Genomic DNA, 49,650 nt, shown 5'->3' on the forward strand with positions numbered 1-49,650 from the left:
CCCGCCCGCCGAGCCCGGCCGTCCCGCCCGCCCGGTCGCGGGCGACGCCTCCGGCTGGACCATGGACGAGCGGCTCTACAACCAGGTCTGGGGGATGTTCGAGGACCTGGCCCGCACGGCCGCGGCCTACCGCAGCGCCGTGGACTTCGCGGAGTCCCGGATGGAGCGCGAGCTGGACCGGGTGCTCTCCGATCCGCGCACCCGGGTGGGCCCGGCGGCCGACGCCGCCCGTGCCGAGGCGCGGGCCAGGCACACCGACCTCGTCGAGCAGGCCCGCGCCGCCCTCGACCGCGATCTGGCGCAGCTCACCGCCGAGGCCGAGGTGGTCGAGCCCGCGCTGCCGCCCGCCTACGCCCGCTGGGACAGCCCGGTGTGGCAGGCGTACCAGGTGCCGATGGAGATTCCGATGGCCCTGCGCCTGGGCGATCTGCACCTCCCGGAGCGCACCGATCTGCGCATCCCCATGCTGGTGCGGCTGCCGCTGGAGCGCGGGCTGTGGATCGACGCCGGGCGTCCGGGCTCGTTCGACGGCGGACCGGCCGACGCCGGGGAGCTGCGCGCGCTGGCCGCGGACACGGCCGTCGCGATCGCCGCGCGGCTGCTGGCGGTCTATCCGGCGGGGGAGTTCTCGGTGCGGGTGATCGACCCGGCGGGTTCGGCCGCGGGTTCGTTCGCCCCGCTGGTGGGGTCGGGCGCGCTGCGCGAGCCGCCGGCGGCCGGCGCCCAGGGGGTCTCCTCGGTGCTCGCCGCGCTGACCCGGCGGGTCGACCTGGTGCAGATGGCCGTCCGCAGTGGTGCCACGGACGCGCTGCCGCCCGATCTGGACACCGCCGAGCAGTTGCTGATCGTCCATGACTTCCCGCACGGTTTCGACGACCGGGCCGTCACCCAGCTGCGCTATCTGGCCGACGAGGGGCCCTCGGTGGGCGTGCATCTGATGATGGTCGCCGACCGCGAGGACGCGCGGGCCTACGGGCCGGTGCTGGACCCGCTGTGGCGGTCGCTGCTGCGGCTCACTCCGGTCGCCGACGACCATCTCGCCGACCCCTGGGTGGGCCATGCGTGGACGTACGAGCCGTCGATGGTGCCGCGCGGCAGCCAGGTGCTGCCCCAGGTGCTTCAGGCCGTGGTCAAGGCGATGCGGGACCGCCCGTCGTACGGCCACTGACCAGCTGTTTTGTCCAACTCTTTACTCTTCCATGGGAATTCCTGTACTCTTGTGTCTGCGGAGGGGAGTACTCCTGTAGCGGTGTTCCCGTCACCACGGGTTCCGTCCGGCCCCAGGAGGCCGGATGGAACCCCGGGACACCGGCCCAGGTCCGGCCACGGGCAGGGGCGGAAGAGACCTCCGGCAGCGACGACGCTGAAACTGCCGTACGAATGCCGGAGGAACAGTGGACGTATCCGTGGCCATGTGGGGGCTGACCATCGGCGGCCTCTGCGCACTCATCGCCGCCGACTTCTTCATAGGCGGGCGCAAGCCCCATGAGGTCTCCCTCAAGGAGGCCGGGATCTGGACCGCCGTCTGGGTCGCCCTCGCCGGGCTCTTCGGGCTCGGCCTGCTGGTCTTCGCGGGCGGCCAGCCGTCCGGCGAGTTCTTCGCCGGTTTCATCACCGAGAAGTCGCTGAGCGTCGACAACCTCTTCGTCTTCGTGCTGATCATGGCGAAATTCGCCGTGCCGACGGTCTACCAGCAGCGCGTGCTGATGGTGGGGGTGCTCATCGCGCTGGTGCTGCGCGCGGTCTTCATCGCCGCCGGAGCCGCGATCATCTCGACCTTCGCCTGGGTGTTCTACATCTTCGGCGCGTTCCTCATCTGGACGGCCTGGAAGCTGATCCAGGAGGCGCGGGCCGATGAGGAGGAAACGGAGTTCGAGGAGAACCGGCTGCTGAAGGCGGTCGAGAAGCGGTTCCCGTCCACCGACGGGTACCACGGCACCCAGCTGTTCATCGTGGAGAACGGCAAGCGGCTGATGACCCCGATGCTGATCGTCATGCTGGCGATCGGCACCACGGACGTCCTCTTCGCGCTGGACTCGATCCCCGCGATCTTCGGCCTCACCCAGGACCCGTACATCGTCTTCACCGCCAACGCCTTCGCCCTGATGGGACTGCGCCAGCTCTACTTCCTGATAGGCGGCCTGCTCAAGAAGCTGGTTCACCTCTCCTACGGGCTGTCGATCATCCTCGGCTTCATCGGCGTCAAGCTGGTGCTGCACGCCCTGCACGAGTCCGGGGCGCACGTCCCCGAGATCAGCATCCCGGTCTCGCTCGGCGTGATCTGCGCGGTCCTCGCCGTCACGACGGCCACGAGTCTGTACGCCTCGAGGAAACGAGCCCTGGCGGAGGCGGGGAACGGGGAGAGCCGGCTCCGGGACAAGGACAGCGCCGACGTCTGACGCGCCCGCGGCGTCACCGCCCTGACGGCGCCGGCAGCGCCGGAAGGCGTGCGGCGACCGTCCGCGCCCCGGAGCCGGGCGACCGGCTCACACAGCCGCCTCCCCGGCCTCCAGAGGCCGCACGGCCGATCGTCCGTCCTCCGGACGGTCGGCCGTCGGCCTCGTCTCCGGCAGCAGGGCGAAGCAGCCCAGGCTCAGCAGCGCCACCGCGGTCAGATACGCGGCGACGCCCCAGGGCGGGCCCTCGCCGTGGGACAGCGCCGTCGCCACGATCGGGGTGAGCGCCCCGCCCAGGACGCCCCCGAGGTTGTAGCCGAGCGCCGCGCCCGTACAGCGCACCCGCGCCTCGAACAGCTCGGGCAGATAGGCCGAGGTCACGGCGAACATGGTGATGAAGGCGAGTAGCGCGCCCAGGAAGCCCAGGAACATCAGCGGCGGCTGACCGGTGCGCAACAGCGCGATCAGCGGAAACATCCACACCACCGTGGCCACGCAGCCCGCCAGGCACAGCGGCCGCCGCCCGAAGCGGTCGCCGAGATGGGCCGCCAGGGGCGTCAGGACGCCCTTGACCGCCACGGCCGCCATGACGCACCCCAGCAGGGTCGTGCGCGCCACACCGAGCCGCTCCGTGCCGTACGCCAGGGACCAGGTCGTGACCGTGTAGAAGACGGCGTAGCCCACCGCCAGCCCACCCGCGGTCAGCAGGACCAGCCGCCAGTGGCCGCGCACCACCTCGGCCAGCGGCGCGGCGGCCCGCTCGTCACGCTCGGCCAGCTCCCGGAACCGCGGCGTCTCGGTCAGCCGGGTCCGCAGCAGCAGCCCGGCGCCCGCCAGCAGCCCCGCGCCCCAGAACGGCACCCGCCACCCCCAGGACCGGAACTCGCCCTCGTCCAGCGCGGCCGACAGGGCCAGCATCGTGCCGTTGGCCAGCAGAAAGCCGATGGCCGGGCCGACCTGTGGAAAGCCCGACCACAGTCCGCGCCGCTCCGGGGGCGCGTGCTCGGCGGTCAGCAGCACCGCGCCGCCCCATTCGCCGCCGAGCCCCAGCCCCTGCAGAAAGCGCAGCACGAGCAGCAGGACGGGGGCGGCGATACCGATCGCGCCGTAGGCCGGGACGAAGCCCACGGCGACGGTCGCGAGGCCGGTCAGCAGCAGTGAGGCGATGAGCACCGGCCGGCGGCCGTACCGGTCGCCGATGGGTCCGAAGAGCATCGAGCCCAGCGGCCGGGCCACGAAGCCGACGGCGAAGGTGCCGAACGCGGCGAGGGTGCCGGCCAGCGGGGAGAAGGTGGGGAAGAACAGCGGGCCGAGAACGAGCGCGGCGGCCGTGCCGTAGACGAAGAAGTCGTAGAACTCGATCGCGGTGCCGGCCAGGGACGCGGCGGCGAGGCGGGCCATGGACGGAGAGCGGTCATGGTGCATGACGCGCCAACCGTCACGGCCCGCCGGGGGTCACGGGGCGTACGGGGGTGCGCGGCGCGCGGGGGCCGCGTGCGAGCCGCTACCAGCCGCGCTCGCGCCACTCACCGAGGTGCGGGCGCTCGGCGCCGAGCGTGGTGTCGTCGCCGTGGCCGGGGTAGACCCAGGTCTCGTCCGGAAGCCGGTCGAACAGCTTGGTCTCCACGTCGTTGATCAGGCTCTCGAACGCCTTGGGGTCCTTGAAGGTGTTGCCGACCCCGCCCGGGAAGAGGCAGTCGCCGGTGAACACGTGGGGGTGGCCGTGCGGATCGTCGTAGATCAGGGCGATGCTGCCCGGGGTGTGGCCGACCAGGTGGCGGGCGGTCAGCTCGACCCGGCCGACCCGCAGCGTGTCACCGTCCTCGACCAGGACGTCGGTCCGCACCGGGATGCCCTCCGCGTCGTAGCGGCCCGCGTAGGTACGGGCGCCGGTGGCCTCCATCACCTCGCGCAGCGCGCCCCAGTGGTCCTGGTGGCGGTGGGTGGTGACCACGGACCCGATCCCGCTCTCGCCGATGAGGGAGAGCAGGGTGTGCGGCTCGGCCGCGGCGTCGATCAGCAGCTGTTCGTCGGTGGCCCGGCAGCGCAGCAGATAGGCGTTGTTGGCCATGGGGCCCACCGCGACCTTCGAGATCATGAGATCGGGCAGTTCATGCACATCCGCCGGTCCGCCGACCGTCACCACTCCGCTGTAGGTCATGGCCTCAGCCTAGTGCGGGCAGGACGGGCAAGGGACCGCCGGGGCGGGGGAGAACCGGGCCGGGGAGGACTGTGTCGGGAAGGCCGGGGAGGGCGGCGCCCGGGAATATCCGGTGCCCCGCGGGCCTTCTACCGATGAGTGCGGCGGGCCCGCTCCCGACGAGGCGTCGCGCGACGGAATCGCGGCGGGTGGATCCGCCCCGAGTGGATCCACCGGGGTGGCCGCGAGGAACATCAAAGGCGGACCGTGGGCGGGCGGTGGCAGCGTCTGCGGCGACCGCCCGGCGAGGCGCTCGTCGTCCGGGCCTCATCCGACCCCGGCCATCAGCCGACCGTAGTCCGCACCACACGATCGGGTGAAGTCGGCTCTCGGCTCCCGCAAATCGAATGTGCGTGCTATAGGCTCGGTGTGCTGCATCCTTAAGACATCGTCGTCGTGCCCCCATACCCTGGGTTTGGGGGCTTCGCTCCGCTCCGCCTCTGCTCCATCCGGCAGGGCCGCCCCGCGAGCGGGCTCGGCGCACCCCGTCTCTCTCAAGAAAGGTGCCGACCGGCGTGGCCGACCGTCTCATCGTTCGTGGCGCTCGCGAGCACAACCTCAAGAACGTCTCACTGGACCTTCCTCGCGACTCGCTCATCGTCTTCACCGGGCTGTCCGGGTCGGGCAAGTCGTCCCTCGCGTTCGACACGATCTTCGCCGAGGGGCAGCGCCGCTACGTCGAGTCGCTCTCCTCCTACGCCCGTCAGTTCCTGGGGCAGATGGACAAGCCCGATGTGGACTTCATCGAGGGCCTGTCCCCCGCGGTGTCGATCGACCAGAAGTCGACCTCGCGGAATCCGCGCTCGACGGTCGGCACGATCACCGAGGTCTATGACTACCTCCGGCTGCTGTTCGCCCGCATCGGCAAGCCGCACTGCCCGGAGTGCGGCCGCCCGATCGCCCGCCAGTCGCCGCAGGCGATCGTGGACCGGGTCCTGGAGCTTCCCGAGGGCAGCCGCTTCCAGGTGCTCTCCCCGCTGGTGCGCGAGCGCAAGGGGGAGTTCGTCGACCTCTTCTCCGATCTCCAGACCAAGGGCTACAGCCGGGCCCGGGTGGACGGCGCCACCATCCAGCTGGCCGACCCGCCGAAGCTGAAGAAGCAGGAGAAGCACACCATCGAGGTGGTCGTCGACCGCCTCACCGTCAAGGACAGCGCCAAGCGCCGGCTGACCGACTCGGTGGAGACCGCGCTCGGCCTCTCCGGCGGCATGGTGATCCTCGACTTCGTCGACCTCGACGAGGACGACCCGCAGCGGGAGCGGATGTTCTCCGAGCATCTGTACTGCCCGTACGACGATCTGTCCTTCGAGGAGCTGGAGCCGCGCACCTTCTCCTTCAACTCGCCCTTCGGCGCCTGCCCGGACTGCACCGGTATCGGCACCCGCATGGAGGTCGACCCCGAGCTGATCGTCCCGGACGAGGAGAAGTCGCTCGACGAGGGCGCCATCCACCCCTGGTCCCACGGCCACACCAAGGACTACTTCGGGCGGCTGGTCGGCGCGCTCGCCGACGCGCTGGGCTTCCGTACGGACGTCCCCTGGGCCGGGCTTCCGCAGCGCGCCAGGAAGGCGCTGCTCAACGGCCACCGCACCCAGATCGAGGTGCGCTACCGCAATCGCTACGGCCGCCAGCGGGCGTACACCACGGCCTTCGAAGGCGCGGTGCCCTATGTGAAGCGGCGCCATTCGGAGGCGGAGAGCGACGCCAGCCGGGAGCGGTTCGAGGGCTATATGCGCGAGGTGCCCTGCCCCACCTGTGAGGGCACCCGGCTCAAGCCGATCGTCCTGGCGGTCACCGTGCAGGGCAAGTCCATCGCGGACGTCTCGGCGATGTCGATCAGCGAATGCGCCGAGTTCCTGCGCGGTATGGAGCTGAGCCCGCGGGAGAAGACCATCGCCGAGCGGGTCCTCAAGGAGGTCAATGAGCGGCTGAGGTTCCTGGTCGACGTCGGCCTGGACTATCTCTCGCTCAACCGCGCGGCGGGCACCCTCTCCGGCGGTGAGGCCCAGCGCATCCGGCTGGCCACCCAGATCGGCTCCGGTCTGGTCGGCGTGCTCTACGTCCTGGACGAGCCCTCCATCGGGCTGCACCAGCGCGACAACCACCGGCTGATCGAGACGCTGGTGCGGCTGCGCGACCTCGGCAACACCCTGATCGTCGTGGAGCACGACGAGGACACCATCAAGACCTCGGACTGGGTGGTGGACATCGGTCCGGGCGCGGGTGAGCACGGCGGCAAGGTGGTGCACAGCGGGCCGCTGAGCGAGCTGCTGGTCAACGAGGAGTCGATGACCGGGCACTATCTTTCCGGGAAGAAGGCCATCCCCCTGCCGGCGGCGCGCCGGCCCATGGACCCCAAGCGGCGTCTGACGGTCCACGGCGCCCGGGAGAACAACCTCCAGGACATCGACGTGTCCTTCCCGCTGGGGGTGCTCACCGCCGTCACCGGCGTCTCCGGTTCGGGTAAGTCCACGCTGGTCAACGACATCCTCTACACCCATCTGGCCCGTGAGCTGAACGGCGCGCGGGCGGTTCCGGGACGGCACACCCGGGTCGCCGGCGACGACCTCGTCGACAAGGTGGTCCATGTCGACCAGTCGCCCATCGGCCGCACCCCGCGCTCGAACCCGGCGACGTACACCGGCGTCTTCGACCATGTGCGCAAGCTGTTCGCGGAGACGATGGAGGCCAAGGTCCGCGGGTATCAGCCCGGCCGGTTCTCCTTCAACGTCAAGGGCGGCCGCTGCGAGAACTGCTCCGGTGACGGCACCATCAAGATCGAGATGAACTTCCTGCCGGATGTGTACGTGCCGTGCGAGGTCTGCCACGGGGCGCGGTACAACCGGGAGACCCTGGAGGTGCACTACAAGGGCAAGTCCATCGCCGAGGTGCTGGACATGCCCATCGAGGAGGCGCTGGACTTCTTCGAGGCGGTGCCCACCATCGCCCGCCATCTGCGCACCCTCAACGAGGTCGGGCTCGGTTACGTCCGGCTCGGGCAGCCCGCGCCGACCCTCTCCGGCGGTGAGGCCCAGCGCGTCAAGCTGGCGAGCGAGCTGCAGAAGCGGTCGACCGGGCGCACGGTGTACGTCCTGGACGAGCCGACCACCGGTCTGCACTTCGAGGACATCAGCAAGCTGATCAGCGTGCTGTCCGGACTGGTCGACAAGGGCAACACCGTGATCGTCATCGAGCACAACCTCGATGTGATCAAGACGGCCGACTGGGTCGTGGACATGGGCCCCGAGGGCGGCAGCGGCGGCGGTCTGGTGATCGCCGAGGGCACCCCGGAGGAGGTGGCCTCCGTTCCGGCCAGCCACACCGGCAAGTTCCTGCGGGACATGCTGGGCGACCGGGTGAGCGACGCGACGGTGCCCGCCGCGCGCAACGGCGGCAGGAGCGCCAAGAAGGCGCCCGCCAAGCCCGCCAAGAAGGCCGCCGCCACGACCACGGCGGCCAAGAAGACCGCGTCGAAGAAGACCGCGGCCAAGAAGGCGGCGGCCAAGACCACGGTCGCCTCCCGGCGGACGGCCGCGAAGTAGCCGCGGGGTCGGCGCCGGGGCCGAAGGAGCCCCGGCGCCGCACCCGCACCGACCGGGCACGGCGCCGGTGTGCCGAGGGGTCAGGCCAGCTCGGAGGCGTAGGGCGGCTCCGCGCCCGCGCGGGAGCAGGTGAACGCGGCGGCACGGGCGGCGAAGCCCAGCACATCCCGCCAGGCCGCGTCGTCGAGCTTGGCCAGCGCGGGCGCCGACAGCGCCTGGTGGGCGGCCAGCCGGTGCAGCAGTGCGGCGTTCACGGTGTCGCCCGCCCCGATGGTGTCCACCACGTCCACCCGCTCGCCCGGCACCGAGAGGACCGAGCCGTCCTGGCGCCGCACGCTCAGCCCCTCCCCGCCCCGGGTGAGCACCACGGCCGCCGGGCCCGCCGCCAGCCACTCGCCCACGGCCGTCTCCACGTCCTCGGAGTCGGCCAGCCACCGCGCGTCCTCTATGGACAGCTTCAGCAGGCCGACATGGGGCAGCCAGCCGCGGAAGCGGGCGCGGTAGGCGTCGGCGTCGGGGATCAGGCCGGTGCGGATGTTGGGGTCCAGGAGGGTGAAGACCCCACGTGCGGCCTCCCGCCGCAGCAGCTCCTCGTACGCGCTCGCGCCCGGCTCCAGCACCAGCGAGCAGGTGCCCAGCGACAGCGCGCTCACCCCCTCGGGAAGGGACGGCGGCAGGGTGAAGAGCCGGTCCGCGGTGCCCTGCACATAGAAGCCGTATCCGGCCGAGCCGTCGGCCCCGATGGAGGCGACCGCGAGGGTCGTGGGCTCCTCACCGCGCTGCACCAGCGCGGTGTCCACGCCGTCCTTCCGCAACCCCGCCAGCAGCGCCTCCCCGAAGCCGTCCGTGGAGACCCGCGAGCAGAACGCGGTGGGCGAGCCGAGCCGCCCCAGCGCCAGCGCGGTGTTGTACGGGCCGCCGCCGCGCGCCGGCCGCAGCGCGGGCAGCCGGTCGCCCGCCGCGGCGCTCGACGTGCGCTCGGGCACGAGGTCGATCAGGGCTTCTCCGGCGACGACGATCACGAGACGGGGTCCTTTCCGGGGGGTCCGGGGGTTCCGGGGAGCGGTCGGTCGGGGTCTTCGGCCACACAGCCGCAGGAGGTGCGGTGGACGAAGGTGCAGGGCAGCCGCACGGTGCGCGGCGGCCGCCCCGGGTTCTCCAGCCGGTCGAGCAGCAGCCGGACGGCGGTGGCGCCGATCTCCCGGCTGGGCTGGGAGATCGCGGTGAGCCCGGGGGAGAAGACATCCGCCCAGGAGAAGTCGTCGAAGCAGACGAGCGCGAGATCGCCCGGCACGCTCAGACCCGCCCTCCGCAGGGCCCGCAGCGCTCCGATGGTCATCGCGTTGTTCGCGGTGATGATCGCGGTGGGCGGCTCGGGCGAGGCCAGCAGCCGGTGGACGGCGTCCTCCGCGCCCCCCGCCTCCGAGTGGCCGTCCGCCAGTAGCGCGGGCCGGAACGGCAGTCCGCGCCGCTCCAGCCCGGCCCGGTAGCCCGCGATCCGCTCGGTGGTGGTGCTCAGCCCGGGGAGCCCCGCGACCAGTCCGACGCGGGTGTGGCCGAGGTCGGCGAGGTGCAGCACCAGCTGTTCGACGGGCGGGGCGTTCTCGGCGCACACCTGGTCATGGGTGTCGCCGACCAGCCGGTCGAGGAGGACGGCGGGGACCTCGTGCCGGGTCAGGTAGTCCATCAGCCTGGCGGGCTCGGCCGACGGGGCGACGATCACGCCGTCCACTCGCCGCTCGTGGAGCAGCTGGACGGCCTTGCGCTCGTGCACGGGGTCGTCGTGCGGATCGGCGATCAGCAGCCCGTACCCCCGCTCCAGGGCGCTGGACTCGACGCCCTGGAGGATCTCGGTGACGTACGGATTGCTGATCGCCGAGACGGCCAGACCGATCGAGCGGGTGCGCGCGGTCACCAGGGAGCGCGCCAGCGTATTGGGGGTGTACCCGAGGTCGTCGATGGCCTCCAGCACGGCCCTGCGGGTGTCCGGGCGGACCGGCCGGGTCTCGTTGAGCACATGCGAGACGGTGGCCACGGACACCCCGGCGCGCCGGGCGACGTCGGCCATGGTTGCCATCCGCTGGGGTCTCCTCCGCGTCGAGGTCGTGGGTTCGCCGGGTTCGTCGGGTGTCCCGGGAGGCCGGGCGCGCCGAGGCCGTCGGGGCGTCGCCGCCGTTCCCGGTGGTCCGGCGGGCCGGGCCCCCGGGAACGGCAACGTATCGCATCCGCGGCGGGACGTAAACGCTTACGCAAGCGTTTACGTCCCGCCGGGAGGGCGGTGGCGGGCGGAGGGATCTGTGCCGGTATGGTCGGAGGGCCGCCACACCCCCAGGAGCCGTCCATGTCCAGCCAGCCCGCCTCCCGCCGAACCGTGCTGTGCTGCGCCGCGCTGGCCGGAGCCGCCGGGCTCGGGGCGGCGGCCTGCACCCCGGGCGGATCGGGCAAGAAGGCGTCCCCGACCCCCACCGCCCCCGTCGACCTCGGCTCGGCCGGTGTCGTCCCGGTCGGCGGCGCCAAGATCTACCGCGAGCAGCGGGTGGTGGTCGCCCAGCCCGCCAAGGGCGAGTTCACGGCGTTCAGCGCGGTGTGCACGCACGCCGGATGCGTCGTCGACAGCGTCGAGGACGGCAGGATCGGCTGCCCCTGCCACGGCAGCCAGTTCGACGCCCGTACCGGCAAGGTCATCGAGGGGCCCGCGGTCGCGCCGCTGCCGTCGGTCCCGGTCACCGCGAAGGGCGGACGGCTCGTCGCGGGCCCCGGCGCCTGAGCGGGTGCCCGGCGCCGCGGCGCCCCGGGCGGCTGAGGAATCCCCTGGGCCTCATCAAACCGCGTCCGGAGGGCGCCGGATGTGTCACTCCCCGCAAGTAGGGTGGTGACCATGGCCGACCCGAGCAGCTACCGCCCCAAGCCGGGACAGATCCCCGAGTCGCCGGGGGTCTACAAGTTCCGTGACGAGCACGGCCGGGTGATCTACGTCGGAAAGGCGAAGAGCCTGCGCCAGCGGCTCTCCTCGTACTTCCAGGACCTGGCGAACCTCCACCCGCGCACCCGCACCATGGTCACCACGGCCGCCGCCGTGGAGTGGACCGTGGTCTCCACCGAGGTCGAGGCCCTGCAGCTCGAGTACTCCTGGATCAAGGAGTTCGACCCCCGGTTCAACGTCAAGTACCGCGACGACAAGAGTTACCCCTCCCTCGCCGTCACCCTCAACGAGGAGTTCCCCCGGGTCCAGGTGATGCGCGGCGCCAAGAAGAAGGGCGTGCGCTACTTCGGTCCGTACGCCCACGCCTGGGCGATCCGGGAGACCGTCGACCTGATGCTGCGCGTGTTCCCCGTCCGGACCTGCTCCGCCGGGGTGTTCAAGCGCTCCGCCCAGATCGGCCGCCCCTGTCTGCTCGGCTACATCGGCAAGTGCTCGGCCCCCTGCGTCGGCCGCGTCACCGCCGAGGAGCACCGCGAACTCGCCGAGGAGTTCTGCGACTTCATGGCCGGCCGCACCGGCACCTATCTGCGCCGCCTGGAGCAGCGGATGCACGAGGCGGCCGAGGAGATGGAGTACGAGCGGGCGGCCCGGCTCCGTGACGACATAGGGGCGCTCAAGCGCGCCATGGAGAAGAACGCGGTGGTCCTCGCCGATGCCACCGACGCCGATCTGATAGCGGTCGCCGAGGACGAGCTGGAGGCGGCGGTCCAGATCTTCCACGTGCGCGGCGGCCGGGTGCGCGGTCAGCGCGGCTGGGTCACCGACAAGGTCGAGGCCGTCGACACCGCCGGGCTGGTCGAGCACGCCCTCCAGCAGCTGTACGGGGAGGAGCGCGGCGACGCCGTCCCCAAGGAGGTCCTGGTGCCCGCCGTGCCGGACCCGGCCGAGCCGGTCACCCAGTGGCTCACCGAGCGCCGGGGCTCCCGGGTCGATCTGCGCGTCCCGCAGCGCGGCGACAAGAAGGACCTGATGGCGACCGTCCAGCGCAACGCCCAGCAGGCGCTCGCGCTGCACAAGACCAAGCGCGCCTCCGACCTCACCACGCGCTCCCGGGCGCTGGAGGAGATCGCCGAGGCCCTGGGGCTGGACTCCGCCCCGCTGCGCGTCGAGTGCTTCGACATCTCCCATCTGCAGGGCGATGACGTGGTGGCCTCCATGGTGGTCTTCGAGGACGGGCTCCCCCGTAAGAGTGAGTACCGCCGCTTCCAGATCAAGAGCTTCGCCGGGCAGGACGATGTCCGCTCCATGCACGAGGTCGTCAGCCGCCGCTTCCGCCGCTACCTGCAGGAGAAGCAGAAGACGGGGGAGTGGGAGGAGGAGGCCGCCCGAGCCGCCGAGGAAGCCGCCGGAGCCGCCAGAGCCGCCAGAGCCGCCGGGGAAGCCGAGGAAGCCACCGGAGCCACCGGGGACGCTCCCGGAGCCGCCGGGGCTGCCTCCGGTTCCGCCATGCCCCCCGGAGCCCCCGGGCTCACCGAGGCCACCGGGAGCACCGGCACGACCGGCACGACCGGCACCACCGGACCCGCCGGGCAGCCCCTCGACGGGCCCGCCGAGGGGCCCTCCGGCCCGATCGGCGAGGACGGCAGGCCGAAGCGGTTCGCCTACCCGCCCCAGCTGGTCGTGGTCGACGGTGGGAAGCCGCAGGTGGCCGCCGCCCAGCGGGCCCTGGACGAGCTCGGCGTCGACGATGTCGCCGTCTGCGGCCTCGCCAAGCGGCTCGAGGAGGTGTGGCTGCCGGACGAGGACGACCCGGTGGTGCTGCCCCGCAGCAGCGAGGGGCTCTACCTCCTCCAGCGGGTCCGTGACGAGGCCCACCGCTTCGCCATCACCTATCAGCGCAGCAAGCGCGCCAAGTCGATGAAGGCCGGGCCGCTGGACACCGTTCCCGGCCTCGGCGACAGCCGTAAGCAGGCGCTGCTGAAGCACTTCGGCTCCGTCAAGCGGCTGCGCGCCGCCACGGTCGAGCAGATCTGCGAGGTGCCGGGCGTCGGCCGTAAGACGGCCGAGACGGTGGCCGCGGCGCTCGCCGGGGCCGCCCCGGCCGCGCCCGCCGTGAACACCGCCACAGGAGAGATCATTGAAGACGAGGCCACCGGCACGGCGGCGTCGTCGAACGGGGGCACGAGACCATGACCGAGCACGTGAACCACGGAGACGGAGCGCAGGTGAATACGGGCACGTCGGGAGAGTCCGCCGAGGCGGTGGCCATCCCCGAGCTGGTGATCATCTCTGGAATGTCGGGCGCGGGCCGCAGCACCGCGGCCAAGTGTCTGGAGGACCTCGGCTGGTTCGTCGTGGACAACCTGCCGCCCGCGCTGATCCCCACCATGGTCGATCTGGGCGCCCGCTCGCAGGGCAATGTGGCCCGGATCGCCGTGGTGGTGGACGTCCGCGGCCGCCGCTTCTTCGACAACCTCCGGGAGTCCCTCGCCGACCTCGCCGCCAAGAACGTCAAGCGGCGCGTGCTGTTCCTGGAGGCGTCCGACGAGGCCCTGGTGCGCCGTTTCGAGTCCGTGCGCCGCCCGCACCCGCTCCAGGGCGACGGCCGGATCGTGGACGGCATCGCCGCCGAGCGCGATCTGCTGCGCGAGCTGCGCGGAGACGCCGATCTGGTGATCGACACCTCCAGCCTCAACGTCCATGAGCTGCGCGCCAAGATGGACGCCCAGTTCGCGGGCGAGGAGGAGCCCGAGCTGCGGGCCACCGTGATGTCGTTCGGCTACAAGTACGGTCTGCCGGTCGACGCCGATCTGGTGGTGGACTGCCGCTTCCTGCCCAATCCGCACTGGGTCCCCGAGCTGCGCCCCTTCACCGGGCTCAACGAGGAGGTCTCCGGCTACGTCTTCAACCAGCCGGGCGCCAAGGAGTTCCTCGACCGCTACGCGGAGCTGCTCCAGCTCATCGCCGCGGGCTACCGCCGCGAGGGCAAGCGCTATGTGACCATCGCCGTCGGCTGCACCGGCGGCAAGCACCGCAGTGTCGCGATGTCCGAGCGGCTCGCCCCGCGGCTGGCCGCCGAGGGAGTGGAGACCGTCATCGTCCACCGGGACATGGGGCGCGAGTGACCATCCGTACCAGACGGCTGCGGCGGCTGGTCGGGGCGCGGACGAGCCGGGGCGCGCAGCCCAAGGTCGTCGCGCTGGGCGGCGGCATGGGCCTGTCGGCATCGCTCGCCGCGCTGCGCCGGATCACCGGGGATCTGACCGCCGTCGTCACCGTGGCCGACGACGGGGGCTCCAGTGGACGGCTCCGCGAGGAGCTGGACGTGCTGCCGCCCGGCGACCTGCGCAAGGCCCTGGCCGCGCTGTGCGGTGACGACGACTGGGGCCAGACCTGGGCGCGGGTCATCCAGCACCGCTTCATCAGCGAGGGGGAGCTGCACGGCCACGCGGTCGGCAATCTGCTGATCGTCGCGCTGTGGGAACAGCTGGGCGACCATGTGGAGGCGCTCGACCTGGTCGGCAAGTTGCTGGGCGCCCACGGCCGGGTGCTGCCCATGTCGGCCGTCCCCCTGGAGCTCCAGGCGTACGTCCGGGGCCATGACCCGGCGCGCCCGGACGAGGTCTCCACCGTCGCCGGGCAGGCCACCGTGGCCCTCACCCCCGGTGAGGTGCAGTCGGTCCATCTGGTGCCGCACGATCCGCCGGCCGTCCCCGAGGCCGTCGAGGCGGTCATGGACGCCGACTGGGTGGTGCTGGGGCCCGGCTCCTGGTTCTCCTCCGTGATCCCGCACCTGCTGGTGCCCGATCTGCTCAAGGCGCTCACCGAGACCAAGGCCCGGCGGGTGCTGTCGCTGAACCTCGCCCCTCAGCCGGGAGAAACCGACGGCTTCTCCCCGCAGCGTCATTTGGAGGTTTTGGCCCGACACGCCCCTAAACTCGCCTTCGACGTGGTGCTGGCCGACGAGGCCGCCGTCCCCGACCAGAGCAGTCTGTGCGACGCCGCCAAGCGGCTGGGCGGCACGGTCGAGCTGGCGCCGGTGGCGTCGACCGACGGTGCCCCGAAGCATGACCCGGAGCTTCTGGCGGCCGCGTACGACCGTATTTTTCGGATGCATGGAAGGATCGGCCCATGGCGATGACGGCAGCGGTGAAGGACGAAATCTCCCGGCTCCCCGTCACCCGGACCTGCTGCCGGAAAGCGGAGGTCTCGGCGATCCTGCGGTTCGCGGGCGGGCTGCATCTGGTCAGCGGGCGCATCGTGATCGAGGCGGAGCTGGACACCGGGATCGCCGCCCGCAGAGTCCGCAAGGACATCCTGGAGATCTTCGGCCACTCCTCGGACCTGGTGGTGATGGCCCCCGGCGGGCTGCGCCGCGGCAGCCGTTATGTGGTGCGGGTGGTGGCGGGCGGTGACCAGCTGGCACGGCAGACCGGCCTGGTCGACGGCCGCGGCCGGCCGATCCGCGGGCTGCCGCCGCAGGTGGTCTCCGGCGCCACCTGTGACGCCGAGGCGGCCTGGCGCGGCGCCTTCCTCGCCCATGGCTCGCTCACCGAACCGGGCCGGTCGTCCTCCCTGGAAGTGACCTGCCCCGGTCCGGAGGCCGCCCTCGCCCTGGTCGGCGCCGCCCGCCGGCTGCAGATCGCCGCCAAGGCCCGCGAGGTGCGCGGGGTGGACCGGGTGGTCGTCCGGGACGGTGATGCCATCGGCGCGCTATTGACGCGGCTGGGGGCGCACGAGTCGGTCCTCGCGTGGGAGGAGCGGCGGATGCGGCGCGAGGTGCGGGCGACCGCCAACCGCCTCGCCAACTTCGACGACGCCAATCTGCGCCGCTCGGCCCGTGCCGCCGTCGCCGCCGGGGCCAGGGTGCAGCGTGCCCTGGAGATCCTGGGCGAGGAGGTGCCCGAGCACCTCGCCGCGGCCGGCCGGCTGCGCATGGAGCACAAGCAGGCGTCCCTGGAGGAGCTGGGCGCCCTCGCCGACCCGCCGCTGACCAAGGACGCCGTCGCGGGCCGCATCCGGCGGCTGCTGGCCATGGCCGACAAGCGCGCCCAGGATCTGGGCATCCCCGGCACCGAGTCCAGCCTGACCGAGGAGATGGCCGACGGCATGGTCGGCTGAGGTGCCGGCTGAGGTCTTCGCGAGCGGCTCATGAGCTGCGCCCCCGGATCAGATGAGCGATCCGGGGGCGTGCGCGTCCGCGGGGCCCACGGCCGGCGGCGCCGCCGCGGACCGGCGAGGGCTTCAACCGCCGCCTGTCCACCGCCGGAGGCGCGGCCCGGAGCAGGTCCCGGAGCAGGTCCCGAAGGCCGCCCGGAGGCCGCTCGGAGGGGCCGTCCGGTGGGCGACGCGCGGCGTGCGCTGCGTCGTTGACAGGGCGTGACAAACCGTGACTGAATCGGCGGGCCGTGTACCACTTTCCGGTGGTCATGGGCCGCCGATGCCAATGTCACGCACGTCCCGTGATAGCGGTAGGGTCGGAGGCGGTCGGGGACATCCCATACACGTTCGCCGGCGTCCAGACCGGCACACCAACGAGGAGATCGGTTCGTGACGATCCGCGTAGGCATCAACGGCTTCGGCCGCATCGGCCGCAACTACTTCCGCGCGCTCCTTGAGCAGGGCGCGGACATCGAGATCGTCGGTGTCAACGACCTGACCGACAACGCCACCCTGGTGCACCTGCTCAAGTACGACACCATCCTCGGCCGGCTGAAGCACGAGGTCAGCCACACCGAGGACACCATCACGGTGGGCAACCAGACCTTCAAGACGATGGCCGAGCGCGACCCGGCCGCCCTTCCGTGGGGCGAGCTCGGCGCCGACATCGTGGTGGAGTCCACCGGTATCTTCACCAAGCGCGAGGACGCCGCCAAGCACCTCGCCGCCGGCGCCAAGAAGGTCCTGATCTCCGCGCCCGCCAAGGACGAGGACATCACGATCGTGATGGGCGTCAACAACGACAAGTACGACCCGGCGAACCACCACGTCATCTCCAACGCCTCCTGCACCACCAACTGTGTGGCGCCGATGGCCAAGGTCCTCGACGAGAGCTTCGGCATCGTCAAGGGCATGATGACGACGGTTCACGCGTACACCAACGACCAGCGCATTCTGGACTTCCCGCACAAGGACCTGCGTCGCGCCCGCGCGGCCGCCGAGAACATCATCCCGACCTCCACCGGTGCCGCCAAGGCCACCGCGCTGGTCCTCCCGCAGCTCAAGGGCAAGCTGGACGGCATCGCGATGCGCGTCCCGGTTCCCACCGGCTCGGTCACCGACCTCGTCCTGGAGCTCGACCGCGAGGTCACCAAGGACGAGATCAACACCGCCTTCCAGAAGGCCGCCGAGGGGCAGCTGAAGGGCATCCTCGAGTACACCGAGGACCCGATCGTCTCCTCGGACATCGTCAACTGGCCCGCGTCCTGCACCTTCGACTCCTCCCTGACCATGGTCCAGGGCAAGCAGGTCAAGGTCGTCGGCTGGTACGACAACGAGTGGGGCTACTCCAACCGCCTCGTCGACCTGACCGTCTTCGTCGGCGGCCGGCTCTGACCGCTGTCCCGATGAGCTAGGAACGGGGCCCGCTACGACGCCGTCGTAACGGGCCCCGATCCATGATCAAGGAGTCATCCTGTGAAGACGATTGACGACCTTCAGGTCGCCGGGCAGCGGGTCTTCGTCCGCGCCGATCTGAACGTCCCGCTCGACGGCGAGACGATCACCGACGACGGCCGGATCCGCGCCGCCGTCCCGACGATCACCAAGCTCCTGGAACGGGGCGCCAAGGTGATCGTCGCCTCGCACCTGGGCCGCCCCAAGGGCGCCCCGGACCCCCGGTTCTCCCTCGCCCCGGTCGCCCGGCGGCTCGGTGAACTCCTCGGCAGGCAGGTCGCGTTCGCGACCGACACCGTGGAGGAGAACGCCCGGGCCACCGTGGCGGCGCTCGGTGACGGCGAGGTGGCGCTGCTGGAGAACCTGCGTTTCAACGCCGGTGAGACCAGTAAGGACGACGCCGAGCGCGGCGCCTTCGCCGACCGGCTCGCCGCCCTCGCCGACCTCTACGTGGGTGACGGTTTCGGCGCGGTCCACCGCAAGCACGCCTCCGTCTACGACCTCCCGGCGCGGCTGCCGCACGCCGCGGGCGACCTGATCGCCGCCGAGCTGTCCGTCCTCAAGAAGCTCACCGAGGACGTCAAGCGGCCCTACGCCGTCGTCCTCGGCGGCGCCAAGGTCTCCGACAAGCTCGGCGTCATCGACCACCTCCTGGAGAAGGCCGACCGCATCCTGATCGGCGGCGGCATGGCCTACACCTTCCTCAAGGCCCAGGGCCACGAGGTCGGCGGCTCGCTGCTGCAGGAGGACCAGGTTCCGGCGGTCCAGGACTATCTGCGCCGGGCGAAGGCGCGCGGGGTGGAATTCGTGCTCCCGGTCGACGTCGTCGCCGCGTCCGAGTTCCCGGACCTGAAGACCAAGGCTCCCGGGAACCCGCGGACCATCCCGGCGGACGCGATCCCGGCCGATCTGCAGGGGCTGGACGTCGGTCCGGAGACCCGCAAGCTGTACGCCTCGAAGCTCGCCGACGCGGCCACCGTCTTCTGGAACGGCCCGATGGGCGTCTTCGAGCACCCCGACTTCGCCGAGGGCACCCGGGCCGTGGCCCAGGCGCTCCTGGACAGCCCGGCCTTCACCGTGGTCGGCGGCGGTGACTCCGCCGCGGCCGTACGGATCCTGGGCTTCGACGAGAACGCTTTCGGCCACATCTCGACCGGCGGTGGAGCGAGCCTCGAATATCTCGAGGGCAAGACGCTCCCCGGCCTCGCCGCACTGGAGGACTGAACACCGTGAGTGACCGTACCCCGCTGATGGCGGGCAACTGGAAGATGAACCTCAACCACCTCGAGGCCATCGCCCACGTCCAGAAGCTCGCCTTCGCGCTCGCCGACAAGGACTACGAGTCCGTGGAGGTCGCGGTGGTGCCGCCCTTCACCGATCTGCGGTCGGTGCAGACCCTGGTCGAGGGCGACAAGCTGAAGATCAAGTACGGCGCCCAGGACATCTCCGCGCACGACTCGGGTGCGTACACCGGCGAGATCTCCGGTCCGATGCTGGCCAAGCTCAAGTGCTCCTTCGCCGTCGTCGGGCACTCGGAGCGGCGCCAGTACCACGGCGAGTCCGACGAGCTGTGCAACGCCAAGGTCAAGGCGGCCTTCCGCAACGACCTCACCCCGATCCTGTGCGTCGGCGAGGGCCTGGACGTCCGCAAGGCGGGCAACCATGTGGCGCACACCCTCGCCCAGGTGGACGGCGGTCTCAAGGACGTCCCGGCCGAGCAGGCCGAGACCATCGTGATCGCCTACGAGCCGGTCTGGGCGATCGGCACCGGCGAGGTCGCGACCCCCGAGGACGCCCAGGAGGTCTGCGGGGCCATCCGCGGCCGGCTCGCCGAGCTCTACGGCCAAGAGGTCGCCGACAAGGTCCGCATCCAGTACGGCGGCTCGGTGAAGTCCGGGAACGTCGCCGCGATCATGGCCCAGCCGGATGTGGACGGCGCCCTGATCGGTGGCGCGTCGCTGGACGCGGAGGAATTCGTCAAGATCGTTCGTTTCCGCGACCAGTGAGTAGGCCCTAGCACGCGGGTCGTCGTACCCTGTCGGGGGTCGTGGCGGTGGGATTCGCGCCGTCCGGCCCCCGACGTCCGTCACAAGCCCGAGAAGGTTGGTCCAGCCGTGATCATGGGGTTTTCGATCGCCCTCATCATCTTCAGCCTCCTGTTGATGATGTTGGTGCTCATGCACAAGGGGAAGGGCGGCGGCCTGTCCGACATGTTCGGTGGCGGTATGCAGTCCTCGGTGGGCGGCTCCTCGGTCGCCGAGCGCAACCTGGACCGCATCACCGTGGTGGTCGGGCTGCTGTGGTTCGTCTGCATCGTCGTGCTCGGGCTGCTGATGAAGCTCGACTGAGGCTCCGGCGGGGCCCATGCGGGCCCGGCTGACGCCCGATAACTGACGTACCGTCGCCAGCGGGGCTCATATGCGGCCTATGATGGCATGGCGTCCTCGGTGGCGGGTGTAACTCCTCTCACCGGACGCGCGTTGGGCCTTACGTAGACTGGGGCGCCGGGCGGCGGAGCTGCCAATCGAGGCTTCGCGGCACCATCACGCAGGGAGTTACGACCGTGGCAAGTGGCAACGCGATCCGTGGAAGTCGGGTCGGAGCGGGGCCGATGGGAGAAGCCGAGCGAGGCGAATCGGCGCCGCGCCTGCGCATCTCCTTCTGGTGCTCGAACGGGCACGAGACCGTGCCGAGCTTCGCCAGCGACGCGCAGATCCCTGACACGTGGGACTGCCCCCGCTGCGGCTTCCCGGCCGGCAAGGACCGGGACAACCCGCCGGACCCGCCGCGCACCGAGCCGTACAAGACGCATCTGGCGTACGTACGGGAGCGGCGCAGCGACGCCGACGGCGAGGCGATCCTCGCCGAGGCACTCGCCAAGCTCCGGGGCGAGATCTAGACACAGCGCGTGGTACGACGGCCCGGCCGGGCACCTCCTGCGAGGGGTGCGCGGCCGGGCCGTTGTCAGTGGCGCGGGCTACGGTCATGGAGTGCCGCGTCTCAGGCCGCGGCACTCCGGGCGGGGCCAGTACCCAAGGGGGAGCGTCATGACGGTGGTGGACGCCGGTGAGCGGGGGGCCGGAAAGGCGGCGGTGCCCGGGTGGCGCGGGGGGTTCGGGCGGCTGTGGGGCGCGGCCGTCGTCTCGCGGTTCGGGGACGCGCTGCGGGGCGCGGCGCTGCCGCTGCTGGCCGTCTCGCTGACCGATTCGCCGGTGCTGGTCTCGCTCGTGACCGCCTGCGGCTTCCTGCCCTGGCTGCTGTTCGGGCTGATCGGCGGGGCCATCGCCGACCGGGTGGACCAGCGGCGGGCGATGTGGGCGGTGGACGGCCTGCGGGCCGTCCTGATGGCGGGGTTCGCCGTCGCGGTGTGGCTGGACCGGGCCACCATCGGGCTGCTGCTCGTCCTCGCCTTCGCGCTGACCACGCTGCAGACCCTGTTCGACAACGCGGCCACGGCGCTGCTGCCGTCGGTCGTGGGCCAGGAGGCGCTGGGCCGGGCCAACGCCCGCCTGATGACCGGGCAGGAGGTCATGGGCCGGTTCGTGGGCGCCCCGCTGGTGCCGGTGCTGCTCGGCCTGGGCGCCGCGATGCCGTACGCGGCGGACGCGGTCACCTATCTCGTCGCCGCCGTGCTGGTCGCCTCGCTGGGGGTGACGCCCCCGCGGCGGGAGCCGCGGGCGCCGGGCGGGTCGCTGCGGCGTGATATCGCCGAGGGCCTGGCCGTGCTGTGGCGGGACCGCACGCTGCGGGCGCTGTGCGTCTCGACCACCCTGTGCAACATCGGCATCGGCGCGCTCATCGCCACCCTGGTGCTGCACATCACCGGCTGGCTGGAGGCCGGGAACGCCGGATACGCCGTCGTCATCACCGTGTACGGGATCGGCAGTGTGACCGGGGGGCTGCTGGCCGCCCGGTTCACCGAGAAGCTGGGGAACGCGCGGGCCCTCGTGGTCTGCGGCACGGTGCAGATCGGCGCCCTGGTCGTCCTGGGGGCGATACGGAGCCTGCCGGCCGCGGTCGCCGCCATGGGCCTCTTCGGCTTCGCGGGGATCATCTGGAACGTGATCGAGGTGACGATGACCCAGCAGCGCAGCCCCGGGGGCACACTCGGCCGGGTGAGCGCCGCCTTCCGCACCCTGTCGGTCGCGGGCGCCCCGCTCGGCGCGCTGCTGGGCGGGGTGATGGCCGCGGTATGGGGGCTCAACACACCCGCGCTGGGGGCCGCGGCGCTCTTCGGGTGCGGGCTGGTGGCCCTCGTTCCGGGAATGCGGTCCGGCATCAATTAGGTTGGGGGACACGGGGGCCAGGCACCGACGAGAAGTGGGCTGATGTCCGAGATGAACACGGAAGGCCGCACCAGGCCGGACCAGCTGCCGGAGTGGCAGGCACTGGCCGCACACCGCAAGGAGCTGGGTGACGCGCATCTGCGCGAGCTGTTCGCCGGCGACCCGGAGCGCGGGCGCCGGTACACCCTTCGGGTCGGCGATCTCCATGTCGACTACTCCAAGCACCTGGTGACCGACGAGACCCTGCGGCTGCTGCGGGAGCTGGCGCGCGCCACCAAGGTGGCCGAGCTGCGGGACGCCATGTTCCGCGGTGAGCGGATCAACACCACCGAGGACCGCGCGGTGCTGCACGTCGCGCTGCGCGCCCCGCACTCGGCGGACATCAGGGTGGACGGCGAGGACGTCGTCGGCGAGGTGCACGCCGTGCTCACCAAGATGGCCGTCTTCGCCGACCGCATCAGGTTCGGCGACTGGACCGGCCACACCGGCAAGCGGATCCGGAACGTCGTCAACATCGGCATCGGCGGCTCCGATCTGGGCCCGGCGATGGCGTATGAGGCGCTGCGGTCCTACAGCGACCGCTCGATGACGTTCCGGTTCGTCTCCAACGTGGACGGCGCGGATCTGCACGAGGCGGTGCGCGACCTGGACCCGGCCGAGACGCTGTTCATCGTCGCCTCCAAGACCTTCACCACCATCGAGACCATCACCAACGCCGTCTCCGCCCGCGACTGGCTGCTGACCGGGCTGCGGGCCGGTGAGGAGGCCGTCGCCAAGCACTTCGTGGCGGTGTCGACCAACGCCGAGAAGGTCGCCGAGTTCGGCATCGACACGGACAACATGTTCGGGTTCTGGGACTGGGTCGGCGGGCGCTACTCCTTCGACTCGGCCATCGGCCTCTCCCTGATGGTCGCCATCGGCCCCGACCGCTTCCGCGAGATGCTGGCCGGTTTCCACCTGGTCGACGAGCACTTCGCCACCGCCCCGCCGGAGGAGAACGTCCCGCTGCTGATGGGCCTGCTGGGCATCTGGTACGACAACTTCCACGACGCCCAGGCGCACGCCGTCCTGCCCTACAGCCACTACCTGTCGAAGTTCACCGACTATCTCCAGCAGCTGGACATGGAGTCCAACGGCAAGTCCGTGGACCGGGAGGGCCATCGGGTCGGCTGGCAGACCGGCCCCATCGTATGGGGCACCCCTGGCACCAACGGCCAGCACGCCTACTACCAGCTGCTCCACCAGGGCACCAAGCTGGTCCCGGCCGACCTGATCGGCTTCGCCCGGCCGGTGAAGGACCTGCCGCCCGGTCTGGAGCCCCACCACGACCTGCTGATGGCCAACCTCTTCGCCCAGGGCCAGGCGCTGGCCTTCGGCAAGACCGCCGAGGAGGTCGCCGCCGAGGGGGTGCCCGAGGAGCTGGTGCCGCACAAGACCTTCCGCGGCAACCGCCCCACCACCACGATCCTCGCCTCCGAGCTCACCCCGTCGGTGCTGGGCCAGCTGATCGCCCTCTATGAGCACAAGGTGTTCGTCCAGGGCGCGGTGTGGAACATCGACTCCTTCGACCAGTGGGGAGTGGAGCTGGGCAAGGTGCTCGCCAAGCGGGTCGAGCCCGCGCTGACCGAGGGCGCCGAGGTGCCGGGCCTGGACACCTCCACCGAGCACCTGGTCGCCACCTACCGTTCGCTGCGCGGCCGCTGAGGTCCCGCGCCACGGGAGCCGAAACGCGACGATCCCCCGGGTGCCTTCGGGCACGCGGGGGATCGGGTGCGTGACGGGTGCGTGACGCGGGTTACGGCGACGCCGGAGGGTACAGCTCGCGCGGCAGACCGGCCGCGGCGGCCCGGTCCAGCAGCCACAGCGTACGGCGGCGGCCGTACGCCCCGGCCGCCGGAGCCTGCAGCTCCCCGGCGCCCGACAGGGCTATCCTGACCGCCTTCGCCTTGTCCTCACCGGCCGCCAGCAGCCACACCTCCCGCGCCGCGCGGATCGCGGGCATGGTCAGCGTGGTGCGGACGGGCGGCGGTTTGGGCGCGCCGCGCACCCCGACCACCGTCCGCTCGGTCTCCCGGACGGCGGGCAGCTCGGGGAAGAGCGAGGCCACATGGGTGTCCGGGCCGACGCCCAGCAGCAGCACGTCGAACGACGGCACCGCGCCGTGGTTCTCCGGCCGCGCGGCCCGGCCCAGCTCGGCGGCGTACGCCTCGGCCGCGGCGTCCACATCGCCGCCGTGCGGCCCGTCGGACGCGGGCATCGGGTGGACCCGCGCCGGGTCCAGCTCCACCGCGTCCAGCAGCGCCTGGCGGGCCTGGGTGACGTTGCGGTCCGGATGGCCCTCCGGCAGGAACCGCTCATCGCCCCACCACAGGTCCAGCCGCGACCAGTCCACCGCGTCGCGCGCCGGGGAGGCGGCGAGCGCGGCGAGCAGGCCGTTGCCGTTGCGCCCACCGGTCAGGACGACCGAGGCGGAGCCGCGGGCGGCCTGGGCGTCCACGATCTTCGTGATCAGCCGGGCCGCCGCGGCCTGGGCCATCAGCTCCTTGTCGCGGTGGACGACCACCTGCGGAGCGGTCACGTGTCCGCCTTCCCGTTCCCCGCCTTGCCGTCCGGCTTCCGCCCCTGGGCCCCGGCCGGAGGGTGGGGCCTCGGCGCCGGCGGCTGGGCCGGGGCCTGCGGCGGGTTCTTCGGCGACGCGGGGACATGCTCCGGCGCCGCCTCCGGGTCCCGGGTCGGCAGCGGCGGCCGGTCCGCGCCCGGCGGCACCACCTGAGTGGCCGGGGCCGCCTTGACGTCCCGCTCCAGCGTCCCCACTCCGCCCTTGCCGAGCTTGCTCACGCCGAACTTCACCGACGTCTCGTAGGTCTCGTCGGGGTCCAGCCGGCGCAGCTCCTCGGCGATCAGCTCCGACATCTCACGCCGCTGGAGCGCCACATGCCGGTCCGGCTGGCCCGGCATCGCCAGCTCGGCCAGCGAGCCGTTCGCCCGGTCCAGGCAGATCTCGCCGTCGGCCGTCTCCAGCCGCACCGCGGTCAGCCCGGGGCCCTCCGAGACCTGCCGGTCCACCGGGACCCGCAGCCGCTCGGCGAGCCACAGCGCGAGCAGCTCGCTGCTCGGGTTGTACGCCTCGCCCTCGACGACCGCGGAGATGATCGGGGAGTGCCTCTGGTCCAGCGCGGCGGCCAGGACGCTGCGCCAGGGGGTGATCCGGGTCCAGGCCAGATCGGTGTCGCCCGGGGTGTAGGTCGCGGCCCGCAGCCCGAGGGCGGCGACCGGGTCCTCGGTGGCCTGGGCGTCGGTGATCCGGCGCTGGGCCAGCTGTCCGAGCAGGTCCTCGCTGGGGTGGTCCGGGGCGTCCTCCGGCCACCACACCACCACCGGGGCGTCCGGCAGCAGCAGCGGCAGGACCACCGAGTAGGCGTGGTTGGCGAGTTCGCCGTGCAGCCGCAGCAGCACCGTCTCGCCGGTGCCGGTCTCCCCGCCGACCCGCACTTCGGCGTCCAGCCGGGCCATCTTGCGGTCGCGCGGCGACCGGCCCGGCCGCTTGATGACGACCAGGATGCGCGAGGGGTGTTCCTTGGACGCCTCGCTCGCCGCCCGCAGCGCGTCGTAGTGATTGCCCTCGTCGGTGACGATGACGAGGGTGAGCACCATGCCCACGGCCGGGGTACCGGTGGCCCGGCGTGCCTGGACCAGAGCGGAGTTGATCCGGCTGGACGTGGTGTCCGTGAGATCGATGTTCATGGCCGCCGCCAGCTCCGTCCGTCTCGTGCGAGCATCTCGTCCGCGGCTTTCGGCCCCCAGGTCCCGGCCGTGTACTGCTCGGGCCTGCCGTGCTTGTCCCAGTACTCCTCGATCGGGTCCAGGATCCGCCAGGACTGCTCGACCTCCTCGTGGCGGGGGAAGAGGTTCGCCTCGCCCAGCAGGACATCGAGCAGCAGCCGCTCGTACGCCTCGGGGCTGGACTCGGTGAAGGACTCGCCGTACTGGAAGTCCATCGTCACGTCCCGGATCTCCATCGAGGTGCCGGGCACCTTGGAGCCGAACCGGATGGTGACGCCCTCGTCCGGCTGCACCCGGATGACCAGGGCGTTCTGCCCCAGCTCCTGGGTGTCGGTGGCGTCGAAGGGGGAGTGCGGGGCGCGCTGGAAGACCACCGCGATCTCGGTGACCCGCCGCCCCAGCCGCTTGCCGGTGCGCAGGTAGAAGGGGACACCCGCCCAGCGGCGGTTGTCGATCTCCAGCTTGATCGCGGCGTAGGTGTCGGTCTTCGAGTGGGGGTCGATGCCCTCCTCGTCGAGGTAGCCGCGCACCTCCTCGCCGCCCTGCCAGCCGCGGGCGTACTGGGCGCGCACGGTGTGCTTGCCCAGGTCCCTGGGCAGCTTGACGGCCCTGAGCGCCTTCAGCTTCTCGGTGACCAGGGAGGACGCCTCGAAGGAGGCGGGCTCCTCCATGGCGGTCAGCGCGAGCAGCTGCAACAGGTGGTTCTGGATGACGTCACGGGCCGCGCCGATGCCGTCGTAGTAGCCCGCGCGCCCGCCGATGCCGATGTCCTCGGCCATGGTGATCTGTACGTGGTCGACGTACGACCGGTTCCAGATCGGCTCGAACATCGTGTTGGCGAAGCGCAGCGCCAGGATGTTCTGGACCGTCTCCTTGCCCAGGTAGTGGTCGATCCGGAAGACGTCGCTGGGCCGGAAGACCTCGTGGACGACCTGGTTGAGCTGCTGAGCGCTCTCCAGGTCGTGGCCGAAGGGCTTCTCGATGACCGCGCGCCGCCAGGAGTCGCCCTGGCCCTGGGACAGCCCGTGCTTCTTGAGCTGCTGCACGACGGTGGGGAAGAACTTCGGCGGGACGGACAGGTAGAAGGCGAAGTTCCCGCCGGTGCCGCGCGCCTTGTCGAGCTCTTCTATGGTCGACCGCAGGGTCGTGAACGCCTCGTCGTCGGAGAACTCGCCGGGCACGAAGCGGAACCCCTCGGCCAGCTGCTGCCAGACCTCCTCGCGGAACGGGGTGCGCGCGTGTTCCTTGACCGCGTCGTGCACGACCTGGGCGAAGTCCTCGTTCTCCCAGTCGCGGCGCGCGAAGCCGACGAGCGAGAAGCCCGGGGGCAGCAGACCGCGGTTGGCCAGGTCGTAGATGGCGGGCATCAGCTTCTTACGGGACAGGTCGCCCGTGACGCCGAAGATCACGAGGCCGGACGGCCCCGCGATGCGCGGGAGCCGCCGGTCCCGTGGGTCACGCAGCGGATTGCTGCTGCTCACGGTTTCACGCCTCCGAGGGTGCGAGGCGCTTGAGCTCCGCCTCGGTCGACTTCAGCAGGTCGTTCCAGGACGACTCGAACTTCTCGACGCCCTCGTCCTCCAGGACCTGGACGACCTCGTCGTAGGAGATCCCGATCCCGGCCAGCGCGTCGATGTCGGCCTGGGCCTGCTCGTACGTGCCGTGCACGGTGTCGCCGCGGGTCTCGCCGTGGTCGGCGACCGCCTCCAGGGTGGCCTCCGGCATGGTGTTGACGGTGCCGGGGGCGACCAGCTCCTCGACGTACATGGTGTCCTTGTACGCCGGGTCCTTGACGCCGGTCGAGGCCCACAGCGGACGCTGCTTGTTGGCATTGGCCCGGTCCAGGGCGGCCCAGCGGTCGGAGCTGAAGACCTCCTCGTACGCCTGGTAGGCGAGGCGGGCGTTGGCGACGGCGGCCTTGCCGCGCAGCGCCTTGGCCTCATCGGTGCCGATCTTCTCGATGCGCTTGTCGATCTCGGTGTCCACGCGGGACACGAAGAAGGACGCCACCGAGTGGATCTTGGACAGGTCCAGCCCCGCGGCCTTGGCCTTCTCCAGACCGGCCAGGAAGGCGTCCATGACCGCGCGGTACCGCTCCAGGGAGAAGATCAGCGTGACGTTGACGCTGATGCCCAGGCCGATCACCTCGGTGATCGCGGGCAGCCCCGCCTTGGTCGCCGGGATCTTGATGAAGGTGTTGGGCCGGTCCACCAGCCAGGCCAGCTGCTTGGCCTCGGCGACGGTGGCGGCCGTGTCGTGGGCCAGGCGCGGGTCGACCTCGATGGAGACCCGGCCGTCCTGGCCGCCGGTCGCGTCGTACACCGGCCGGAGGATGTCCGCGGCGTCGCGGACATCCGCCGTCGTGATCATGCGGACGGCCTCTTCGACGGTGAGCCTGCGGGCCGCGAGGTCGGTCAGCTGCTGTTCGTAGCCGTCGCCGCCGGAGATCGCCTTCTGGAAGATCGACGGGTTGGTGGTGACGCCTACGACATGCTGCTGGTCGATCAGCTCGGCCAGGTTGCCGGAGGTGATCCGCTTGCGCGAGAGGTCGTCGAGCCAGATCGCGACGCCTTCGTCGGCCAGCCGCTTGAGTGCGTCTGTCATGGGGTGTGTTCTCCTACTCGTCGCTACTAAGTCGTCTGCGGGGCGTCAGTGCCCTGCGGCGTCGAGGGACTCGCGGGCGGCGGCGACCACGGCCTCGGCGGTGAGACCGAACTCCCGGTAGAGCACCTTGTAGTCGGCGGAGGCGCCGAAGTGCTCCAGCGAGACGATGCGGCCGGCCTCGCCGACGTAGCGGTACCAGGTCAGGCCGATGCCCGCTTCGACCGCCACGCGCGCCTTGACGGACGGCGGCAGCACGCCGTCCCGGTACCCCTTGTCCTGCTCCTCGAACCACTCGACCGAGGGCATCGACACGACACGGGTCGGGACCCCGGCGGCCTGGAGCTGCTCGCGCGCCTCGACGGCGAGCTGCACCTCCGAGCCGGTGCCGATGAGGATGACCTGCGGCCGGCCGCCCTCGGCCTCGAAGAGCACATAGCCACCCTTGGCGGCGTCCTCGTTGGCCTCGTAGGTCGGCACGTTCTGCCGGGTCAGCGCGAGGCCGTGGGGAGCCGGGCTGGCGCTGTGGCGACGGGTGATCTCCCGCCAGGCGATGGCCGTCTCGTTGGCGTCGGCCGGGCGGACGACGTTCAGGCCCGGGATGGCGCGCAGCGCGGACAGGTGCTCCACCGGCTGGTGGGTCGGGCCGTCCTCGCCGAGGCCGATGGAGTCGTGCGTCCACACGTAGGTGACCGGCAGCTTCATCAGCGCGGCGAGCCGGACGGCCGGGCGCATGTAGTCGGAGAAGACCAGGAAGGTGCCGCCGTAGACGCGGGTGTTGCCATGCAGCGCGATGCCGTTCATGGTCGAGCCCATGGCGTGCTCGCGGATGCCGAAGTGGATGGTGCGGCCGTACGGGTCGGCCTCCGGCAGCGGGTTGCCCTTCGGGAGGAAGGACGAGGACGCGTCGATCGTGGTGTTGTTGGAGCCCGCGAGGTCGGCGGAGCCGCCCCACAGCTCGGGGAGCACCCCGCCGAGCGCCTTGAGCACCTGGCCGGACGCCTTGCGGGTGGCGACGTCCTTGCCCGGCTCGAAGACCGGCAGCGCGCTCTCCCAGCCCTCGGGCAGCTCGCCCTTGGTGATCCGGTCGAACAGGGCGGCCCGCTCGGCGTTGTTGTTCCGCCACTCCTGGAGCCGCTTGTCCCAGGCGGCGTGCGCCTGCCGGCCGCGCTCGACCAGGCCGCGGGTGTGGTTGATGACGTCCGGCTCGACCGCGAAGTGCTGCTCGGGGTCGAAGCCGAGGACGCGCTTGGTGGCGGCGACCTCGTCGGCGCCGAGCGCCGAGCCGTGCGACGCCTCGGTGTTCTGCGCGTTCGGGGCGGGCCAGGCGATGATCGTACGGGCGGCGATGATCGAGGGGCGCTCGGTCTCGGCCTGCGCCGCCTTGAGCGCCGCGTACAGCGCGTGGACGTCGAAGTCGCCGTTCTCGGCCTGCTCGATGCGCTGGACGTGCCAGCCGTACGCCTCGTAGCGCGCCAGGACGTCCTCGGAGAGCGCGGTGGCGGTGTCGCCCTCGATCGAGATGTGGTTGTCGTCGTAGAGAGCGACGATGTTGCCCAGCTTCTGGTGGCCGGCCAGCGAGGACGCCTCGGCGGAGATGCCCTCCTCCAGGTCGCCGTCGGAGACGATGGCCCAGATGGTGTGGTCGAACGGAGAGGCGCCCTGCGGCGCCTCGGGGTCGAACAGGCCGCGCTCGTAGCGGGCGGCCATCGCCATGCCGACCGCGTTGGCGATGCCCTGGCCCAGGGGGCCGGTGGTGGTCTCGACGCCCGTGGTGTGGCCGTACTCCGGGTGGCCCGGGGTCTTGCTGCCCCAGGTGCGGAACGACCGCAGATCCTCGAGCTCCAGCCCGAAGCCCGCCAGGTACAGCTGCACGTAGAGGGTGAGGCTGGTGTGCCCGGGGGACAGGACGAAACGGTCACGGCCCGCCCAGCCGGCGTCGGAGGGGTCGTGCCGCATCAGCTTCTGGAAGAGCAGGTACGCGGCGGGCGCGAGGCTCATGGCCGTGCCAGGGTGGCCGTTACCGACCTTCTGTACGGAGTCCATGGCCAGGACCCGGGCCGTGTCGACGGCCCGCTGGTCCAGATCGGTCCACTCGAGGTCTGTGGTAGTCGGCTTGGTGCTCACCCTGAGTCAGGGCTCCTCTCCACAATGTCGAAATCCGGTGACCGTATGTACACCGGCGTTGTCGAGCCTACCCCTGGAACAACGGTCGCCTTTTCGAGTTCCACCCAACGGGATAAGGAACGAATTCCGGGGTTGCCGCATTCCCTCCGGAGCCCGTCCGGGCGGTGTCGGAGGCCCGGCGGAAGGTATCGTTCCGGATCGCCTCCGCCCTGCCGCCCCGGCCGTGGCCGCCTTACCGGCGCCTCGCCGGGTGCCTTGCCGGCTGCCGTGCCGGGTGCCTTCAACACGGGGTACCCCGGCGGCGGGCGGCGTATCCGCTGCGTCTAGAGTGGCGTGGTACGCGCAAGTCTTTACCGGCTCCTCGTGTCCGGTGCTTGCTGGTTCTTGCTTCCACCAGGGGTGTGCGTGACGGCCGTCGAATCCCGTCCTGCGGGGGTGCTCGAGACGAGCGAAACGAGCTCCGGTCACCGGCCGTTCGGGGCCCGTGTCAAGGCGTTCGTGGCGCTGACCAAGCCGCGCGTCATCGAACTGCTGCTGATGACGACGGTGCCGGTCATGTTCCTGGCGGCCGAGGGCGTCCCGGACCTGTGGCTGGTGCTCGCCACCTGCGTCGGCGGCTATCTGTCGGCCGGCGGCGCCGCGGCGTTCAACATGTACTACGACCGGGACATCGACGCGATGATGGAGCGCACGGCGCAGCGCCCGCTGGTGACCGGCATGGTCTCGCCGCGCGAATGCCTCGTCTTCGCCACCGTGCTCACGGTCGGGTCGACGGCCTGGTTCTGGGTGCTGGTCAACCCGCTGTCCGCGATGCTGTCGCTCGGTGCGCTGGTCTTCTACGTCGTCGTCTACACGATGTGGCTCAAGCGGCGCACCTCGCAGAACATCGTGTGGGGCGGCATCGCCGGCTGCATGCCCGTCTTCATCGGCTGGTCGGCGGTGACCGACTCGGTCTCCTGGGCCGCGCTGATCCTCTTCCTCGTCATCTTCTTCTGGACGCCGCCGCACTACTGGCCGCTGTCGATGAAGGTCAAGGACGACTACGAGCGGGTGGGCGTGCCCATGCTGCCGGTCCTCGCGGGCAACAAGGTGGTCGCCCGGCAGATCGTCCTCTACAGCTGGGCCATGGTCCTCGTCTCCCTGCTGCTGTGGCCGCTCGGCTACACCGGCTGGTTCTACCCGGCGGTCGCGGCCGTGCTGGGCGGGCTGTGGCTGAAGGAGGCGCACGGGCTCCAGGCGCGGGCCAAGGCCGAGATCACGGGGGCGAAGCTCAAGGAGATGCGGCTGTTCCACTGGTCCATCACCTATGTGTCGCTGCTCTTCGTGGCGCTGGCCGTGGACCCCTTCCTGCGGTGATTACCGGCGGGTAGCATCGGCTGCATGGCAGACACCACCCAGCCGGAGACGACCGAGGGCGACGGGCCCGCCGTGCCGGCGGCCTCCGCCAAGCCCGCCAAGCCGTCCAAGCCGTCCAAGGACGAGAAGCGGGCCGGCCGGCTCGCCCACCAGATCACGGCCTTCGCCACGAGCCACGGCGGCGCCGAGGGGCAGATCGCCCACATCGGCCGCGGCACCGTGCGGATCGCCCTCGTCGGCGCCGACGGCGAATGGGGCGTCCTGGTCGCCCCCTCCGCGGAGAGCGCGCGGCGCGCCGCCGGGCTCGCCGGGCTGACCGTCCACGACGACTTCGACGGCGACCTCGCCGCGAAGGTCCGCACCGGTCCGTACGAGTGGACGCGCATGGCGGGCATCCAGCTCGGCGGAACGGCCAACCCTCCGGGACCGGCCTCGCGGGACGCCTGAGAACGGGTCCGGCGACACCTCGCACCCCTTTCGCCCGTTAAGCCCGTCGATGGCGATGCACGAGGCGACGGACTCCCCGAACACCCTGGGCCCCCCGGCCGGCCCGGCCCCCCGGGACGGGCCGGGCCCGGCGGCCGGGGCGGTCGCCCTGCCGCCGCTGGTCGACCAGCACAGTCACGGCACGGTCCACGGCGAGCTGGGACTGGGCTCGTTCGAAACCCATCTGGCGGCCGCCGCCGGGTCGGGCGCGGCCCCGGCCGGCACCACCTTCTTCGATAGCTGGACCGGGCTGGCCGTGCGGCGCTGGTGCCCCCCGCTGCTGGGCCTGGAGCCCCACTGCGCGCCCGTCAGTTATCTGGCCCGCCGCCGTGAGCTGGGCGCCTACCACGCCGGGCGGCTGCTGCTGCGCGGCGCCGGCATCGGCACCTTCCTGCTGGAGTCCGGCGCCCGGGGCGACCTCAGCACCCCCGGGGAACTGGCCGCGGCCGCCGACGGCACGGTCCACGAGGTGGTCCGCCTGGAGCCGCTGGCCGAGCAGGTCGCCGACACCTCCGGCACCGTCGACGCCTTCATCGGCAACACCGCCGAGGCGCTGTACGCGGCGGCCCAGCACGCGACCGCCTTCGCCATGGGGATCGCCTTCTGCGACGAGATCCCGCCCGATCCGCGCGAGGTGCGGCGCGCCGCCGCCCGCTGGCTCGCGCTCACCGTACGCCCCGCCCCGGACCGCGCCCCCGGGCCCGCGCTCGCCCAGCATCTGCTGTGGAGCGCCGTCGCGACCGGCCTTCCGGTGCAGCTGCACTGCGCCGATCCGCAGTCGCTCACCGGCTTTCTGCGCGCCACGGCGGGTTTCGGCACCGATCTGGTGCTGCTGCCCGGCCGGTCGCACCACCGGCGGGCGGCCCGGCTCGCCGCGGCCTTCCCGCATGTCTACGCGGACGCCGGGCCCCGGCCCGGGGAGACCCTGGGCGAGGCGCCGTTCGGCAAGCTGCTCTTCTCGACGGGCGCGCGGGCGCTGCCCGAGCTGTATGTGACCGCGGCCCGGCTGTTCGGCCAGGCCATGGCCCGGCTGGCGGAGGAGTGGGTCGGCGAGGGGGTCTGCACCCGGGCCGAGGCCCAGCGGATCGCCGGACTGGTCGCGGCCGGGACCGCGCGCCGGGTCTACCGGCTGGACGCGGCCGGTTCGGGCTGAACGGACGCCTGGCCGCCCGCGGCGGCGGGCGCGGCCACCGGGAGCGCGGCGCGCTCGCGCTGGCCGAGCAGCACCCGCAGGGTCGCGATCCACACCAGGCAGGAGCCGAGCATATGGATGCCGACGATCACCTCGGGCAGATGGGTGAAGTACTGCACGTACCCGACCACGCCCTGCAGCAGCAGCACGACGAGGAGCTCCAGGACGGTGCGGCGCTGGGCGGCGGGGGCCTTCACGGCGCGCAGGGTGAACCACAGGGCGACGGTGAGGCCCAGCACGATGTAGACGAAGTCCACGTGCAGCTGGGTGATCTCCTGCCAGTTCAGCGGGATCCGGTGCACCTCCCGGGCGTCGCCCGCGTGCGGTCCGGCCCCGGTGACCACGGTGCCGATCAGGATCAGCGCAAGGGTCGCGCCGACCAGCAGCCAGGTCAGCTGGCGCACCGGACGGGCGACGAGGTCACGCGGCTCGCCGTCCCCCTCGCGAGCCCGCTGCCAGACCACCATCGCGACCGTGAGGAGGGCGGAGGACAGCAGGAAGTGCGAGCTGACGATGTACGGGTTGAGCCCGGTGAGGACCACGATGCCGCCGACGACGGCGTTTCCCATCACGATCCAGAACTGCGCCCAGCCGAGCCGGGTCAGCGAGCGGCGCACCGGGGTGCGGGCCCGCGCGGCGATGATCAGCACGCCGACGAACACGCACAGGACGTACGTCAGCATGCGGTTGGTGAACTCGATGGCACCGTGGATGCCCATGTCGGAGGTCGGCGTCAGGCTGCCGGAGGTGCACTTCGGCCAGGTGTCACAGCCCAGCCCGGACTCGGTGAGGCGCACCGCGCCACCGGTCACGACGATGACCACGGCCATCACCACGGTGGCCAGCGCGGCCCGCTCCACGAAGCGAGCGGAGGGCTGCCAGCGCCGGGCGATCAGCTCCAGCGGATTCAGCGAATTCGGCACGGGCCCATCGTAGGCTGCCGCTTGTGCAGCTTTTCACGAGGGGTTGCCTTTCGGTAAAGCCGCAGGTCATGGGCGGGTTATCGAGCTACTCCCAGCGGAACAGCCGGGCCGCCGCGCCCAGCCCCAGCACCGCCCACACCGCCAGGATCGCCAGGTCCCGCCACGGCACCCCGGCGCCGTCCTGGAGGACGTCCCGCAGCCCGCCGGAGAGCGCCGAGATCGGCAGCAGCTCCAGCACGCCCCGCACGCCGCCGGGGAACTTGTCCAGCGACACGATCACCCCGCCGGCCACGAGCAGCAGCAGGAAGACCAGATTGGCGGCGGCCAGGGTCGCCTCGGCCTTCAGGGTGCCCGCCATCAGCAGGCCGAGGCCGGAGAACGCCGCCGTGCCGAGGATCAGCAGCAGCGCGACGGAGAGCGGGTCGCCGTGCGGTGACCAGCCGAGCGCCAGCGCGATCGCGGTCAGCAGCGCGATCTGCAGGACCTCGGTGACCAGTACCGCACAGGTCTTGGCGGTCATCAGGCCCCACCGCGGCAGCGGGGAGACGGCGAGCCGCTTGAGCACCCCGTAGCGCCGCTCGAAACCGGTGGCGATGGCCTGGCCGGTGAACGCCGTGGACAGCACGGCCAGCGCCAGCACGCCGGGCGCGAGGAAGTCCACCGCGCGGCCGTCCGCGCCGGTGTCGACGATGTCCACGGTGCTGAACAGCACCAGCAGCAGGGACGGGATGACGACGGTCAGCAGCAGCTGCTCGCCGTTGCGCAGCAGCATCCGGGTCTCCAGCGCGGCCTGCGCGCGGATCATCCGCGGGAGCGGGGCCGCCCCCGGCTTGGGGAGGAAGGTGCCCGTGGCGGTCATGCGCGCAGCTCCTTACCGGTGAGCTCCAGAAAGACGTCTTCGAGGGTGTGCCGCTCGACCGAGATCCGGTCCGGCATCACCCCGTTCTGCGCGCACCAGGAGGTGACGGTGGCCAGCAGCTGGGGGTTGACCTTGCCGGTGACGCGGTACGAGCCGGGCGTCAGCTCGGCGGCCGTGGAGTCGGCGGGCAGCGCCTTGAGGAGCGAGGCCAGGTCGAGTGCGGGACGGCCGGTGAAGCGCAGGGTGTTCTCGGCGCCGCCGCGGCACAGCTCCTCGGGGCTGCCCTGGGCGATCACCTTGCCGCCGTCGATGATCGCCACATCGTCGGCGAGCTGCTCGGCCTCGTCCATGTAGTGCGTGGTGAGCACCACGGTGACCCCGTCGCCCCGCAGGTCGCGGACCAGGTCCCAGGTGGCGCGGCGGGCCTGCGGGTCGAGTCCGGCGGTCGGCTCGTCGAGGAAGACCAGCTCGGGGCGGCCGACGACGGCCATGGCGAGCGCGAGCCGCTGCTGCTGCCCCCCGGAGAGCCGCCGGTAGCTGGTCCGGCCGCAGGAGCCGAGGCCGAGCCGCTCGATCAGCAGACCGACGTCCACCGGATGCGCGTGCAGGGAGGCGGTGTGGCGCAGCATCTCTTCTGCCCGCGCGCCGGAATAAACGCCTCCGGACTGGAGCATCACCCCGACCCGCGGCCGCAGCGCCGGGGCGTCCGCGACCGGGTCGAGTCCGAATATCCGGACCGTGCCGGCGTCGGGGCGGCGGTACCCCTCACAGGTCTCGACGGTGGTGGTCTTGCCGGCTCCGTTGGGGCCGAGCACGGCGGTCACGGTGCCCCGGTCCACGGACAGGTCGAGCCCGTCGACCGCGGTCTTCGGGCCGTACCGCTTGACCAGGCCGACGATGTCGACCGCGGGCTCTTCTCGCATGTCCGGCAGTCTACGAATCGCCGGGTCCGCCGTGGGCGGCAGGGCCGGAAGCCGCGGCGCCCGCCGGTGGCCCGGGACGTGTCCTCGCAGGTGGACTTACGGCCCGGGAGCGCCGCGGACTTAGGCACGCCTAAGTGACGTACCCCACCGGAAGCGGCGATCCGCTCGCTTGTGCCCCACCGGGGAATTACGCAACAATGGCGTTGTGAAATACGCGAGCGACGCTCCGAAGGAACGCGCGGCCGAGACGGCCGCGCGGACCGGCGTGCCCGCTTCCGCGCCGGAAGAGCAGCAGCGCGGCACGCGCAACCGGGTGGCGCGCTCGATCCTCGACCACGGTCCCTCCACCGCGGCGGAACTCGCCGTACGGCTGGAGCTGACCCAGGCGGCCGTCCGCCGCCACCTGGACACCCTCGTCGCCGACGGCGTCGTCGAGCCCCGCGAGAAGAGGGTGTACGGGGCGCGGGGGCGCGGCCGCCCGGCCAAGGTCTTCGCGCTGACCGACTGCGGTCGCGACGCCTTCGACCAGGCTTACGACCAGCTCGCCGTCGACGCCCTGCGGTGGATCGAGCAGAGCGCCGGAGGCGGCGAGGCGGGCCGGGCCGCGGTCGCCGCGTTCGCCCGCGCCAGGCTCGCCGCCCAGGCGCAGGGGTACCGCGGCGCCGTCGAGGCCGCCGCCCCGGGCCGGCGCACCGAGGCCCTCGCGGACGCCCTGTCCGCGGACGGGTACGCTGCTACGGCGCGCAGCGCGCCGGTCGGCGAACAGCTCTGCCAGCACCACTGCCCGGTCGCCCACGCAGCCGAGCGCTATCCGCAGCTGTGTGAGGCGGAGACCGAGGTCTTCTCCCAGCTGCTCGGAACCCATGTGCAGCGTCTGGCCACCATCGCCCATGGCGACGGAGTGTGCACGACGTTCATTCCGAAGACCGGCAAGGTCGAGAAGACCCACCCCCGCATCACCAGGACCACCACCGCATCTGCCAGCACGGCCGGGAGGAATTCCGCATGACTCTCCCCACGGAGACCGCTCACCCCGAGCTCGAGGGTCTGGGCAACTACGAGTACGGCTGGGCCGACTCCGACGTGGCCGGTGCCTCGGCCAAGCGCGGCCTCTCCGAGGAGGTCGTACGCGACATCTCGGCGAAGAAGTCCGAGCCGGAGTGGATGCTCAAGCTCCGCCTCAAGGGCCTGCGGCTCTTCGACAAGAAGCCCATGCCCACCTGGGGCTCGGACCTGTCGGGTATCGACTTCGACAACATCAAGTACTTCGTCCGCTCCACCGAGCAGCAGGCCGCCTCCTGGGAGGAGCTGCCCGAGGACATCAAGAACACCTACGACAAGCTGGGCATCCCGGAGGCCGAGAAGCAGCGGCTGGTCGCCGGTGTCGCCGCCCAGTACGAGTCCGAGGTCGTCTACCACAAGATCCGTGAGGACCTCGAGGAGCAGGGCGTCATCTTCCTCGACACCGACACCGGTCTGCGGGAGCACCCGGAGCTCTTCAAGGAGTACTTCGGCTCCGTGATCCCCGCGGGCGACAACAAGTTCGCCTCGCTGAACACGGCGGTCTGGTCCGGCGGCTCGTTCATCTACGTGCCGAAGGGCGTGCACGTGGAGATCCCGCTCCAGGCGTACTTCCGGATCAACACCGAGAACATGGGCCAGTTCGAGCGGACGCTGATCATCGTCGACGAGGACGCGTACGTCCACTACGTCGAGGGCTGCACCGCGCCGATCTACAAGTCGGACTCGCTGCACTCCGCGGTCGTCGAGATCATCGTCAAGAAGGGCGCCCGCTGCCGCTACACGACCATCCAGAACTGGTCGAACAACGTCTACAACCTGGTCACCAAGCGCGCCGTGGCCTACGAGGGCGCGACCATGGAGTGGGTCGACGGCAACATCGGCTCCAAGGTGACCATGAAGTACCCCGCCGTCTACCTGATGGGCGAGCACGCCAAGGGCGAGACCCTGTCCATCGCCTTCGCGGGCGAGGGCCAGCACCAGGACGCCGGCGCCAAGATGGTGCACATGGCGCCCCACACCTCGTCGAACATCGTGTCCAAGTCGGTGGCGCGCGGCGGCGGCCGCACCTCCTACCGCGGTCTGATCGAGATCGGCGAGGGCGCCGAGGGCTCCAAGTCCAACGTGCTGTGCGACGCCCTGCTGGTCGACACGGTCTCGCGGTCGGACACCTACCCGTACGTGGACGTCCGCGAGGACGACGTCTCCATGGGCCATGAGGCGACCGTCTCCAAGGTCAGCGACGACCAGCTCTTCTACCTCATGAGCCGCGGTCTGTCCGAGGACGAGGCCATGGCGATGATCGTGCGCGGGTTCGTCGAGCCGATCGCGCGTGAGCTGCCCATGGAGTACGCGCTGGAGCTCAACCGGCTGATCGAGCTGCAGATGGAGGGCGCGGTCGGCTGATGCCACCACGCCCTTCCCGCCCCGGCGGGGACGCCGTCCCCGCCGGGCACCATGCCAAGCCCGGTGAGCGAGCCGAAGGGCGCGCCGCTGCCGAAAGAGACGAGACCAAGCGACCGAGGAACGAGGGAGCGCGGTGTCGAGGAACGTCGGCAGCGGGCCAGAGCGCCCGGAGGCGAGCGAACACAGAGAAAGCGAGCAGTACGACAGCCATGGCTGAAACCATCCCGGCCGGATCCACCACGGACGGCGTCATCCAGGTGGGCCAGCCCACCGATGCCCGGGTGAGCGCGCCCGCGTCGTACGACGTGGCCGACTTCCCGGTGCCCCACGGCCGCGAGGAGGACTGGCGGTTCACCCCGCTGGAGCGGCTGCGCGGTCTTCATGACGGCACGGCTGTCGCCGACGGCGGCGTCAAGGTCGAGGTGACCGCCCCCGAGGGCGTCACGGTCGAGACCGTGGGCCGAGACGACGCGCGCCTGGGGAGGGCCGGCAAGCCGGTGGACCGGGTGGCGGCCCAGGCGTACAGCTCCTTCGAGAAGGCGTCGGTCGTCTCGGTGCCCAAGGAGACGGTGCTCACCGAGCCGGTGCGGATCTCCGTGCGCGGCGAGGGCGGCACCGCCTTCGGCCACCAGGTGGTCGAGGTCGGGGCCTTCGCCGAGGCGGTCGTGGTCATCGACCACACCGGTGACGCCACGCTCGCCGCCAATGTCGAGTACCTGATCGGCGACGGCGCCAAGCTCACCGTGGTCTCCGTCCAGGACTGGGACGACACCGCGGTGCACGCCGGCCAGCACACCGCGCTGGTCGGCCGGGACGCGACCTTCAAGTCCGTGGTCGTCACCTTCGGCGGCGATCTGGTGCGGCTCCACCCGCGGGTCGTCTACGGCGCCCCGGGCGGCGAGGCCGAGCTGTACGGCGTGTACTTCACCGACAACGGCCAGCACCAGGAGCACCGGCTCTTCATCGACCACGACACCCCGCACTGCCGCAGCAACGTGGCCTACAAGGGCGCGCTGCAGGGCAAGGAGGCGCACGCGGTGTGGATCGGCGACGTGCTGATCCGGGCCGCCGCGGAGGGCACCGACACCTACGAGCTCAACCGCAACCTGGTCCTCACCGACGGCGCCCGTGTCGACTCGGTGCCGAACCTGGAGATCGAGACCGGCGAGATCGTCGGCGCCGGTCACGCCAGCGCGACCGGCCGCTTCGAGGACGAGCAGCTGTTCTACCTGATGGCCCGCGGTATCCCGGCCGACGAGGCCCGCCGTCTGGTGGTCCGCGGCTTCTTCGCCGAGCTCGTCCAGCAGATCGGGATCCCCGACCTGGAGGAGCGGCTCATCGCCAAGATCGAGGCCGAGCTGGAGGCGTCCGTAGGATGACCAACACCTTCGTACGCGCCTGTGCGCTGGACGAACTCGAGGAAGACACCCCCAAACGGGTCGAGCTCGAGGGCGTGCCCGTGGCCCTCGTGCGCACCGAGGGCGAGGTGTTCGCGGTCAGCGACATCTGTTCGCACGCGAACGTCTCGCTGTCCGAGGGCGAGGTGGAGGACTGCCAGATCGAGTGCTGGCTGCACGGCTCCAGCTTCGACCTGCGCACCGGCAAGCCGTCCGGCCTCCCCGCGACGCGTCCGGTCCCCGTATACCCCGTAAAGATCGAAGGGGACGATGTGCTCGTCTCCGTCACCCAGGAGTCCTGAGGCACCCATGGCCACGCTTGAGATCCACGACCTGCACGTTTCCGTCGACGCCGAAGGCGGCCCCCGCGAGATCCTGCGCGGTGTCGACCTGACCGTGAAGCAGGGCGAGACGCACGCCATCATGGGCCCCAACGGCTCCGGCAAGTCCACCCTGGCCTACTCGCTCGCCGGTCACCCGAAGTACACGGTCACCGGCGGCACCGTGACGCTGGACGGCGAGGACGTGCTCGCGATGTCCGTCGACGAGCGCGCCCGCGCCGGTGTCTTCCTCGCCATGCAGTACCCGGTCGAGGTGCCCGGCGTCTCCGTCTCCAACTTCCTGCGCACCTCCGCCACCGCGATCCGCGGCGAGGCGCCCAAGCTGCGCACCTGGGTGAAGGAGGTCAAGGAGGCCATGGAGCGCCTCCAGATCGACCCGTCCTTCGCCGAGCGGAACGTGAACGAGGGCTTCTCCGGCGGTGAGAAGAAGCGCCACGAGATCCTCCAGCTGGAGCTGCTGAAGCCGGCCATCGCGATCCTCGACGAGACCGACTCCGGCCTCGACGTCGACGCGCTGCGGGTGGTCTCCGAGGGCGTCAACCGCGTCCGTGAGTCGGGTCAGGTGGGCACCCTGCTGATCACCCACTACACCCGCATCCTGCGCTACATCAAGCCCGACCACGTCCACGTGTTCGCGGCGGGCCGGATCGCCGAGTCCGGCGGCCCGGAGCTGGCCGACAAGCTCGAGGAAGAGGGCTACGAGGCGTACGTGAAGGGAGGCGCATCCGAGTGACACAGCTGCCGGGCCTCCTCGACACCGAGGCGATCCGCAAGGACTTCCCGATCCTGGATCGTGTCGTCCACGACGACAAGAAGCTCGTCTACCTGGACAACGCGGCGACCTCGCAGAAGCCGCGCCAGGTGCTGGACGTGCTGAACGACTACTACGAGCGCTCCAACGCCAATGTGCACCGCGGCGTCCATGTGCTCGCCGAGGAGGCCACGGCGCTGTACGAGGGCGCCCGCGACAAGGTCGCCGCCTTCATCAACGCTCCCAGCCGCGACGAGGTGATCTTCACCAAGAACGCGTCGGAGTCGCTGAACCTGGTCGCCAACATGCTCGGCTGGGCCGATGAGCCCTACCGGGTGGACCGGGACACCGAGATCGTCATCACCGAGATGGAGCACCACTCCAACATCGTTCCGTGGCAGCTGCTCTCGCAGCGCACCGGCGCGAAGCTGAAGTGGTTCGGCCTCACCGAGGACGGCCGGCTCGACCTGTCGGAGATAGAGCAGGTCATCACCGAGAAGACCAAGGTCGTCTCGTTCGTGCTGGTCTCCAACATCCTCGGCACGGTCAACCCGGTCGAGGCGATCGTCCGCCGCGCCCAGGACGTCGGCGCCCTGGTGGTGATCGACGCCTCCCAGGCCGCTCCGCACATGGCGCTGGACGTGCAGGCGCTCCAGGCCGACTTCGTGGCCTTCACCGGCCACAAGATGTGCGGTCCGACCGGCATCGGGGTGCTGTGGGGCCGCCAGGAGCTGCTGGAGGACCTGCCTCCGTTCCTCGGCGGCGGCGAGATGATCGAGACCGTCTCGATGCACTCGTCCACCTATGCCCCGGCGCCGCACAAGTTCGAGGCCGGTACGCCCCCGATCGCCCAGGCCGTCGGCCTCGGCGCGGCCGTGGACTACCTCTCCTCGATCGGCATGGACAACATCGCCCGCCATGAGCACGCCCTCACCCACTATGCGGTCGGCAGGCTCCTGGAGGTGCCCGGACTGCGCGTCATCGGCCCCACCACGGCCGAGGAGCGCGGTGCCACGATCTCCTTCACGCTCGGCGACATCCACCCCCACGACGTGGGCCAGGTGCTCGACGAGCAGGGCATCGCGGTCCGGGTCGGCCACCACTGCGCCCGTCCGGTCTGCCTGCGCTACGGAATTCCGGCGACCACCCGGGCGTCGTTCTATCTGTACTCCACTCCGGCCGAGGTGGACGCCTTGGTGGAGGGCCTGGAGCACGTACGGAACTTCTTCGGGTAGGGGCGTGCCGCGTGAAGCTGGATTCGATGTACCAGGACGTGATCCTGGACCACTACAAGAACCCCCACGGAAGGGGGCTGCGGGACGGGGACGCGGAGGTACACCATGTCAATCCGACCTGCGGTGACGAGATCACGCTCCGGGTGCGGCTCGACGGCGACACCATCGAGGACGTGAGCTACGAGGGCCAGGGCTGTTCGATCAGCCAGGCCAGCGCCTCCGTGCTCAATGAGTTGCTGGTCGGCAAGGAGCTGGCCGAGGCCCGCAAGATCCAGGAGACCTTCCTGGAGCTGATGCAGTCCAAGGGCCGGGCCGAGCCGGACGACGCCATGGAGGAGGTGCTGGAGGACGCGATCGCGTTCGCCGGTGTCTCCAAGTACCCGGCCCGTGTGAAATGCGCCCTGTTGAGCTGGATGGCGTGGAAGGACGCCACCGCGCAGGCACTGGGCGAGACCGCCGGAGGGAAGACCGCATGAGTGAGAACGTGGAGACCACCACCAAGCCCGCCAGTGAGGAAGAGGTCCGCGAGGCCCTGTACGACGTCGTGGACCCCGAGCTGGGCATCGATGTGGTCAACCTCGGACTGGTCTACGGCATCCATGTCGACGACGGCAATATCGCCACCATCGACATGACGCTCACCTCGGCGGCCTGTCCGCTGACCGATGTCATCGAGGACCAGGCCAAGTCCGCGACCGACGGTATCGTCAACGAGCTGCGGATCAACTGGGTCTGGATGCCGCCGTGGGGCCCGGACAAGATCACCGACGATGGGCGTGAGCAGCTGCGCGCGCTCGGCTTCAACGTCTGACGGCACCTGGTTCCGGGAACGGCCCCCGCGCGGCGCGGGGGCCGTTCGCCTATCCGGGCCCCGGTGTTGTGTACGGCCGTACGCAACGCTGTGTACGCTCGTACGCATGGCATATGTGACGCTTTCCGGAGCCATCCTGGCCGAGATCCTGGCGACCACCTCGATGAAGTACAGCGAAGGGTTCAGCAGACTCTGGCCGTCGCTGGCCACCGGCGCGGGCTATCTGCTGTCCTTCGTGCTGCTCGCGCACACGCTCAAGTCCATCTCCGTCAGCACCGCGTACGCCATATGGTCCGGAGCCGGGACCGCCGTCATCGCCGCCGTCGGCATGGTCTTCCTGGGCGAGGCGCTGACCGCCGCCAAGGTGATCGGGGTCCTGCTGGTCATCGCCGGAGTGGTGGTGCTCAATCTGAACGGCGCCCACTGATGCCCCGCCGCTACGACCCCGAGCGGCGGCAGCGGCTCATCGACGCCGCGATCACGGTGGTCGGGGAGCGCGGGATCGGGGCGCTCAGCCACCGGGCCGTGGCCGCCGCGGCGGATGTGCCGCTGGGGTCCACCACGTACCACTTCGCGACCCTCGACGATCTGCTGGTCGCCGCCCTGGAGCAGGTCAGCGCCGAGTGGGTGGCCGACATGGAGCGCTGGGAGCGTGACACCGCCGCCGAAGTGCCGCTCGCGGAGGCCATGACCGCGCTGGTGGAACGGCTGCTGGAGGGGGACCGGAAGCGGCTCGAGCTGGAGTACGAGCTGTACGTCACCGCCCTGCGGCGCGCCCCGGTGCGCCCGATCGTCGCCGCGTACCTCGATGACACGGCCGCCCTGCTGGTCCGCCGCACCGGCGACCTGTCGGCCGCGCGGGGGGTGGTGGCGCTCTTCGACGGGCTGCTGCTCCAGTTGCTGCTGACGGGGCGGCCGTTCGACCGGGCCGCGGTGCGGGCGGCGTTCGAGCGGGTGACCGGCTGACGCGACGGGGCGGTGCCGGCCGCTGAGACCGGTTCGCCTCCCGGGGCCGCCTGAGGTTAGCGTTCTGACCATGACCGATGCACCCACCACCCGCACCGGCGCCGTCGCCGCCGGTCTCGCCACCCTCACCGAGGACGGCACCGTTCTCGACACCTGGTTCCCGGCCCCCGAGCTGACCGACGAGCCCGGTCCGGCCGGGACCGAACGGCTGGACGCCGAACGCACCGCGCAGCTGTTGGGCGAGAACGCCCTCAAGGCGGTCGGACCGGACCCCCGGCGCGGCGTCGAGGTCGTCGCCGTCCGCACGGTCATCGCATCGCTCGAGGAAAAGCCGCTCGACGCGCACGACGTCTATCTGCGGCTGCACCTGCTCAGCCACCGGCTGGTCAAGCCGCACGGCCTGAGCCTGGACGGCCAGTTCGGCCTGCTGGCCAACGTCGCCTGGACCTCGCTCGGCCCCGTCGCCGCCGACCAGGTGGAGCGGGCCCGGCTCGCCGCCCGCGCCGAGGGGCTTCAGCTGACGGTGACCAGTGTCGACAAGTTCCCGCGGATGACCGACTACGTCGTCCCCTCCGGCGTCCGCATCGGCGACGCCGACCGGGTGCGGCTCGGCGCACACCTCGCCCCGGGCACCACCGTCATGCACGAGGGTTTCGTCAACTTCAACGCCGGGACGCTCGGCACCTCCATGGTCGAGGGCCGGATCAGCGCGGGTGTCGTGGTCGGCGACGGCTCCGACATCGGCGGCGGCGCCTCGATCATGGGCACCCTCTCCGGCGGCGGCAAGCAGACCATCACCATCGGTGAGCGCTGCCTGCTCGGCGCCGAGGCGGGCCTGGGCATCTCGCTCGGCGACGACTGCATCGTCGAGGCGGGGCTGTACGTGACGGCGGGCACCCGCGTCACCCTTCCGGACGGCAAGATCGCCAAGGCCCTGGAGCTGTCCGGCGTCACCAACCTCCTCTTCCGCCGCAACTCGGTCACCGGCACCGTCGAGGCGCTGCCCCGCACCGGTTCCTGGGGCGGTCTGAACGAGGCGCTGCACAGCCACAACTGAGGTCGGCGCGCTGGGTTTCGCCGCCGGGTGCGGGCCGGTGGGTGGTGTGGTGCCCACCCGTTCCGCCAGGGGGCACCTCCCAGCGGTACAACGGGCCTGCGAGGGTGCGGGGGCAAGGGCCCCCGCACCCCGGAAGGCGCCGCTCAGGGGCGCACCCGCACCACCTGCGGGTCGTGGTCGCTGGACTGGTCCGCGAACTCGGCGTTGAGGTGGACGATGTCGTAGTCGGCGCGGCGGCTCAGCGCGCGGCTGGTGAGGATGTGGTCCAGCACCTGTGAATTGCCGTTGTAGACGTAGCCGTAGCGCTCGTCCTTCGGCAGCCGGGTCACCAGATCCGTCAGCACACCGCCCTTGGTCAGCTCGGCCAGCGCGGGCGAGAACTGGTAGTCGTTGAGGTCGCCCGCGACGACCACCGCCGCCTTCGGGTCGGCGTTCAGCAGCTCCTTGACGAAGGTGTTGACGGCCGCGGCCTGGCCGGTGCGCTGGGTCTCCGAGGAGCGGGCCGGGGGCTGGAAGCGGCTGTCCAGGCCCTGGTCGCCGCCCTTGGAGTTGAAGTGGTTCGCGACCACGAACACCGGGCGGCCCCGGAAGGAGAACTGCCCGACCAGCGGCTTGCGGCTGTCCTTCCAGACGCCGTTCGCCGGGTCGATACGGCCCGGGGAGGCCGACAGCGTGGCCTTGCCGCCCTGCCGCTCGACCGTCACCGGGGTGGTGGAGTTGCCGCCCGGGATGTCGGTGAAGGAGACCCGCTCCGGGTTGTAGAGGAACGCGACGCGGATGTTGCCACCCGGCTGCCCGCCGTCCTGGTCGTTCACCGGATCGATCTGGCGCCACTCGTACGAGGGGCCGCCCGCCGCCTTGATCGCGTCGGTGAGCTTCTTCAGCGTGACACCGGCGCTCACCACCCCGTCGTCGGTCGGGCCGTTGTCGTCCTGCACCTCCTCCAGCGCGACGATGTCCGGGGAGGCCAGGTGCTCCACCAGCCCGGCGGCCAGCCGGTCGAACTTCGACCGGGCGGTCTTGGGAGAGAGGTTCTCCACGTTGTAGGTGGCGATGGAGAGTTCGTCCGCCTTCTGCTCGCGGGTGGTCTCCCGCTCGGGGCCGTGGCCGGCCGGCTCGCCCAGCGCGGTGGCGGCGATCGTGTAGCCGCCGAAGTTGTCGTAGTCCAGCGGTCCGGCCGTGGTGCCGGTCAGCGCGTCGCCGACGTCCGCGACCGGGAAGGGGTGCTCGGCGTAGGGGAGGAGGGAGACCACCTTCACCCGGCCCGGGTTCGGGTCGCGGTACGAGCCGTAGAGGGCGCCGCCGCGTGCGGTCCGCTGATGGTGGGGCTCGGCGGTCACCCACAGCTCCTTGTGGGTGTTGGTCGCGCCGACCACGGGCGCGTCCTCGACCGAGACCCGCATGCCCTCCAGCGACTCGTAGCGGTCCAGGGCGTACGAGCGCGGCCGCAGCCGCAGCCCCTCGATGGAGCCGCCGCCGGCGTCCGGGGCGTAACGGCCGGGGATGGTGGAGGGGTTGAGCCGGTACGCGGCGGGCAGCGCGTTGCCCGAGGACCGGACGGTCCAGGTCGCCTTGGACAGCTCGGTGAGCGACTGCAGACCGGCGTCCTTGCCGCCCGGGTAGTACTCCGACACCGTCCCGGAGACCAGCACCGAGTCGCCCACGGCGACCGAGGGCGTGGTCGACCCGGTGAAGACGAAGATCGCTTCGCTGGTGGCCGGGTCGTCGTCGGGCTCGGTGTCCTGGATCCAGAAGCCGCGCGACGAGCCGAAGGCACGTATCGCCGTGACCGTGCCGGGCACGTCGGTCACCTGCTGTCCGGCGAGCGGGGATACCCGGGTGTCGCCCTGGATGTCATGGACGCGGATGTCGGCGGCGGAGGCCGACGAGGGCACGGCCAGCAGCCCGGCCGCGAGGGCGGAGGCGACGACGGCGGTGACGGCGATGGGTCCGCGCGGGGCGCGAGGGGACATGGTGGTGGCCTCCGGAAAGGAGTGAACGGGCGGGGAGGTGGCCTCTACGCGCGTCAATCTCTGTCCTCGCCGGAGAAGTTGTCAAGGGAGGGCCGGTGACCGGCGCATGGCCGGAGCGGGACGGGAGCGTGAACCCGGGTCCGGCACCCGTCCTTCCGCCCGGCCGGTTCCCTCGCCCCGCTGGCCGAATTCACCACTTGCCGTGACGCGGGGCCACATCGGGACGAAAGTGCCGTCCCGTTCCGTCTACGCTGGGGTCCGGGCCGCGCCTGCGCACCCGTGCCGGTACATCCGCGCAGCCGTGCCCCCACGTTCCCCTATCCCGACCGCCCCCTACGCGCGCCGCGACACCGGCGCCCCGAGGAGTGACGTCCGCCCATGCCAGAAGAGCGCCCCACCATGCCGCCCGTGCGGCTCCGCAGCGACGCGGAACTCGCGCGGGACGCACTCGCCGCACCGCTGCTCTCCCGCGCGGTCCGGCTCGCCCGCTGGGCCGAGCCGGGGAAGCCGGTGGCGCCGGGCGGGGCGCTGCCGGAGGGCGAGCTGCGGGCGGCGGTCGAGCTGCTGGGACTCGCGGCGGACGAGGACGGACCGGTGTACGCCGCGCAGGCGTGGCAGCTGGCCGTGGACATCGGGCTGGTCGAGATCCGCGAGCCCGGGGAGTCTTCGGAGGCGGAGGGGTCTTTGGGGGCCGAGGGGTCCTCTGGGGCCCCGGGGTCCTCTGGGTCCTCGGGGGCCGAGGCGGCTGCGGGGGCCGGGGGGTCCTCGGGGGCCGAGGCGGCTACGGGAGCCGAGGTGCCCTCCCGGCCTGGGGACAGGCCCGGGGAGTCCTTGCCGCCCGAGGCGTCGTCCCCGGCCGGGGACGACGGTTTCCGGGCGACCGGTGGGGCGGCGGCCGGGGGCGAGTTCTCCGCCGTCGCGACCAGCGGCGAGGAGCTGCGACTGATCACCGAGGGCGGCCCCCGCGACATCCTGGACCTCTGGCTCGACGGTTTCGAGACAGTGCTGGCCGACGCCGCCGCCCCCGACCTGGCCGACATCGCCGACCAGCTCAGCGAGGACGGTGAACTCGACCTCGACGCCCTCGACTGGAACCCGGAGGAGGAGGCCGAGTTCCTCGACGGGGTACTGGGCAACCTCTATCTGCTGACCGCCCTGGACGAGGAGGCCGCCGCGGCCTCCGTACCGCTGCCCGCGCTGGCCGCCTCCATGATCGTCCCCGAGGACATGGACGAGCCCACCGACGACGTCCTCGAAGAGATCTCCGAGGCGATGGTGCGGCTGGACGACCAGTTCCGGCTGCTCGCCCCGACCGGTCTCATCGACTACCAGCCGGTGGACGAGGCGCTGATCGAGGAGGTGGACGGCGAGGGCCGGATCCACGAGGCCGAGCCGGTCGAGGAGCTGGAGGACGAGGACGTCTCCCGCTACGGCATGGTCCGGCTCACCCCGCTCGGCGTCTACGCCGTACGGTCCCGGATGGCCGAGGCGGGCATCGACGCCCCGGCCGTCGGCGACCTGGCCGACAAGGGCGCCGACATCCTGCTGGACGCCCTCCCCGGCCACCCCGAGCCCGCCGCGCAGGCGGAGGCCGAGCAGTGGCTGGCCCGCCGTACGCCCGAGGAAGCGGCCCGGGAGCTGCTGGCCGCCGCCCGCGGCGACGACGAGAGCGCGCCGCTGCGCCGCCTCACCTGCCAGCAGACGCTCTCGCTGGTCGGGACCGCGGCCGAGCCCGCGCTGCGCGAGGTGCTCGACGACCGGCACCTGGGCGGGCTGGCCCGGGTCTGGCTGGCCGAGCACGGGGCGACGGGGGTTCCGGAGCCGTCGGAGGAGATGGTCTTCTGGCTGACCGTGGACACCCTCGCGGCCCAGCTCGCCACCGAGGGCGACTCGGCGGAGCTGCGGGATCTGGTGCGGGGGCTGGTCGACCAGTCCGGGAGCTTCTTCGACTCGGCCTGGCGGGTGGACCACCCGGCGACGGCGGAGGTGCTGGAGGCGATGGGGCGGCTGCATCCGGACAAAAAGGCGGCCAAGGAGGCGCGCAAGGCCGCCTTCAAGGCGCGCTCGCGGGCCTGACCGCTCCGCGCCCACCGCGTCCGGGCGGGTGCCGACGTCCGCGGGCCGGCCCCGCCCGGTGCCCGTGGGCTGGTTGTCTGGTGTCGGCGGGCCGATTGCCCGGTGTCCATGGGTCGGCCGCCTGGCGTGCCCGGGCCGAGATCGGCCGCCTGGCGTTCGCGGCCGATTGACGCCCCCGTCCGGTCGCCGATGTCTCGTGGCGGGTCGCGTTCGCGGGTCGCGTCCGCGTGGCGTGGTCCGGACGGGCGCGGGCTCGGGGCGCGGGCTCGAGGTCATGCGTCCCCGCCCGTATGGGCCCCGCCCGCGTGGGCCCTGCTCACGCGGGCGGGCGCTCACCCGGCGGGCGCTCACCCGGCGGGCGCTCACCCGGCGGACGCTCACCCGGCGGGCGCTCACGCGGCGGG

The 49,650-nt window shown here is 71.5% G+C and carries 42 protein-coding genes and 1 pseudogene; 30 read left to right on the forward strand and 13 right to left on the reverse strand.

Annotated features, from left to right (window positions below; genetic code table 11):
* Together AXW62_RS18565 and AXW62_RS18570 are read left to right on the forward strand one after the other, a co-directional pair.
* A pseudogene (locus AXW62_RS18565) lies at positions 1 to 1,168 on the forward strand (TerD family protein); the annotation flags it as partial.
* A 226-nt stretch (positions 1,169 to 1,394) separates the two neighbouring features.
* Entirely contained in the window at positions 1,395 to 2,399 is a 1,005-nt protein-coding gene (locus AXW62_RS18570; protein WP_079105628.1) for a TerC family protein, read from the forward strand.
* Between the two features lie 87 nt (positions 2,400 to 2,486).
* Here the strand turns inward: AXW62_RS18570 and AXW62_RS18575 are convergent, their stop codons facing one another.
* Together AXW62_RS18575 and AXW62_RS18580 are read right to left on the reverse strand one after the other, a co-directional pair.
* The gene (locus tag AXW62_RS18575) at positions 2,487 to 3,797 is read right to left on the reverse strand and encodes an MFS transporter (protein WP_060945512.1); all 1,311 of its coding nucleotides are present in this window, start codon (positions 3,795 to 3,797) and stop codon (positions 2,487 to 2,489) included.
* 103 nt (positions 3,798 to 3,900) lie between these two features.
* Complete coding sequence (locus tag AXW62_RS18580; protein WP_060945513.1) at positions 3,901 to 4,557, reverse strand: MBL fold metallo-hydrolase; 657 nt, start codon at positions 4,555 to 4,557, stop codon at positions 3,901 to 3,903.
* 554 nt (positions 4,558 to 5,111) lie between these two features.
* Between AXW62_RS18580 and uvrA the strand changes: the two genes are divergently transcribed.
* Entirely contained in the window at positions 5,112 to 8,138 is a 3,027-nt protein-coding gene (gene uvrA / locus AXW62_RS18585; protein WP_060945514.1) for an excinuclease ABC subunit UvrA, read from the forward strand.
* An 80-nt stretch (positions 8,139 to 8,218) separates the two neighbouring features.
* Here the strand turns inward: uvrA and AXW62_RS18590 are convergent, their stop codons facing one another.
* Entirely contained in the window at positions 8,219 to 9,160 is a 942-nt protein-coding gene (locus AXW62_RS18590; RefSeq protein ID WP_060945515.1) for a carbohydrate kinase family protein, read from the reverse strand.
* The gene (locus tag AXW62_RS18595) at positions 9,157 to 10,215 is read right to left on the reverse strand and encodes a LacI family DNA-binding transcriptional regulator (RefSeq protein WP_060945516.1); all 1,059 of its coding nucleotides are present in this window, start codon (positions 10,213 to 10,215) and stop codon (positions 9,157 to 9,159) included. Before AXW62_RS18595 ends, AXW62_RS18590 begins: the two co-directional genes overlap by 4 nt.
* 264 nt (positions 10,216 to 10,479) lie before the next feature.
* On the opposite strand from AXW62_RS18595, the gene AXW62_RS18600 reads away from it, so the two are divergent.
* From AXW62_RS18600 to pgi, 12 genes are all read left to right on the forward strand, one after another.
* Positions 10,480 to 10,905 (forward strand): QcrA and Rieske domain-containing protein, encoded by a 426-nt coding sequence (locus AXW62_RS18600; protein ID WP_060945517.1) that lies wholly within the window; start codon positions 10,480 to 10,482, stop codon positions 10,903 to 10,905.
* Between the two features lie 111 nt (positions 10,906 to 11,016).
* Entirely contained in the window at positions 11,017 to 13,254 is a 2,238-nt protein-coding gene (gene uvrC, locus AXW62_RS18605; protein ID WP_060945534.1) for an excinuclease ABC subunit UvrC, read from the forward strand.
* Positions 13,251 to 14,186, forward strand: coding sequence for an RNase adapter RapZ (rapZ, locus tag AXW62_RS18610; RefSeq protein WP_030840935.1), 936 nt, complete (start codon positions 13,251 to 13,253; stop codon positions 14,184 to 14,186). The genes uvrC and rapZ overlap by 4 nt, the downstream gene beginning before the upstream one ends.
* Positions 14,183 to 15,202, forward strand: coding sequence for a gluconeogenesis factor YvcK family protein (locus AXW62_RS18615; RefSeq protein ID WP_030840938.1), 1,020 nt, complete (start codon positions 14,183 to 14,185; stop codon positions 15,200 to 15,202). The genes rapZ and AXW62_RS18615 overlap by 4 nt, the downstream gene beginning before the upstream one ends.
* Positions 15,193 to 16,182 carry a DNA-binding protein WhiA gene (gene whiA, locus AXW62_RS18620; RefSeq protein WP_030840944.1) on the forward strand — a complete coding sequence of 330 codons (990 nt, stop codon included), beginning with the start codon at positions 15,193 to 15,195 and terminating at the stop codon, positions 16,180 to 16,182. Before AXW62_RS18615 ends, whiA begins: the two co-directional genes overlap by 10 nt.
* Before the next feature lie 429 nt (positions 16,183 to 16,611).
* Entirely contained in the window at positions 16,612 to 17,616 is a 1,005-nt protein-coding gene (gene gap / locus AXW62_RS18625) for a type I glyceraldehyde-3-phosphate dehydrogenase (protein WP_030840947.1), read from the forward strand.
* An 81-nt stretch (positions 17,617 to 17,697) separates the two neighbouring features.
* A complete protein-coding gene (locus AXW62_RS18630) occupies positions 17,698 to 18,900 on the forward strand; it encodes a phosphoglycerate kinase (RefSeq protein WP_060945518.1) in 1,203 nt (400 codons plus the stop codon).
* A 5-nt stretch (positions 18,901 to 18,905) separates the two neighbouring features.
* Entirely contained in the window at positions 18,906 to 19,682 is a 777-nt protein-coding gene (tpiA, locus tag AXW62_RS18635; protein WP_030840954.1) for a triose-phosphate isomerase, read from the forward strand.
* A 114-nt stretch (positions 19,683 to 19,796) separates the two neighbouring features.
* Positions 19,797 to 20,024, forward strand: a complete 228-nt coding sequence (secG, locus tag AXW62_RS18640) for a preprotein translocase subunit SecG (RefSeq protein WP_014059875.1) — start codon at positions 19,797 to 19,799, stop codon at positions 20,022 to 20,024.
* 215 nt (positions 20,025 to 20,239) lie between these two features.
* Entirely contained in the window at positions 20,240 to 20,575 is a 336-nt protein-coding gene (locus tag AXW62_RS18645; protein WP_009718803.1) for an RNA polymerase-binding protein RbpA, read from the forward strand.
* 148 nt (positions 20,576 to 20,723) lie between these two features.
* Entirely contained in the window at positions 20,724 to 21,962 is a 1,239-nt protein-coding gene (locus AXW62_RS18650; RefSeq protein WP_060945519.1) for an MFS transporter, read from the forward strand.
* Between the two features lie 51 nt (positions 21,963 to 22,013).
* On the forward strand, positions 22,014 to 23,666 hold the full coding sequence (gene pgi, locus AXW62_RS18655) for a glucose-6-phosphate isomerase (RefSeq protein WP_060945535.1): 1,653 nt from the start codon (positions 22,014 to 22,016) through the stop codon (positions 23,664 to 23,666).
* 91 nt (positions 23,667 to 23,757) lie between these two features.
* On the opposite strand, the gene pgl is transcribed toward pgi, so the two are convergent.
* Genes pgl through tkt form a run of 5 tightly spaced genes read right to left on the reverse strand, consistent with a single transcriptional unit; the run spans position 23,758 to position 30,473 of the window.
* Positions 23,758 to 24,540 (reverse strand): 6-phosphogluconolactonase, encoded by a 783-nt coding sequence (pgl, locus tag AXW62_RS18660; protein WP_030840968.1) that lies wholly within the window; start codon positions 24,538 to 24,540, stop codon positions 23,758 to 23,760.
* Positions 24,537 to 25,706: a glucose-6-phosphate dehydrogenase assembly protein OpcA gene (gene opcA, locus AXW62_RS18665; RefSeq protein WP_060945520.1), complete on the reverse strand. Its 1,170-nt coding sequence runs from the start codon at positions 25,704 to 25,706 to the stop codon at positions 24,537 to 24,539. The genes pgl and opcA overlap by 4 nt, the downstream gene beginning before the upstream one ends.
* A complete protein-coding gene (gene zwf / locus AXW62_RS18670) occupies positions 25,703 to 27,226 on the reverse strand; it encodes a glucose-6-phosphate dehydrogenase (RefSeq protein ID WP_060945521.1) in 1,524 nt (507 codons plus the stop codon). Before zwf ends, opcA begins: the two co-directional genes overlap by 4 nt.
* Positions 27,227 to 27,230: 4 nt before the next feature.
* A complete protein-coding gene (gene tal, locus AXW62_RS18675) occupies positions 27,231 to 28,349 on the reverse strand; it encodes a transaldolase (RefSeq protein ID WP_060945522.1) in 1,119 nt (372 codons plus the stop codon).
* Positions 28,350 to 28,394: 45 nt separating this feature from the next.
* On the reverse strand, positions 28,395 to 30,473 hold the full coding sequence (gene tkt, locus AXW62_RS18680) for a transketolase (protein WP_060945523.1): 2,079 nt from the start codon (positions 30,471 to 30,473) through the stop codon (positions 28,395 to 28,397).
* A 405-nt stretch (positions 30,474 to 30,878) separates the two neighbouring features.
* Here tkt and AXW62_RS18685 point away from each other — a divergent pair, with 405 nt between their 5' ends.
* Genes AXW62_RS18685 through AXW62_RS18695 form a run of 3 tightly spaced genes read left to right on the forward strand, consistent with a single transcriptional unit; the run spans position 30,879 to position 33,468 of the window.
* Positions 30,879 to 31,829, forward strand: a complete 951-nt coding sequence (locus tag AXW62_RS18685; protein ID WP_060945524.1) for a heme o synthase — start codon at positions 30,879 to 30,881, stop codon at positions 31,827 to 31,829.
* Between the two features lie 24 nt (positions 31,830 to 31,853).
* Entirely contained in the window at positions 31,854 to 32,276 is a 423-nt protein-coding gene (locus tag AXW62_RS18690) for a hypothetical protein (protein ID WP_079115682.1), read from the forward strand.
* Between the two features lie 55 nt (positions 32,277 to 32,331).
* The gene (locus tag AXW62_RS18695; protein WP_244502973.1) at positions 32,332 to 33,468 is read left to right on the forward strand and encodes an amidohydrolase; all 1,137 of its coding nucleotides are present in this window, start codon (positions 32,332 to 32,334) and stop codon (positions 33,466 to 33,468) included.
* Here the strand turns inward: AXW62_RS18695 and AXW62_RS18700 are convergent.
* The 3 genes from AXW62_RS18700 to AXW62_RS18710 form a co-directional block, all read right to left on the reverse strand.
* Complete coding sequence (locus tag AXW62_RS18700) at positions 33,438 to 34,430, reverse strand: COX15/CtaA family protein (protein ID WP_060945525.1); 993 nt, start codon at positions 34,428 to 34,430, stop codon at positions 33,438 to 33,440. The two genes, AXW62_RS18695 and AXW62_RS18700, sit on opposite strands and share 31 nt — an antisense overlap.
* 85 nt (positions 34,431 to 34,515) lie before the next feature.
* Complete coding sequence (locus AXW62_RS18705) at positions 34,516 to 35,289, reverse strand: ABC transporter permease (RefSeq protein WP_030840996.1); 774 nt, start codon at positions 35,287 to 35,289, stop codon at positions 34,516 to 34,518.
* Entirely contained in the window at positions 35,286 to 36,212 is a 927-nt protein-coding gene (locus tag AXW62_RS18710; RefSeq protein ID WP_060945526.1) for an ABC transporter ATP-binding protein, read from the reverse strand. The genes AXW62_RS18705 and AXW62_RS18710 overlap by 4 nt, the downstream gene beginning before the upstream one ends.
* A 205-nt stretch (positions 36,213 to 36,417) precedes the next feature.
* Here AXW62_RS18710 and AXW62_RS18715 point away from each other — a divergent pair, with 205 nt between their 5' ends.
* The 11 genes from AXW62_RS18715 (at position 36,418) to dapD (ending at position 45,197) form a co-directional block, all read left to right on the forward strand.
* On the forward strand, positions 36,418 to 37,221 hold the full coding sequence (locus AXW62_RS18715; RefSeq protein ID WP_060945527.1) for a helix-turn-helix transcriptional regulator: 804 nt from the start codon (positions 36,418 to 36,420) through the stop codon (positions 37,219 to 37,221).
* On the forward strand, positions 37,218 to 38,639 hold the full coding sequence (gene sufB, locus AXW62_RS18720; protein WP_030841005.1) for a Fe-S cluster assembly protein SufB: 1,422 nt from the start codon (positions 37,218 to 37,220) through the stop codon (positions 38,637 to 38,639). The genes AXW62_RS18715 and sufB overlap by 4 nt, the downstream gene beginning before the upstream one ends.
* A 209-nt stretch (positions 38,640 to 38,848) precedes the next feature.
* The gene (gene sufD / locus AXW62_RS18725) at positions 38,849 to 40,018 is read left to right on the forward strand and encodes a Fe-S cluster assembly protein SufD (protein WP_030841011.1); all 1,170 of its coding nucleotides are present in this window, start codon (positions 38,849 to 38,851) and stop codon (positions 40,016 to 40,018) included.
* The gene (locus tag AXW62_RS18730) at positions 40,015 to 40,338 is read left to right on the forward strand and encodes a non-heme iron oxygenase ferredoxin subunit (protein WP_030841014.1); all 324 of its coding nucleotides are present in this window, start codon (positions 40,015 to 40,017) and stop codon (positions 40,336 to 40,338) included. Before sufD ends, AXW62_RS18730 begins: the two co-directional genes overlap by 4 nt.
* A 7-nt stretch (positions 40,339 to 40,345) precedes the next feature.
* A complete protein-coding gene (gene sufC / locus AXW62_RS18735; RefSeq protein WP_060945528.1) occupies positions 40,346 to 41,110 on the forward strand; it encodes a Fe-S cluster assembly ATPase SufC in 765 nt (254 codons plus the stop codon).
* Entirely contained in the window at positions 41,107 to 42,363 is a 1,257-nt protein-coding gene (locus tag AXW62_RS18740) for a cysteine desulfurase (protein WP_030841021.1), read from the forward strand. Before sufC ends, AXW62_RS18740 begins: the two co-directional genes overlap by 4 nt.
* An 11-nt stretch (positions 42,364 to 42,374) precedes the next feature.
* On the forward strand, positions 42,375 to 42,839 hold the full coding sequence (gene sufU, locus AXW62_RS18745) for a Fe-S cluster assembly sulfur transfer protein SufU (RefSeq protein WP_030841024.1): 465 nt from the start codon (positions 42,375 to 42,377) through the stop codon (positions 42,837 to 42,839).
* Positions 42,836 to 43,174 carry a metal-sulfur cluster assembly factor gene (locus AXW62_RS18750; protein ID WP_030841027.1) on the forward strand — a complete coding sequence of 113 codons (339 nt, stop codon included), beginning with the start codon at positions 42,836 to 42,838 and terminating at the stop codon, positions 43,172 to 43,174. The genes sufU and AXW62_RS18750 overlap by 4 nt, the downstream gene beginning before the upstream one ends.
* Positions 43,175 to 43,280: 106 nt before the next feature.
* On the forward strand, positions 43,281 to 43,601 hold the full coding sequence (locus AXW62_RS18755) for a DMT family transporter (protein ID WP_030841030.1): 321 nt from the start codon (positions 43,281 to 43,283) through the stop codon (positions 43,599 to 43,601).
* Entirely contained in the window at positions 43,601 to 44,140 is a 540-nt protein-coding gene (locus AXW62_RS18760; protein WP_060945529.1) for a TetR/AcrR family transcriptional regulator, read from the forward strand. Before AXW62_RS18755 ends, AXW62_RS18760 begins: the two co-directional genes overlap by 1 nt.
* 64 nt (positions 44,141 to 44,204) lie before the next feature.
* The gene (gene dapD / locus AXW62_RS18765; protein WP_060945530.1) at positions 44,205 to 45,197 is read left to right on the forward strand and encodes a 2,3,4,5-tetrahydropyridine-2,6-dicarboxylate N-succinyltransferase; all 993 of its coding nucleotides are present in this window, start codon (positions 44,205 to 44,207) and stop codon (positions 45,195 to 45,197) included.
* 143 nt (positions 45,198 to 45,340) lie between these two features.
* Here the strand turns inward: dapD and AXW62_RS18770 are convergent, their stop codons facing one another.
* The gene (locus AXW62_RS18770; protein WP_060945531.1) at positions 45,341 to 47,170 is read right to left on the reverse strand and encodes a DUF8508 domain-containing protein; all 1,830 of its coding nucleotides are present in this window, start codon (positions 47,168 to 47,170) and stop codon (positions 45,341 to 45,343) included.
* 378 nt (positions 47,171 to 47,548) lie between these two features.
* On the opposite strand from AXW62_RS18770, the gene AXW62_RS18775 reads away from it, so the two are divergent.
* Complete coding sequence (locus AXW62_RS18775; RefSeq protein ID WP_060945532.1) at positions 47,549 to 49,246, forward strand: hypothetical protein; 1,698 nt, start codon at positions 47,549 to 47,551, stop codon at positions 49,244 to 49,246.
* Positions 49,247 to 49,650 lie beyond the last annotated feature (404 nt).

The sequence above is a fragment of the Streptomyces hygroscopicus subsp. hygroscopicus genome (assembly GCF_001553455.1).
GTDB lineage: Bacteria > Actinomycetota > Actinomycetes > Streptomycetales > Streptomycetaceae > Streptomyces > Streptomyces hygroscopicus.

Bases quoted from the DNA above. Each gene is read 5' to 3' on its own strand.
- AXW62_RS18575 (WP_060945512.1), bottom strand. From the start codon at position 3,797: ATGGCCCGCCTCGCCGCCGCGTCCCTGGCCGGCACCGCGATCGAGTTC.
- AXW62_RS18580 (WP_060945513.1), bottom strand. From the start codon at position 4,557: ATGACCTACAGCGGAGTGGTGACGGTCGGCGGACCGGCGGATGTGCAT.
- AXW62_RS18595 (WP_060945516.1), bottom strand. From the start codon at position 10,215: ATGGCAACCATGGCCGACGTCGCCCGGCGCGCCGGGGTGTCCGTGGCC.
- AXW62_RS18600 (WP_060945517.1), top strand. From the start codon at position 10,480: ATGTCCAGCCAGCCCGCCTCCCGCCGAACCGTGCTGTGCTGCGCCGCG.
- uvrC (WP_060945534.1), top strand. From the start codon at position 11,017: ATGGCCGACCCGAGCAGCTACCGCCCCAAGCCGGGACAGATCCCCGAG.
- rapZ (WP_030840935.1), top strand. From the start codon at position 13,251: ATGACCGAGCACGTGAACCACGGAGACGGAGCGCAGGTGAATACGGGC.
- whiA (WP_030840944.1), top strand. From the start codon at position 15,193: ATGGCGATGACGGCAGCGGTGAAGGACGAAATCTCCCGGCTCCCCGTC.
- secG (WP_014059875.1), top strand. From the start codon at position 19,797: ATGGGGTTTTCGATCGCCCTCATCATCTTCAGCCTCCTGTTGATGATG.
- AXW62_RS18650 (WP_060945519.1), top strand. From the start codon at position 20,724: ATGACGGTGGTGGACGCCGGTGAGCGGGGGGCCGGAAAGGCGGCGGTG.
- pgi (WP_060945535.1), top strand. From the start codon at position 22,014: ATGAACACGGAAGGCCGCACCAGGCCGGACCAGCTGCCGGAGTGGCAG.
- opcA (WP_060945520.1), bottom strand. From the start codon at position 25,706: ATGAACATCGATCTCACGGACACCACGTCCAGCCGGATCAACTCCGCT.
- tal (WP_060945522.1), bottom strand. From the start codon at position 28,349: ATGACAGACGCACTCAAGCGGCTGGCCGACGAAGGCGTCGCGATCTGG.
- AXW62_RS18690 (WP_079115682.1), top strand. From the start codon at position 31,854: ATGGCAGACACCACCCAGCCGGAGACGACCGAGGGCGACGGGCCCGCC.
- AXW62_RS18695 (WP_244502973.1), top strand. From the start codon at position 32,332: ATGCACGAGGCGACGGACTCCCCGAACACCCTGGGCCCCCCGGCCGGC.
- AXW62_RS18705 (WP_030840996.1), bottom strand. From the start codon at position 35,289: ATGACCGCCACGGGCACCTTCCTCCCCAAGCCGGGGGCGGCCCCGCTC.
- AXW62_RS18710 (WP_060945526.1), bottom strand. From the start codon at position 36,212: ATGCGAGAAGAGCCCGCGGTCGACATCGTCGGCCTGGTCAAGCGGTAC.
- sufB (WP_030841005.1), top strand. From the start codon at position 37,218: ATGACTCTCCCCACGGAGACCGCTCACCCCGAGCTCGAGGGTCTGGGC.
- sufD (WP_030841011.1), top strand. From the start codon at position 38,849: ATGGCTGAAACCATCCCGGCCGGATCCACCACGGACGGCGTCATCCAG.
- AXW62_RS18730 (WP_030841014.1), top strand. From the start codon at position 40,015: ATGACCAACACCTTCGTACGCGCCTGTGCGCTGGACGAACTCGAGGAA.
- sufC (WP_060945528.1), top strand. From the start codon at position 40,346: ATGGCCACGCTTGAGATCCACGACCTGCACGTTTCCGTCGACGCCGAA.
- AXW62_RS18750 (WP_030841027.1), top strand. From the start codon at position 42,836: ATGAGTGAGAACGTGGAGACCACCACCAAGCCCGCCAGTGAGGAAGAG.
- AXW62_RS18755 (WP_030841030.1), top strand. From the start codon at position 43,281: ATGGCATATGTGACGCTTTCCGGAGCCATCCTGGCCGAGATCCTGGCG.
- AXW62_RS18760 (WP_060945529.1), top strand. From the start codon at position 43,601: ATGCCCCGCCGCTACGACCCCGAGCGGCGGCAGCGGCTCATCGACGCC.
- AXW62_RS18770 (WP_060945531.1), bottom strand. From the start codon at position 47,170: ATGTCCCCTCGCGCCCCGCGCGGACCCATCGCCGTCACCGCCGTCGTC.
- AXW62_RS18775 (WP_060945532.1), top strand. From the start codon at position 47,549: ATGCCAGAAGAGCGCCCCACCATGCCGCCCGTGCGGCTCCGCAGCGAC.